Consider the following 57671-nt stretch of genomic DNA (forward strand, 5'->3'; position numbering starts at 1 on the left):
CAGCAGATAGGGCAAACTGTTGATGTCCACCGACGAAGGTTTGTACTGCCCGTCTGGGTCGATCGGTCGGGAGTGATAATAAAGCTGGTGCATCAGCCAGTGATGCAAGCCAGTAACTTAATTGGGTTTGCAGAACTTCACCTTGTAGCCATTGTCGCTGCCAGATAGCAAAGTCTGCGTACTGAATGGGCAGTGGGTCTAATGGTGAGGGCAAACCTTGAGCATAAGCATTGTACAGTGCTGCCAGTTCTGCAAGTAATACACCGATCGACCAACCATCAGAAACTATGTGGTGCATACATATCAACAAGATATGTTCGGTTTCTGACAGTGCGACTAATGTGGCTTGAAGCAAGCAATCATTTGCTAAATCAAACGGTTCAATTGCTTTTTGTTGCAGTAATTCTAATAGTAGGGGCGGGTTTTGTCCAGAGATTGTCTGTGGTTGAGAAAGGTTGTCTGCTAAACCCGCCCCTACAAGTTGATTTGGGGATAAATCTTTGAAGTCAACAACTGATAATCTCCAGTTAGTTTGACCCTGAATAATTTGATGTGGTTGCCCATCAACAGTAATAAAGTTAGTGCGTAATGCTTCGTGGCGCACCACAATTTCTTGAAAACTTTGTTCTAAGGTAGCAATAGAGAGATTTCCTTCTAAACGTATTGCAAAAGGTATGTTGTATAAACCACTATTGCTTTCAAATTGGTCGATAAACCACAACCTTGTCTGGGCAAATGAAAGTGGTAAATCGTTATTGTTGTCTCGTTTAACAATCGGTGGCGCACTAAGTTGTAAGTCTTGTTGCTGTAACTGTTGAATAATTGGGGCTAATTCAGCTATAGTTGGTGCGCCAAATAGACTCCGTAAGGGCAGTTCTACTTGCAAGTGGCTGCGAATGCGGGAAATCAGTTGAGTGGCAAGGAGTGAATGTCCCCCTAGTTCAAAGAAGTTGTCGTGAATCCCAACTTGATTTAGTTTGAGGATTTGTTTCCAAGCTGTGATGAGGATTTCTTCTACTGGGGTGCGGGGGGCTTGATATTTGTCTTGTTGTTGGGTCTGAAAATCTGGTGCGGGTAGGGCGCGACGATCGATTTTGCCATTTGGTGTCAAGGGGAAGGCTTCCAGAATGACGAAAGTGAACGGCACCATGTACTCTGGAAGCTTGGATTTCAGGTATTCCCGTAGTTCGTTGCTTGTGGGTGTTGCTTCTATTTCGGTTGTGATGTAAGCAACTAGGCGTTTATCTCCTGGAATATCCTCACGAGCAATGACTACAGCGGTTTGCACTTGGGGATGCTGATTTAAGATAGCTTCTATTTCGCCTAATTCAATGCGGAAACCACGAATTTTTACTTGATTGTCAATCCGTCCCAGGTATTCAATCTTGCCATCGGGTAAATAGCGGGCTAAATCCCCAGTTTTGTAAAGTTTTGGGGGTTGGGGGGTAGGTGTTAGGGGTTGGGGAAATTCTTCTTCCCTACACCCTAACACCTGACCCCTATCCCCGAATGGATTGTCTATGAATTTTTCATTAGTTAATTCTGGTCGGTTAAGGTAGCCTTTGGCTAATCCAGCACCACCTATATGTAATTCTCCTGGTACTCCGATGGGTACTGGCTGGAGATATCGATCGAGAATGTATATTTGAGTATTAGCGATCGGACGACCAATAGATTCTAAACTATCTTGAGTACCAGCAATGCCAGCATCGGCTTCTACTCTAGAAATCGTTGACCAAATAGTAGTTTCTGTAGGACCATACACATTCCACAAACACTGGCTTCTCGAAAGAAGTGCTACAGCTAATTCATGAGTTAATGCTTCACCACCACAAAGAATTTTTAACTGATGATTGCCTTGCCATCCAGCGCTTAAGAGCAGTCGCCAAGTTGCTGGAGTTGCTTGCATGATTGTGGCACCAAATTGCAGCAACTTCTCGGATAATTTTATGCCATCAGCACTCTGTTCGCGAGGGAGTAAGACAACTTGAGCACCGACAATTAATGGTAAGTAAAATTCTAATCCGGCAATGTCAAAACAAATAGTAGTAACTGCCAGAAGAATGTCTTTGGCAGTGATGTTTACCTCCTGTTTCATTGAGTAGAGAAAGTTGGTCAGACTAGAGTGTGAAATTTGAACGCCTTTAGGTTGTCCTGTTGACCCAGATGTATAGATTACATAAGCTAAGTTTTCTGTAGAAACTTGACTAACTATATTGTTTTGATTTTGCTGGGCAATGATTTCCCAATCTGCATCTAAGCTGATGAGATGAAGGTCAATTTTAGGTAGTTGCCCGAGCAATTTTTCCTGGGTCAAGAGTACTGACACCAGGGAATTAGACAACATAAAAGCTATACGTTCAGTGGGATATTCTGGGTCTAGGGGAACGTAAGCTCCACCTGCTTTGAGAATGCCTAGTAATCCCACAAGCATTTCTAGAGAACGTTCGACACAAATCCCGACTAGCACATCTGCACCTACACCCAAAGAGCGCAAATAATGTGCTAACTGATTTGCCCGATCGTTTAATTCCCGATATGTCAATTGTTGAAAATCAAACACTACTGCTACTGCGTCTGGTGTTTTTTCTACTTGTTCTTCAAACAATTGATGGACACATTTATCGATCGGATAATTAGTTTTTGTATTATTCCATTCTATTAAAAGTTGATTTTGTTCAACTGCGGTTAAAATTGGTAGTTGGGAAATTGGCATTTGAGGATTAGCGACAATAGCCTCCAACAAAGTCACAAAATGACCCAACATTCGGCTGATTGCGCCATCATCAAAACGATTGGCATCGTAACTCAGCCTAACCAATAATTGTTCCCCAGGCTCAACAAAAAGTGTTAAAGGATAATTAGTTTTTTCAATAACCTGAACATTCTTAAGTGAAAAATCACCTTTGTCTTCGAGGACAGTACTATCTACCAAATAGTTCTCGAAGATTACAATGCTGTCGAACAAAGAAGTACCTCTAGGTACATTACTAAATCCCTGAATTTCCACTAAGGAACTATAGGAAAATTGTTCTGAGTCTACAAGTTGTACCTGTACATCTTTCAACAAACTTAAAAGTTCTGTTTGTTCTGAGATTTGAACGCGCAAAGGTAAGGTGTTAATGAACAAGCCTACCATTGACTCGACTCCTGCGATCGCAGGCGGACGACCAGAAACAGTGGCACCAAACACCACATCATTTTCTTGAGAATAGCGAGACAGCAACAAAGCCCAAGTTGCCTGCGCCAAATTAGCAAGTGTTAATTGATGTTCTCGGACAAAAGTATTAGCATTTGCTGTTGCTTCACGACTTAAGCGGATTTCTTTTTCTTTATAACTAGGCGTTCCATTTTCCCGGTTAGATAAAGGTTTATCGACCATCAAAGGAGTCGGGGCACTAAAACTGGCAAATTTTTCTCGCCAATAATCTTCAGCTAACTTTTGATCTTGTTTCTGTAGCCAAGCAATATAATTTCGGTAGTTGAGTGCGGGTTGATAAGTTAAAGTTTTTCCTTGGGAGATTGCTTGGTAAAAGTTCAATAAGTCTTTAAACACCAAAGATAAAGACCAGCCATCAAGTAATAAATGATGATGACTCCAAACAAATTGGTAAGTATTTTCCTCACATTGAATTAGATGTAAACGCATCAATGGCGCTTCGGAAAATGAGAAACCTTGCTGCTGTTGGGCATCAAGAAATACTTGTAATTGCTGTTGCTGCTCTTGTGTAGATAAATTTCGCCAGTCGAATGTTTCGATCGCCACATTCACTTGTCGATACACCACTTGTGTCGGCTGGCTCACACGCTCCCATAAGAAAGCTGTACGGAAAACTGAATGTCTCGCTACTACTTGTTGCCAAGCTTGCTTAAATGCTGATACATCTAAGTTTCCCTCAAAAGTACAAACTACCTGCTGAAAATATACTCCTGAGTCGGGAGCATACAAACTTTCAAACAGCATCCCCTGTTGCATCGGAGATAAGGGATAAATATCCTCAATATTTTGCTTGTTAGGTTTGTTAATTTCAGGTTTCATAGATTTTCTAAAATTTGATCTAGTTCTAGTTGGCTAATTTGTGCTAAGGGGAAATCACTAGGAGTAAAACCAGCATTTTCCGGTGATAAACAATGGGCGATTAACTCTTGCAAAGTGGACACAAATTCTTGGGCAATTTTCTCGATCGTGCTGGAAAAATGCACGTTGCTACTGTATATCCAATCAATTTGCAGCCGTTCGTTGGTAATAATAGCATTGATTTCGAGTAAATTAGAGCGCTTACTTTGTAAACTTTGGCTGTTTCCACTCGATTCCTTTGCCAATTGTAGCAGAGAAGATTGATTGAACAACTGACTAAATTGACCCAAATAATTGAAGCAAATTTCGGCTTCTTTTAGGTTCTTGATTTGGCTTTGGATGTCTCGATCGTCAGTTAAATAACGCAATATTCCATAGCCAATTCCTTTGTTGGGGAGCGATCGTAATTGTTCCTTGACTGATTTTAAAACCTCTCCTAAATTCTGTTTATTGCTGTCTTCGAGTTGTACACAAACCGGGAAAATTGTGGTAAACCAACCAACAGTTCGGGATAAATCTACACCTTCAATAATATCTTCCCGTCCATGACCTTCTAAGTTGAATAACACAGAGTTGGAGTTAGTCCATTTACTCATAACCAAGACTAAAGCTGTCAATAATACATCATTAATCTGGGTAGAGTAAGCTTTCGGAACATCTTGTAAGAGTGCTTGAGTTTCGGCTTCATTTAACGACACGGAGATATTCTTAGCCGAAGCAACGGTGTTTTCTCCTTGAGGATAGTCTACAGGAATACCAGAAACATTGGCGTAAGATTCGGTCAACCAATACGCTATTTCGGATTTTAAAACATCTGATTGAGCATAATTTGTTAACTGTTGCGCCCAATTTTGGAAGGAGGTTGTTTTCGGTGGTAGCCCAATTACTTGACCTGACGAGAGTTGTTGGTAAGCTGTCTGCAAGTCTTCTAATAAAATCCGCCAAGATACACCATCAACTACTAAATGGTGAATTACTATTAGTAATCTTCCTTCTTGGTCTTCTCCTAATTTAAAATAGGCGACTTGGACGAGATTTTCTGCCAGATTTAAACTTGCTTGTAAGGAGTTGGCAGTGCTTTCAATGGTAGCTGTAATCTCGCTTTCTGGAAGATTGGATAAGTCAAAATAGGAGATGGCAATCTTATCACTTGGACTGGCATTAATCTGTTGCCAACCTGATTCTGACTGGGTAAAACGCAAGCGCAACGCATCATGATGTATCAGTAGTTGTTGCCAGATTGGTTCTAAAAGTTCGGGTTGGAAGTTAGATGGTGTTGCGAGTATAACTGCTTGATTAAAATGGTGGGCTTCAACCAAGTTTTGCTCAAAAAACCATTGTTGAATCGGTGTTAATTCTACTTTTCCGGTAACTAATCCTTGTTCGATTTGAGTTACTTTACTAACACCTGCAACTGCGGCTAATTCAGCAATTGTCTGATTGGTAAATAGTTGTTTGACACTCAGTTCTAATCCCGCTTGCCTTGCTTTGCTAATGATCGAAATGCTGAGGATGGAATCGCCACCGAGTTCAAAGAAGTTATCGTAAATGCCGATTTCTTCTACTCCCAGGACTTGTTGCCAAATAATTGCCAGCTTTTCTTCTGTTGAAGTGCGAGGATGCACTATATTCTGATCTATTCCCGATCGCGATTCTGGCATGGGTAGAGATTTGCGATCGATCTTCCCATTATGTGTTAATGGCAGCGATTCTAGGAACACAAAAGCACTTGGCACCATATAATCTGGTAACTTGGCTTTGGCGTGCGATCGCAATTCGTTGGTTGTGAGTGTCCCTTCTGTTTCGGCTACGATGTAAGCCACAATCCGTTTATTCCCAGGAATATCTTCCCGCACGATGACCGCAGCGGCTTGCACTTGGGGATGCTGGCTCAAAATCGCTTCGATTTCGCCTAACTCGATGCGGAAGCCACGAACTTTTACTTGATTGTCAATCCGTCCTAAGTATTCGATGTTGCCATCAGGTAAATAGCGTGCTAAATCCCCAGTTTTGTAAAGTTTTGGGGGTTGGGGAAATTCTTCTTCCCTACACCCTAACACCTGACCCCTATCCCCGAAGGGATTGTCTATGAATTTTTCATTAGTTAACTCAGGTCGATTCAGGTAGCCTCTGCCTAATCCGGCACCACCTAGATGTAATTCTCCTGGTACGCCTACTGGTACTGGTTGACAATATTCATCGAGTATGTATACCTGGGTGTTAGAAATCGGGCGACCGATAACACATTGTTTGTAAATCTGCGGCTGGCAACTCCAGAAAGTTGAATCGATACAAGCTTCTGTTGGGCCATAGAGATTGTACAAATTCACATCTAGCTTACTCAACAAACTCTCTTGCAAAGCCACTGGCAAGACTTCACCCCCACAGAAGACATCTTTGAGGGATTGACAAGTTTCGATTCCTCCCTGCTCTAAAAGCATTTGCAGCAAAGATGGCACAAATTGCACCCTATTTACCTGCTCTTGGGCAATTAATTTTAACAGGTAAGCTGGGTCAGCATGACCTCCAGGTTCAGCTAGGATCAACTGTCCGCCCACGATTAATGGAGCGTAGAATTCCCATACCGAAGCATCAAAGCCAAAAGGCGTTTTTTGCAACACTTTGTCTTTTTCTGTCAAGGGGAATGTGGCTTGCATCCAATTTGTATGGTTGCAAATGTTACTGTGACACAGCATTACCCCCTTCGGTTGACCAGTGGAACCCGATGTATAAATTACGTAAGCCAGGTTCTCTGGTGCAACATTCAGAGTAGGATTATCTCGATCGCACTGACTAATAACTTGCCAGTCAGTATCCAAACAGACAAGCTTGGCTTTAGTTGGGCTGAGGCTCTTCAAGAGTCGTTGTTGGGTCAGAAGTATGGAAACTTGAGAGTCTGACAACATGAAGCGCGATCGCTCAATGGGATAATCTGGGTCTATTGGGACATAAGCACCACCTGCTTTGAGAATACCCAAAAGTCCTACTACCATTTCGATCGATCGTTCTACACAAATACCCACCAGCACATCTGCACCCACACCCAAAGAGCGCAAATAATGAGCTAACTGATTCGCTCTTACATTCAACTGCTGGTAAGTCAATTGTTGAAAATCAAACTTTACTGCTACTGCCTTTGGGGTTTTTTCTACCTGCTCTTCAAACAACTGATGCAGACATTTATCAGTGGGAAAATCAGCTTGAGTGTTGTTCCATTCAATTAATATCTGATGCCGTTGCTCGCTATTAAGTAGAGGTAACTCCCGCAAACGTTGGTTTGGATCGCTCTTCACCGCTTCCAGCAAAGTCTGGAAATGACCCAGCCAACGCTCAACAGTGCCAGGATCGAATAAATCCGTATTGTAATCGCATTCAATCAATAGCTCACCCGCCATCTCCGTCACATTTAAATGTAGATCCCGGTCTTTAAAGTTAATGGCTTGAGGATATAAACTAACCTCCAGACCAAAAACTTCTGGCGGAGTAGTATGTGGCTCTAAATTAAAGCTGACACTAACTAAGGGAAGGCGACTGTTGTCTCTTGGTAGATTGAGTCGATCGATCAATTGGGCAAAGGGGTAATCTTGGTGTTCGTAAGCCTGCAATAAAGTACCCCGCATTTGTTTGATGTATTCTGCGAAAGTAGGATTACCCGACAACTGACTACGAATTGGTAATATATGGGTGCAGTAGCCAACTATCCCGTCACTGCCATTCATCGATCGACCAGAAGTAGGAACCCCCACAATAATGTCATCCTGTCCCGTTAGTCGATGAAATAACGTTGTGTAAACTGATAGCAGCGTCATTAGCAGCGTACAACCCTGCTTGCGACCCAAGAGTTTGAGGCTTTTAGTTGCTTCAGAATCAAGCTTAATGGTTTCTCGATCGCCGTTATAGGTTTTAATCGGTGGACGAATGTGGTCAGTGGGTAATTCTAATACAGGGGCTGCACTTAACTTATTCAACCAGTATGATTCATGAGCCTTCATCTCCTGCGAGGCAAGCTGCTGATTTTGCCAGTTGATAAATTCTCGAAATTGTGTTGGGCGATCGTAATCGCAAACTACCCCTTGACACTCATCTGAATACAGCTGCATTAACTCTCGGAAAATAACTCCTAATGACCAGCCATCAACTACGATGTGATGGGCGCTCAAAACTAATACATGGAGTTCTGGTTCTAACTTAAGGATATACAGACGTACTAGCGGACCCTTTTCGAGGTCAAAAAGTTTTTGGCTTTCCTCGCGAAAGAATGCGGCTACTTGCTCGTCGCGTGCAACATCTCCACCACTAAAGTCTAATACAGGACAATCGATTTCGATTGAAGGTAGAATTTCTTGCACATCACCTTCTGGACTGATTTTTGTCCGTAAAGCCTCGTGACGATCGACTACTTTCTGTATTGCTTTGCTCATTGCCTTTAGGTTCAAAGCACCTCGCAATAGCACCGTTGAATGTTCATTATAGGCAACTGAGCTATCTTCTCCCATCTGGGCTAATGTCCAGAGTTGCTTTTGGGCTTCAGTTAGGGGAATTAACAGGGGGTTGGGGGTTGGGTGTTGGGTGTTGGGGGATTTGTCTTCTTCCCTATCACCTAACCCCTGACCCCTATCCCCTTGTTGACAGATGTCTTTGAGAGTGTTGAGGTGGGGTAAGTTTTCTAGTACTAATTTTTCATCAACACCGAAGTCGATAAAACAGGCGATTTCGTCAACTCCGATCGATCGCAATTTCTCTATTACGCTTGCACAGGAGTCGGGAGTGCCAATCAAAGCACCTGTCTGTATATAACGTTGATAAGCCGAGGATAAGAGATAGTCCCTGTCTTCCTGTGTGAGTTGGTCAAAATCAACTGGCAAACCTTGGCTTTGAAACATATTCTGCCAAAGTGCGATCGAGGATTTCAGGTAATTTAAGAAAGGTTCTTTTGCTTGCTCACGAGTTTGCTCTAAGTCAGCGCCTACGAAGGTATGCAGTAATACGGTGACTTTTCCGGCTTCTGCTTCGTAACCATTCTCCTTCAAGGATTCCCGGTAAAGGGCGATATTCTTGGCTAACTCTTCAACTGTTTGTCCCAAAAAGTTAGTTAAAATGTTTGCACCAATTTCTCCTGCTTTGATGTAGTTATTTGGATTCTTGACAACGGTAATCCACGTCGGTAACTGGGACTGCATTGGTTGTGGGTAAGTCTTGACTCTAATTTCTTTTCCAGTCCCATCGAGTACTTCAACAGATTCACCTTGCCAAAGTTTCTGGACAGTGGCAATTTCTTGGAACATTAGTTCGCGGTGTTTGCCAAAAGATTGCGGAGCAAGGACAAAATCATTGGGATGCCAACCGGAGGCAAAGGAAATACCGACTCTGCCTTGGGAAAGATTATCAACCACTGCCCATTCTTCGGCTACCCGAATTGGGTGATGCAGGGGCAAAACGACACTACCGGAACGTATTTGAATGGTTTGAGTTTCTCTGGCTAGTGCAGCTGCAATTACTGAAGGATTTGGCGAAAATCCGCCAAATTCATGAAAGTGACGTTCAGGAATCCAAATTGCTGTAAATCCGTGTCGATCGCCAAACTTAGCACCCTCAAACAACAGATTATACTTATTTTTCCTAAATTCTGCTTCGTAACTACCGAAATAGTACAAGCTAAATTCTAGGGATTTTTGAGCCTTGGAACTGGCTTTTAATTCCAAATTAGATGGCGTATCTGGATGCTGTTCGCCTTCCTGTAGAGACGTTGCAGGCAACGTCTCTACAGTCGTCTTTTGTGCAGCAAAATCTACTTGGTGTCCTCTGTCATTAATAAGTTCAGAGGACACAGGTTGCTTTTTTGCGGGTATAAAGCCTCCTTGACGCAGTTCTGCAACGCTATCCTTGACTACTTGGATAAATTGAGCAATGTCTGCATCGGTATGGGCTGTGGAAAGAAAATGTTTGCGCCATTCCCAAACATAAATTCCCTTTTCTACCATGTGATAGAAAAGCAGATCTAAATTTCCGGTCAGGGCAAAGCGGAAGAAAGAGCTAAAATGTTCGATTTTGATCGGAACTTCATTTTCTTGAAAATATGTATTCAGGGTAGCAGCTAATTTGGCGGTGCGATCGTTTAATTGTTGTTGAAGACTTGGGCCTTGTTCTTTGAAATGTTGGAGTACTGCTCGTGCTGCTACCATCGCCAGGGGATGCTGACAAAAAGTGCCACCGAAGAAAGTTCTTTCAGTTCCGGGATAGGAATTATCTCCATAATTCCACATACCTCCGTCAATACAATCTAGATACTTGGCTTTACCTGCAACCACACCTATGGGTAAACCACCCGCAACTACTTTGCCATAAGTCGCAATATCAGCTTGAACGCCAAATAAAGCTTGTGCTCCTCCAGGGTGCGATCGGAACCCTGTAATCATTTCATCAAATATTAATGCCGTTTCCGTTTGAGCAGTAATTTGCCGTAAGGAGCGCAAAAACTCCTTGGGTTGCACCATTGGTACGCTGCTTTGCACAACTTCCACAAGCACCGCCGCCAGTTCATGAGCGTGGCTTTGCAGATATTCTAAAGCTTGCTCACTGCCATACTCAAGTACAACGACATCTGTAACCACACCCTCTGGCACGCCAGAAGCCAGAGGGAAAAACTCCCATTGGTTATCAATCAGTTGCCGTCTGACTAAAGTTCCATCACTATGCCCATGATAAGAACCTTCAAACAAAGCAATCTTACTGCGACCAGTAGCAGCCCGTGCGATTCTGATTGCAGCCATTACTGCTTCGGTGCCGGAGTTACAGAAGCAAGCTCGTTCGGTGCCTGTAAGTTCGGTGAACAGTTGAGCGACTTCGCCAACTAGTTCGTAGCGAGGATTTAGATGAATACCTTTTTTCAGCTGTGCTTCTAGGGCATCCATAATGAATGGGGGTTTATGTCCGAATAGAGTTACCCCTTGGCCCATAGTCATGTCAATGTATTCGTTGCCATCTACGTCCCAAATTCTAGAGCCTTGTGAGCGATCGGCAACGATCGGATAAAGCATTTCCTTAATCGACAAGCGAAATCCCACAGAAGCCCTACTATCAGCCAAAACTGGACGAGCACCTTCCACCAGTTTTTTTGAAGTTTTGGTTCTCTGGGTAAAACGTGCAATTAAAGCATTTAAGTGTTGCTGCTGCTGTTGAGTCAGCCCACTAGTCGGAGGTTTTTTCGGCCCCCAAGGTGTAGAAACTGGTGCTGGTGGTATTTGCTTAATCTGGGAAGTTGTCTGACACTTTGGTGCGACTTTCGCAGGCACAGGCTGTGACGGGGTAGATGCGTTAGTAGATTTCGCCGCAGGCACGAGAGAATTTCCATTCCCTACCACAACTCCTGGCGACTGTAGAGACGTTGCAGGCAACGTCTCTACATTGTTTTGCAACAACTCCAACTGTTTAGACATTAATTGGAATTGATACTGGAGTTGTTGCGCCATGATACTTTGCAATCCCGTTGTTGCTACTGGCTGTAGCTGCTGTGGAGAAAATTGGGTTTGGGCAAAAGTAGGGGTTGGGGGTTGGGGGTTAGGGGTTAGGGTTTGAAGAAGGGGTTGAGGGTTGGGGACTGGGGTTGAAGAAGGGGTTGGGGGTTGGGGACTGGGGGTTGGGGTTTCTTCTTCCCTATCCCCTAACACCTGACCCCTAACACCTGAAGCGGGGAGACGTTCGTCTAAATAAATCGCCAAAGCCTCTAGAGTAGCCAACTCTTCAAATAACTGACGAAGAGCAATTTTTAGCCCATAAGTTCTTTCAATCTTTTGTACAGCCTCAACCATCATGATGGAATCAGCACCCATTTCCAGAAAAGGAGCATGAATATTCACATCTGTTGGGGAGACTTGCAACAAACTAGCAACTAAAGTTTGCAAAGTGCCGATAATTTCTTCCCTACGGGTAGGACAGGCATCTTGCCTGTCATCCCCAGTCACAACATCGGTTTCTGTCTTTGCAACATTACCATTTACAACCATATCTTTTCCATTTGTAGTAGTAGTATTTACGAGATCAATCCAGTAGCTTTGGCCCTGGAACGGGTATGTAGGCAGGGACAATAAACTGCGCGAGTAGTCTTGGTCAAATCCGCGCCAGTTAATCTCAACTCCTAAGCAATATAAAGTTGATAGAACATTAACCAAAGAAGACCAATCTTCTTGTTGCCCTGTCAGCGAAGAGAGCCAAATTGCATCCTTTTCAGGCCCGCATTGCCGCCCCAATCTAGATAAAGTTGGTTTAGCACCCATTTCCAAAAAGATATTTAAGCCTTCATCTAAAAGAGTGTTGACCCCCGCCATAAACTTTACAGGTTCTCGAGCATGGTTTCGCCAGTAGCGGGCATTGAGTGTTTCTCCTGGTTGTAACATCTGCCCTGTGAGGTTGGAAATCAAACCAATTTGCAGAGGTTGATAGGAGATTGATGAGGCTGCTTGCTCTAAAGAGTCTAGGATTGGCTCTATGAGGGGAGAATGAAAGGCATGAGAGACCTTGAGGTTACGGACTTCTATGAATTGTGCTTGCAGGTGGGCTGTAACTTTCTGGACTATTTCATGTTTCCCAGAAATTACAGTATTGTTGGGACTGTTAATGCCTGCGATCGCAACCTCTCCAGCATCAAAACCTTGAATTACTTCTCTCACCTGACTTTCTGGCGCAAAAACTGCTGCCATTGCGCCATTTGGCGGTAGAGACTGCATGAGTTGTCCCCTCTGGACAATCAATTTTAGTCCATCTTCCAGACTTAAGGCTCCGGCAACAGTAGCAGCAACATATTCTCCTACACTATGACCAATGACTGCTGCGGGTTCGATTCCCCAGGAACGCCACAATTCATATAGGGCATACTCTATAGCAAATAAAGCGGGTTGGGTATACGCCGTTTCATCTAAAACAGGTGTTAGGGGATAGGGGTTAGGTGTTAGGGAGGAAGTTTCCCCAACCCCCAACCCCCAACCCCCAACCCCTTCTTCAGTTGAAGAGGGATAAAGAATTTCAACGAGAGATTTTTTTAAATAAGGTTGCAGGATTTCGTCACAGCGATCGAATACCTTACGGAAAGTAGGCTGAGTTTCATAAAGTTGGCGACCCATACCAACATACTGCGAACCTTGACCAGTAAATAAAAAGGCGATTTTGAAAAGCTTTTGTTGGGTAGGGAGTTGTCTGGATGTGAGTCCAGATGTTTCTTTACCACTGGCAAAATTGATGAGTTGCTGTTTTAAGTGATCATGGGATGGAGTCACTACAGCGAGACGATGGGAAAAGTGCGATCGACCACAGTTCGCCGTATAGCTAACATCTGCAATACTAACTTCAGGATGCGATTGCAGATAGCTGGCATACTTCTCGGCTAAGTCTCGCAAAGCTCGATCGGTTTTTGCCGATAGAGTAAACAGATGTGTGGAACGTTCAACTGATGAAGTGACTGGCTCAAGTTTTGGAGCTTCCTCCAACACCACATGAGCATTAGTACCGCTAACGCCAAAAGAACTAACACCTGCCAAGCGAGAACCTTCTATTGTTTGCCAATTGGTTTTAGATCTTGGCACCATAATCGGCAAATTTTCCCAGTCAATATGCGGACTGGGTTGTTTATAGTGCAAATGTGGCACAATTTCTTGGTGCTGCATTTGCAGGACCACCTTCATCAACCCAGCCATTCCCGCAGCCGCTTCTGAGTGTCCAATGTTCGTCTTCACCGAAGCAATAATTAGAGGTTGGTCCTTAGAGCGATGATGACCAAACACTGCCGCTATTGCTCCCACCTCTATAGGATCGCCCAAAGCCGTACCCGTACCATGAACCTCAACATAGCTGATTTGACTCGGTTCTACGCCTCCATTTTCCAGAGCTTGGCGAATCACCCTTTGTTGTGCTAAGCCATTAGGAGCAGTCAGACCACTGCTGCGACCATCTTGGTTAACCGCACTACCACGAAGAGTAGCTAAAATCCGGTCTTTGTCTTTAATCGCATCTGATAGTCGCTTGATTACAATCACCCCGCACCCCTCAGCACGGACATAGCCATCAGCCGAAGCATCAAAAGTCTTGCAACGACCATCAGGTGCAAGCATTCGGGCTTTCGATAAAATAACATTAGCCTCTGGCAAAGCCTGCAAATTAACACCGCCAACCAGAGCTAAATTACACTCATGGTTGCGTAGACTGGCTAGAGCTAAATGAATAGCAACCAACGAAGAAGAACAAGCCGTATCCAGTGCCAAACTAGGCCCCGTTAAACCAAGAAAATAAGACAACCTTCCAGCAGCCGCATTACTTGTATTACCCGTACCTTGGTAAGCATCTATCTGGGTTGTTTCTCTCTTCAACAACCGATGTAAATAATCATTACCTGTTACCCCAATAAACACACCCGTTTTACTACCAACCAGGGTATCCGGTTTAATCGCAGCATTTTCCAGAGCTTCCCAACTTACCTCCAACAGCAGACGTTGTTGCGGATCGAGAGTAAGAGCTTCTCTGGGTGAAATGCCAAAAAACTGAGCATCAAACTCCTCTAATCGATCGATAAACCCACCATAGCGAGAGTACATTTTTCCCGGAGCATTGGGATCAGAATCGTAGAAAGCATCAATATCCCAACGATTCGGGGGAACTTCGGAAATCGCATCTACCCCATTACACAAAAGTTCCCACAAAGCCTCTGGAGAGTTAGCACCTCCCGGAAATCGGCAACCCATACCAACGATCGCGATCGGTTCTTTTTTGGTCTTTTCTATCGCCTCAAGCTGAGATTTCATCTCCTTGAGTTCTAGGAGTGCCTTCTTCATTAAAGATTGACGGTCTGTGTTGGTATTCATTACTTCTTACCTTCATCAATAAGGGCTAATTCTTCTGCAAGCAGCTGTTCGATTTCACTTTCCGATAGTTCATCAAGATCGGTTAATAAATCAGAACTTGGTTGGCTAGTATCTTGGTGAGCCGCTACCCTTGCTAGTTCAATAGAAAGGATATCTTTAGCTAAATAATCAGCCAACACCTTGACATTGGGATAATCAAAACTCAAGGTAGCGGGTAAAGAACAAGACATTGACTTTTGCAAACGGTTGCGTAATTCTACAGCCATCAACGAATCCATCCCTAACTCGAAAAATCCTTCTTCGAGTTCTGCTGATGATAGTTTCCGACCCAACACTTGACCTACTTGCTCGGTTACATGATCGATTACTAACTGGTAACGTCGATCGATTTTAGTTGCTTCTAATTGAGCCAGAAACTCGGATTTTTGAATCGGTTTCGCGCTTGTGAAATTAGCAAAGAATGGCGATAAGTTAGTTGACTGCTTAACAAAATCTGACCATTTTATAGGTAAGACTGTCACCTGTCTAGAAGTTTGAGTCAATAATTGCTTCAGGACAGCTATTCCTTGTTGGGGAGCAATCAAACTAATACCCATTGTTTGCAATCGCTCTACTTCCCGACGATCGGCTTTTTCTATCATCCCGACATCTGACCAAGCTCCCCAGTTAATACTTAACCCTGGTAAATTCAACGAAGAGCGATAATGAGCCATTGCATCCAGAAAAGCATTAGCCGCTGCATAATTTGCCGTCCCCGCAGAACCCAAAATACATGATATTGAAGAGAAAAGTACGAAGAAATCCAAAGCTAAGTCTTGGGTAAGGCGATGCAAATTCCACGTTCCGCTGACCTTGGGTGCAAACACTTTAGCAAATAGTTGCCATTGATGCTCCAATATCCGTCGGTTATCTACCACACCAGCCGCATGAATAATACCCTTTAGCGGTGGCATGGTGCTGTTAATTTGATTCAGTAAAGAGGCGACTTCCGCTTCTATTGATATATCTGCTTGGATCGCCATCACCTGTACTCCCAAAGCTTCCAGTCGGTTGAGGGTGGCTTTTGCTGTTTCCTTGGGTAAGCTACGTCCTACTAATACCAAGTGTTTTGCTCCCTGCTCTACTAGCCATTGTGCAACTAATAAACCTATTCCTCCCATTCCTCCTGTAATCAGGTATGTGCCTCTTGCTTTCACAGACAACGATTGTTTGACTATTTTCTGTTGTTTTATGATTCGGTGCACGTACCGTTTGCCATTGCGAAAAGCTATCTCATTTTCACTATTCTTTGCTCGATCTGAACTAATTTCTGCCCCTAGACTTTGTGCATTATTGCGATCGTATAAAGGGTCTAAATCTACTAGTCTACAGTTAAGTTCTGGATGCTCGTTGTTAATTACTCTTCCTAATCCCCACAGGGTTGCTTGGGCTACTCCAGTTATCTTAGATGTTTCACCTATTGCTTGTACTCCTTTGGTTACTGACCATAAAGAAGGCGACTGGGAATATCCTTGTTTAGCTATTGATTGAATCAAGGATAAGACTCCACCACATCCAATTTGTGAGGCTATTTCTAATTCTGCTCCTGTTAGGTCTTTAGCTTCAACTGCATTTAAACTCCATAAATAAACTATTCCTTTGAGGGGGATTTGGTTTTCCTGTAGTAGCCGATCGAAGTCTAGGGAATTACTTGGGTTGATGGTGAATTCTTGTGCTGATATCTGTTGATATTCTTTCCCTGGGAAAACTAGGATGCAAGTTTTGAAAAGTGAACTCCATAACTTACTTAATTCCTGAGCCATGCCTTGCTTATCTGCAAATATTAGCCAGTTTAGGAGTGAAGTTTGGCTTTCTGGCGGCGCGGCACACTCGATTATTTCTTGCTCTTGCCATTCTAATTCGTAACACCATTCTTGATTTTCTTGTGGTACTAGATGTTGCTGGTGTTCTTTGACTAAAGCTGCCAATATCTCCGGTAATAATTTCTTTTGTTCCTCTGAGAAGTTCCCGGTTTTTTGCAATAGATCGATTAGTTCTTCTGTATTTCCTCGATCTAAAAAGTTGGTAATGGGAGTTTGGCTATTTTCTGGTGAGCCAAATTCAGCTGGTTGCTCGATTTCCGTACTTTCAACCCAATAACGTTCTCTTTGAAAGGGATAGTTAGGTAAGATAACTTTCTTTCCGGGGTTGTCTCGGTGAAATCCTGACCAATCTATTGTGACTCCTGCTTCATATAATGAGGCTAAACTGGTGAATAGCTGTTGCCATTCTGGTGTTTGCGATCGCACTGAAGCCAACCACAAACCCGTATTTTCTGCTAAACACTCTCGCCCCATTCCTAATAAAATTGGTTTAGGTCCGATCTCTAAAAATATTTCATATTCCAACTCATGCAATGTTTCCATACTCTTGGCAAACTGCACTGGTTGAATAATATGATTTACCCAATATTGTGCTGTGGCAATGTTTTCATCAGCTAGTTTTCCTGTGACGTTGGAAATTATCGGAATCTGGGGTTGATTGTAAGTGATACTGTTAGCTAAAAGCTCAAATTCTTTGAGCATTGGTGCCATTAATGGGGAGTGGAAGGCGTGAGAAACTTGTAATTGTTTGGTTTTGATTCCTGCTTTTGTAAATTGCTCAACTATGGCTTCGATCGCTTGGCTGGCTCCTGATATGACTGTGCTTTGAGGACTGTTGATGGCGGCGATCGCTACTTTATCACCATAATCTGCAATTATTGATTTGACTTTTTCAACTGATGCCATCACTGAAACCATTTCGCCACCAGAGGGCAATTGTTGCATTAATTTTCCGCGATGGGCAATCAGTTTTAACCCTTCTTCTAAACTAAATACTCCGGCGACACAAGCTGCTACATATTCACCAACGCTATGTCCCATGACTATGTTTGGTGTGATTCCCCAAGATTTCCAGAGTTGATATAGGGCGTATTCGATCGCAAATAAAGCAGGTTGAGTATAGCAGGTTTGATTTAAAACAGGGGTTAGGGGATAGGGGTTAGGTGTTAGGGAGGAAGTTTCCCCAACCCCTTCTTCGGTTTCCGGCGAATAAATGATGTCTAATAATGATTGTTTTAGTAAGGGAAGCAGAATTTCATTGCACTGTTCTAATGTTTGGCGGAACAGGGGTTGGGTGTCGTAGAGTTGACGACCCATGTTGATGTATTGTGAGCCTTGTCCGGTGAATAAAAATGCTATTTTCGATGGTTTTTTCGGCAGTTTATCTCCAGGTTTTAAATCTCTTAATTGCTCGATTAACTGTTCTTTGGATTGAAGCACTAAAGCTAGACGATATGGAAAATGTTCCCTACCTGTGTTGGCAGTGTAGCAAATATCTGCTAGTAGCAAATCTGAGTTAGTTTGAATGTAATTTTGATAGCGAGAAACTAACTCCTCTAAAGCTGATGCTGTCTTTGCCGATAGGGTAAACAGATGTAAAGGAGGTTCAACTGATGGGGTGAGAGGTTCAAGTTTTGGGGCTGACTCCAACACTATATGAGCATTAGTACCGCTAATACCAAAAGAACTAACTCCTGCTAATCGGGAATTTTCTGTAGTAGCCCAAGACATTTTATTTTGAGGCACCATCACGGGCAAATTTTCCCAGTCAATATGCGGATTGGGTTTTTGAAAGTGCAAATGTGGCGCGATTTCTTCATGCTGCAACTGCAACACCACCTTCATCAACCCAGCTATTCCCGCAGCCGATTCTAAGTGTCCAATATTAGTCTTCACCGAAGCAATAGTTAAGGGTTGGTCTTTAGAACGATAATTACCAAATACCTGAGCCAACGATCCCACTTCTATAGGATCTCCCAAAGAAGTACCCGTACCATGAGCCTCAATATAGCTGATTTGATGCGGTTCTACGCCGCTATTTTCCAAAGCTTGACGAATTACCTTTTGTTGTGATGGCCCATTAGGAACAGTCAGACCACTGCTGCGACCATCTTGGTTAACCGCACTACCTCGAATGGTAGCCAAAATCCGGTCTTTGTCTTTAATCGCATCTGATAGTCGCTTGATTACAATCATCCCACACCCCTCAGCACGGACATAGCCATCAGCGGAGGCATCAAAAGCTTTGCAATGACCATCAGGTGCAAGCATTCGGGCTTTTGATAAGTTAATGCTAAATTCTGGTGCAAGTAGCAGGTTAACTCCGCCAACTAGAGCTAGATTACATTCATGGTTGCGTAGACTGGCGATCGCTAAATGAACTGTAACCAACGAAGAAGAACAAGCTGTGTCCACTGCCATGCTAGGCCCGGTTAAACCGAGAATATAAGACAACCGCCCAGCGGCGACACAATGAATATTACCTGTACCTTCGTAAGCATCTATCTGGGTTATTCTTCTGTTAAACAACCGTTGTAAATAATCATTAGTAGTCATACCAACGAACACACCAGTTTGACTACCAACTAGGGTCTTGGGTTCGATCGCAGCATTTTCCAGAGCCTCCCAACTTACTTCTAATAGTAGACGTTGTTGCGGATCGAGCGAGAGAGCTTCTCTGGGTGAAATGCCAAAAAACTGAGCGTCAAATTCTTCTATTTGATTGACAAACCCGCCATAGCGAGCGTACATTTTTCCCGGAGCATCTGGATCTGGGTCATAGAAAGCGTTGATATCCCAGCGATTTGGAGGAACTTCGCTAATAGCATCTACGCCATTGCATAATAGTTCCCAGAAAGCTTCTGGAGAGTTAGCACCTCCCGGAAATCGGCAAGCCATACCGACAATAGCCAGCGGTTCTTTTTGGCTCTTTTCTATCACATTAAACCCTGAAGAAGGGGTTAGGGTGTGGGGTGTTGGGTGTTGGGTAGAAGACTCTTCCCTATACCCTACACCCAACCCCCTACACCCTTCATCAAGGGCGGTTTCAATGGAAAGGACATCTTTGGCGATATAATCAGCCAACACTTTGACATTGGGATAATCAAAGCTCAAGGTAGCGGGTAAAGAGCAAGCAAAGGACTTTTGCAGACGGTTGCGTAATTCTACAGCCGTCAATGAATCCATCCCTAAGTCAAAAAATCCTTGTTCGAGTTCTGGTGTTGATAGTTTTCGACCCAATACTTGACTTACTTGCTCGGTTACGCGATCGATTACTAATTGGTAGCGCTGACCAACATTAGTTGCTTCTAATTGAGCAATAAACTCAGATTGTGGCACATTTTTCGCATAATTATCTATAAAATTAGCGAAAAATGGCGATACATTAGTTGAGCGGCTAATATATTTTGACCAATCCATAGCTAAGACTGTCACTTGAGCAGAAGATTGGTTTAATAATTGTTGGAGTGTTGTTAATGCTTGTTTGGGAGCGATCGCATTAATACCCATTGTTTGCATTCGCTCTACTTCTCGACTATTCAATTGTGCTACCATCCCTACTTGTGACCAAGGGCCCCAGTTAATGCTTAATCCTGGTAAATTTAATGACCTGCGATAATGAGCCAGAGTATCGAGAAAGGCATTAGCCGCTGCATAATTTGCTGTACCCGCATAACCAAGTATGGTTGCAACCGAAGAAAACAATACAAAGAAGTCCAAATCTAAGTCTTGGGTGAAGCGATGCAAATTCCAAGCGCCGCTGACCTTGGGTGCAAATACTTTAGCAAATAGTTCCCATTGGTGTTCTAATAGCAGTCGATCGTCTACCACACCAGCCGCATGAATAATACCTTTGAGCGGTGGCATGGTAGTGTTAATTTGATTCACTAAAGAGGCAACATCCGCTTCTACTGATATATCAGCTGCGATCGTTACCACCTGAGTTCCCATCTCTTCGAGTCGGTTGATGGTTGAAGAAGTTGTTTCGTTAGGACGGCTACGACCTACTAAGACTAAGTGTTTTGCTCCCTGCTCTACCAGCCATTGTGCGACTAATAACCCAATTCCTCCCATTCCTCCTGCGATCAGGTATGTGCCATCGGCTTTGAGACTTAGAGATTGTTTGCCAATTTTCTGCTGTTTTATGATTCGGTTTACATACCGTTTTCCATTGCGAAAAGCTATCTGATTTTCACTACTTGTTGGCTCAAAGAAACCAATTTCTCTGGAGATGTTTTCTACATTATGATGTTCTTCTGGGTCTAAATCTACTAGTCTACAATTAAGTTCTGGATGCTCATTGTTAATTACTCTTCCTAATCCCCATAAGGTTGATTGGGCGACTCCAGTTAGTTGAGTTTCTACATTTACTGGTTGCGCTCCTTTGGTTACTAGCCATAAAGAAGGCGGTTGCGAATAACCTTGTTTAGCTATTGATTGAATTAGGGATAAGACTCCTTGGCATCCAATTTGTGAAGCTATTTCTAACTCTCCTTCAGTTAGGTCTTTGGCTTCAACTGCATTTAAACTCCATAAATAAACTATTCCTTTGATGGGTATTTGGTTTTCCTGTAGTAGTCGATCGAAGTCTTGGGAATTACTTGGGTTGATGGTGAATTCTTGTGCTGATATTTGTTGATATTCTGTTCCCGGAAAAACTAAAATACAAGTTTTTCTTGGGGAATTCCATAAGTTACTTAATTCCTGACTAATCCCTTGTTTATCGGCAAATATTAGCCATGTTTCCGGGGAAGTTTGGCTTTCTTTGGGTGCGAGTTCTTCTCTTCTTTCTTGCTGTTGCCATTCTAATTCGTAGCACCATTCTTGATTTTCTGACGATACAAATTCAGATGCTTCATAGGGAATTACTGTACTTTCAATCCAATAACGTTCTCTTTGGAAGGGATAGTTGGGTAAAGTAACTTTCTTTCCAGGGTAGTCTCGGTGAAATCCTGCCCAATCTATTGTGATTCCTGCTTCATATAATGAGGCTAAACTGGTGAGTAGCTGTTGCCATTCGGGAGTTTGCGATCGCACTGAAGCCAACCATAAACCTGTGTTTTCTGGCAAACATTCCCGCCCCATTCCTAATAATATTGGTTTGGGTCCGATTTCGACAAATATTTCATATTCCAATTCCTGTAATGTGGCGATACTCTTGGCAAACTGCACTGGTTGAATAATATGATTTACCCAATATTGTGCTGTGGCGATGTTTTCTTCTGCTAGGTTTCCGGTGACATTGGAAATTATCGGAATCAGGGGTTGATTGTAGGTGATGCTGTTGGCAAGAAGCTCAAATTCTGCCAACATTGGTTTCATTAATGGGGAGTGAAAGGCGTGAGATACTTGTAGTTGTTTGGTTTTAATTCCTTCTTTTGTCAGTGCTTCGACAATAGCTTTGATGTCTTTGCTGTTTCCTGAAATGACGATGCTTTGTGGGCTGTTGATGGCAGCAATGGCTACTGTATTACTATAATCTGCGATGATTGATTTAACTTTTTCGACCGTTGCCATTACGGAAACCATCTCACCACCAGAGGGCAATTGTTGCATTAATTTTCCGCGATGGGCAATCAGTTTTAATGCTTCTTCTAAGCTAAATACTCCGGCTACACAAGCTGCTACATATTCACCTACGCTGTGTCCCATGACTATATTTGGTACGATACCCCATGATTTCCATAGTTGATATAGGGCGTATTCGATCGCAAATAATGCAGGTTGAGTATAGCAGGTTTGATTTAACGTTTCTGCCTCATTTTCCGGCGCATAAATTATGTCTAACAATGACTTTTCTAGATAGGTCAGCAGAATTTCATTGCATTGTTCTAAGGTTTGGCGGAATAGTGGTTGGGTGTCGTAAAGTTGACGACCCATGTTGATGTATTGTGAGCCTTGTCCGGTGAATAAAAATGCTATTTTCGATGGTTTTTTCTGGGACTCATTTAAACTTTTTACATCAGTTAGTTGTTCAATTAATTGTTCTTTAGTTTCAGCTACCAACGCTAGACGACGACTAAAATGTTCCCTGCCTGTATTCGCTGTGTAGCAAATATTGGCTAAAGATACTTCAGGATTTGATATTAGATATTCTCGATAACGCTGTTGTAATTCGGTTAATGCTTGTTCATTCTTTGCTGAGAGGCTAAGTAAGTGATAAGGATGCTCCCCTGCTCCCCTGCTCCCCTGCTCCTCTACGGGTGCTTCTTCTAAAATTACGTGAGCATTTGTTCCCCCGATTCCTAAAGAGTTTACCCCTGCACGTCGCGGATGATCTGAAGTTTGCCAATCTTTTAAAGTAGTGTTGACGTAAAAAGGTGTGTTGGGTAAATCTAATTGCGGATTTGGTTGTTCAAAGTTGAGGCTAGGAGGAATTTGTTTATAGTAGAGTGAGAGAACGGTTTTGATAAATCCGGCGATGCCAGCGGCGTTTTTCAAATGACCGATGTTGGTTTTAACTGAACCTATACCACAAAAGTTTTTTGCTTGGGTGCTGGCGCGAAATGCTTGAGTTAATCCTGTAATTTCAATGGGATCTCCCAGTGGGGTTCCGGTTCCGTGTGCTTCAATATATCCTATAGTTTCGGGGTCAATTTGGGCCAGTGAAATTGCTTGTGTCACCACAGATGTTTGCCCATCGCTATTGGGAACCATGTAGCCAACTTTTGATGCCCCATCGTTATTAATAGCGGAACCTTTGATAACTGCATAGATGCGATCGCCATCCAAAAGAGCATCATCCAAACGTTTCAAGAGCACCATTCCCGCACCACTACCAAAGATAGTCCCCTGAGCACGGGCATCAAACGCCCGACAATGCCCGTCTGGTGTAACTATCATTCCCTCTTGATACAAATGACCAACTTTTTGTGGTACATCAACTGACACTCCACCTGCTAAAGCCATGTCACTTTCGCCACTCAGCAAGCTGGCGCAAGCCAGATGTACCGTTACTAAAGATGTTGAGCAGGCGGTTTGCACATTGACACTGGGGCCTGTGAGGTTGAGTTTGTAAGAAATTCTGGTGGTGAGATAATCTTTATCATTGCCAACCATCATTTGCAAACCGCCCATTGAGTCTACTGTGGTGACTTGCAAGTTATCATTAATATCGAGATTGTGGCGGTTGGGATAAATATTATTTAGTAAGTAGGTGTTCATGAGGGCACCTGCATAAATGCCGATCGCGCCATCATATTTAAAAGGATTATACCCCGCATCTTCTAAACTTTCCCAGGCACATTCTAATAACAGACGTTGTTGCGGGTCCATCAATTCGGCTTCTCTGCTACTATAGCCAAAGAAGTCAGCATCAAAGGTTTCTATGTCTGATAATATTGGTTTGGCTTTGACGTAGTTGGGGTTTTTCACTACTTTTGGATCTATCCCAGCAGCAATCACTTCTTCATCGCTGAAAAAGGAAATCGATTCTACGCCATTGACTAAATTTTGCCAAAATTCATCAATATTGTTAGCACCGGGAAAACGACAGGACATTCCAATTACGGCAATATCTGAATTACCAACACTGTGGCGAGAATTGCGAAATTGAGCACGTTTTTGACCTTGTTTTACCGACGGTGATTCGGTTTGTTGATTTGATGTAGAGACGTTATATATAACGTCTCTACAGTATTTGGCTAAAGTGCTGATAGTGGGGTAGTTAAACAGATCCACTATCGACAGTGGAATCGGGAATAATTCCTGTAACTTACTTTGAATTTGCACCAAAAGTATTGAGTATCCGCCTAGCTCAAAGAAGTTGTCATGAATGCTGATTTCTGGTAAGTTTAAGACTTCTTGCCAAATTTTGGCGATTTGAGTTTCAATTTCGGTTACGGGTAGTGCAGCTTGGTTTGTCTGTTGATTTAAATCGCCTTTGCTCAGTCTTTCTCGGTCAATTATGCCAGTTTTAGTTAACGGCATTTGCGGTAATTGTACCAAGCTACAAGTTGTAGGTGTACCCAAGCGATCGTTGATTACCCAATCAGAGGTAATCTCTAGGGAAATGTTGCTTTTTGCCGTAAAATAGCCTGTTAGTTTCTCTAATGAATAAGTGGATTCTACATATTTACGAATATGTCGGTTACTCCCATCTAATCCGATTAACATAAGGGCCTGATTATGGCGTAAACCAATAAGCAAGGAGTACCATGCTTGTTGTACACTTATGGCGCAGTAGCCTTTAGTTTGCGCTAACTTTCCTCGTTGATAGTCTTGGCTAATCCCAATGCCGTCCCAAAGACTCCAACTAAAACAATAGCTTTTTACTCCTAATTTAGTTCGCTGATAATGTGTAAAACTCTCACTAAATTGATTAGCTGCCACATACGCGCCTACCGTTGCACCGCCTAAGAAGCTAATTACAGAAGCGAAGTTGATGAATATTGCTTCCGGGTTGTCTTTAATTAGTTGTGAAAGTACCCAAGTTCCGCTAACTTTGGCTTTTAAGGCTGTTGACCAAGTTTGGGGGCTTTCTTCGAGCAGCGATCGCTCTTGGTAACTCCCGGCTAAATGCAATATACCATCTAGTTGACAATTCCAGCGACTTTTGGCTTCTTGAATTATTTGTTGCAACCGAGGTAAGTCACAGACATCAACTGCTTCATAACTGATTTCTCCTCCCAGTTGCGTTAGTTCTTGATAGGCGGCAATTTTTGGTGATGTTGCCTCTGTAATAGGGGTTCTACCAATTAATAAAAGCTTGGCTTTATAAGTTTTGAGTAAATTAGACGCAATTTCTCCTCCCACGCCACCTAAACCGCCGCTAATTAAATACATTCCTCCTGGTTTAAAGGTAATTTCTTGGTGATTTTCTTTCGAGAATTCCACTGTTTCTAAGCGGGGAACCCATCTTTTTCCTTGGCGATATGCTACCTCCGTTTCTTTGGATAATACCTGGATTTCTTGGAGCAGGCGATCGGCGTTAACAATCGGTTCATCTATTGTTAAATCAATCTGGCGAGTCCTTAAATTGGGAATTTCTGGTTCAATTGCTTTGATTAAGCCAATTACAGGCGTTTTTTGATAGGCAATTTGGTCATCCGGTGAGATGAATTGACTATGACTCGAAGCTACTAATAACTGAATATTTTGGTGATTTTTTTGGGTTTTAGCTAAGGCTTTTATCAAGTGAAGTAGACTGTAAACCCCGGAAGTTTGAGCTTGTTCTAATGATTCTAAGCTGGTAATTTCTTCTGGACAATTGTCATAAGTCCAGAGATGGAAAATCTGATTGATTTCCCTGTTTTGGGCAGTTAATTCAGATAGTAATTTCTGATAGTGTTCGGGATTGTTTGGGTCGATTCTATATTGGTTAGAATCGATTTTTTTCCAGTCTATTCCGGCTTCTATTCCTACAATTGCATGACCTAGTTTTTCTAATTTTCTAGCCAAACATTCTCCTAATCCCAAGTCATCTAAAAAGATGAGAATGTTGCCTGGTTTGATTGCGGGTATGAGGTTTGTTGGTTGTTTCGGTCGCCAAGTCCGGCGATAAAACCAATTTGGTAGTAGGTTAGGATTTTCTAAGTTAATTCCTAGTTGTTGAATTATACTATCAAATTCACCTGCGGCAAAGCGTTTGGCTAATTGCGATCGCTGAATCTTGCCTATATCTGTTTTGGGAATTGCTTCTTTGCTAACCGGAATAATATAATTTGGATTTACTCCCACCTTTTTGACTACTGCACCCCGAATCTTCTTTATTCTGTCTTTTAGTTTGGTTTGGTCAGAGACTTGAGAATTAAAAAAGATGGCTAATTGATCGGCATTATTCCCAGAAATTCGCACGGCACAAGCGGCTGTATAGGAAACTTCTACACCTTTGACTTCTTCAACCACCGATTCAATTTCATGGCTATAATAGTTAATCCCATTAATAATAATGTCGTCTTTATCTCTGCCTGTTAAAATAATTCTTCCTGATTTTATATAGCCGAGATCTCCAGTATTAAACCATCCGTCTGAGGTAAATGCTTCTTGATTTCGTTGCGGATTTTGATAGTACCCTGAAGTTACTGAAGGTCCTTTGACTTGAAATTTCCCAATTACTCCTTCGCCAACTATTTGATTATTCTCATCAACAATCCTGATTGAGGCTCCCGGAATTGGTTGCCCTAGTTCTACAAATGACATTTCATCTGATGAATTTTCTAAGGAAAAACTATCAGACCATGTGATTACTGAGCTAGTTTCTGACATCCCAAAAGCTGGACGAATAACATTAGCTGGCAGACCATGAGGCTGGAGCAGTTTGAGAAAGTTGCGTGCTGCTTTGGGGACTATTTGCTCACCACCATTTACTAAAAATCTCAAAGAAGATAAATCATAAGACCGTTGGTTAATCTCACTTGCTCGCTCATTAATCAGGGAAAAAGCAAAGTTTGGAGACCAGGAAATCGAGGCTTTATGGCGTTGAATCAACTCCAACCATCGCAGGGGATTTTGCAGAATATATTGTGTGGATACATGGATTTGCTGACAACCAATATCAACTGCCATCAGTCCCAGAAGCACTATTGCACCCACGTGCTCTAGTGGCATCCAGTTAAAGAAGATATCTTGACTCACAAGGTTGTTTTGGGCTGTGCCACCAGTCATGCTTAACAGATTGCGATGATTTAGCATGACTGCTTTTGGAGTGCCTGTGCTACCTGATGTTAGTAATAGCAGTGCTAAGTCTTCTGGCTGACTTTGATGAATTTGATTATCTGGTTCGTTCTGGCGTAAATTATCTATGGTCTCAATGGAAAAGTTGAAATCATTTAATAATTTTGGCAATCCTTGAATACTGGGAGCTAATTTGGTACTGGTCAGAATTAGGGGGTGCTGTAACATTTGCCACCCATTGTGTAATTTACTGACGGCGTTGTTCACTTGTTCGTAGGTGGGGGCTATAGAAATCGGTACCGGAATAAATCCCCCTAATATACAGCCCCAAAAGGCGGGAATAAAGTCTTGACTTCCATCTATTTGAAATATTATTTTATCTTGTGGTTTAACTCCTAATTTTCTTAATCCTGCTAAGATTTTTTTAGCATCTAATAATAATTCTTTATATGTTTGAATTGTCTCTGAACCATCGACATTAATATAAATTAGTTGTTTTTCGGGCCATTGAGCGGCGGTTTTTTCTAGAGCTTGTGATAGTATTGTGGGGGCGTTTTTTTCTCGCTTGAGTTCTCCTCCATGACTGATTGATGGTTGGCTGCTGCTAGATTTAGTTGTCTGGTCAATTCGGGTTGGGGTTTCTTGAGTTGTAACACTTTTCCAGGTAGGAAGTATGTCTGATAGTTGCAGTGTTTCTTGGGGTTTGATTTGGGCTTGTCTTACTACTGCTACTTGCTCAACTTCTGGTATGGTCTGGATTTTTTCTCTCCATCTTTCTTCTAATTCATTGTCTGTTATTTCTAGCTGATTCAGTATGTTTCGATCTATCTGTCCTGATGGGGTTAATGGTATGGATGAGATGGGGACGATCGCTTTTGGTATCTCTTCCTTTGGTAGGATTGTTTTTAGGTGAGTTAATAGTAATTCAGATGTAAATAAACCTGTTGGAACTACGTAAGCGACTAACTCTTGTGGGCTTTTTTCTGTCTGCCACTCTAGTACTATACAATCCTCTACCATCTCACTTGCTTGAATAGCTAAGGCTATTTCCTGATGATTCATTTTTCTTTGATTTGTACTAGCCGAATACTTATTATTATCTAACTGCATGAGCTTCTCTCTTTTCCTTAGTTTTCCCAGAAGTTTAAGAAGTAAGCGAAAAATGCACTAATTTCTGTCCCCTATCTTAACTATAATTTGGGCCAATTGATATTCTTTCGTGCAAAATGCTTGTCTAAATTAAATTGTCGATCTCTTTAGTGGATTAGTCAATACACTTTAGAAAAATTCCGTTGATTTTAATTTATCATAACTTTTGATAAAAAATATTAAATATTCTCTAACTTGTAGACAATATTTAATATTATAGTTTCTGAAGTTGCATTTCTGTCGCTAGGTAGAAGAATTAAATTCTATGTTGTATAAAGGGATTATTTGATTAAAAAAATCTTAAATTTTGCCGACAAATTAGACAAAATTTAATTGTATGTTTTTTTAAGCTGCATTTTGATCGCGCAGCCTATTCCTAGTACATATTTTTTTTGACTAGATGCTTTGAAGACAGGTGATTTGTATCATATTTAAGAATAAAGATTTGTGCTGAGTTCTAGATTCTCACCCATTTCAACACTTTGGGATCTTTGTTGTAGTAGTAGACCACGCCTTCTTTAGTTGTCACAGTTTTACCTTGACTTGCCATACTTCTGATGCTAGTGATTTGATAATCTGTTAACTGCTGCATTTCCTTATGAGACAACCCGACGGTTGCTCCGGTTTCTGCGGAAATTTCTATATCTTGAGGAGGAGTCTCAGAAGGATTTTCTGGGCTAAGATCTGCGGAGATTTCTACATCTTGAGAAGGAGTCTCAGGAGGATTTTCTGGGCTAATGACTGAGATTTCTATGATGTTTTGGTCAGGAATTGCTGGAGGATTATCGATTGTGTTTGGAGGGGTTTCTTCTGGAAGAATGTCGATCGCTTTTTGCCGCTGATAATCGGACACGGAGACGAGTCGCCATTTAGAATTGTCTGTTAACTCCAATACCCATTGATGATAACTAAACAGGCTTTCTCGATGTCCTACACTAATAAAAGTTGTCTTAGTTTCTTGTAATTGTTGATATAAATGTCCTTCATTTTTCAAATCTAAAGCACTAGTGGCTTCATCTAATATGGTGAAACGGGGACGACTCACTACCAATCGTGCAAAAGCAAGGCGTTGTTGTTCGCCCAAAGATAAGATATTTTCCCAAGGAACTTCTTTATCAAAACCTTCGATTCGTGGCAGTAAATTTTGCAAATTAACTTCTTGTAAAACTGCTTCGAGTTCTCGATCGCTCATTTCACGAGTAGTGTGAGGATAAAGTAACTGTTCGCGCAAAGTGCCCAAAATAATATAAGGACGTTGCGGTAAAAATAACATATCTTCTAGAGGAGGTCGGACTAAACGACCGCTTCCAGCATTCCACAGACCTGCGATCGCACGCAACAGAGAACTTTTCCCTCGTCCACTAGGCCCAACAATTAATAAACCTTCTCCTGGTTGCACCGAGAGGGATAGCTTTTCCACGATCACCTCTTCGTAGTCAGGTGTTTCTAAGGTGACATTTTCAAAAACCAAACGGTTATCTTCGATAGTTTTAATAGTACTGACATTCTCAGGCTGTTTAATCACAGATTCCAACGCACCCGAAAACTCAGATAAACGATCGATATAACTGGTAAGTCTTCCTGAAGTACCAAATTCGGCAATTAATTCTGCCATAGCACTTGAAAAAGAACCGCAAGCTATACTAGCCTGACTAATTTCGCCAAAATCAATGTCACCTTTTAGGTATAATGACCCGAATATGATCAGGGGAAAGATTTGGAGAACTGCTTGATATCCTCTGTTGAACAAATCCTGATTTCTCTCCCAATCAATTTTGCGTTGAGTAGTTTGAAGAATATTCTTAAATCTTCGCATTACTATATTTAATTCTTTGTCTTCTCCCTGAAAAAAAGCTATTGACTCTGCATGATTACGAATATGAGTTAGGCTGTAAGTATAGTCTGCTTCAAATCCAATTTGGTCTTTATTAATCTTATTCAATTCTTGAGTCAAGTAAAGAGCAATTAAATTGCCTATTACAGTATAAATAACCACTATAACTGCCACCCATCGGGAAAGCGACCAAAGAATTACTAAAAAAACGGACATTTCCAGCACTTTTTCTAGGAAAACAGCCGAAAAGCTGAGAGCATTCTTTGTCAGAGGTGAGAGTTCTTGAGATATCCTTTGATCTGGGTTATCAATATCGGATTTAAAGTTGATTTTATAATAAGCACGGTTGCTCAAATATTTTTCTAAAATATGATTATTTAACCATTGATACCAATCAAGAGCGATTTGTTTTCTAACAAACTTAGAAAATCCTACTAATAAAGTTGTACCGACTAGAACAGCAACGTAAAGCCATAAAGAATCAACAAATTTGTTAACATCTTTATCTTTAATAATGACATCTACTAAATAGCGATAAACGAAGGAATTTAAAGCATTTGTACCCACGAGCATGGCGATTAATAATATTAGGAGAATCAGCATTGCCCAGGAACGCATTACGTCGGAAAATGCTCTTCCTCCTGGCTGTGTTGGATACCAGTAAGGTGCTGCGATCGCTCTGATATTCTCCCAAAATTGTTTAGAACTGGGAGCAGAATTATTCGTTGAGTTTTTATCAATAGAGATTGTAGATTGCATATCTTATCGAATGCTGAAATAGGAGTTGGGAATGCTGAAATAGGAGTTGGGAATGCGGAAGTTTGAATTAAAAATTCTCCCTTCCTCTTCCTGAGAATAGATTACTCAAAAATACCATTTTTCCATAGCTCTAGCACTTCACAGGCTGTAAAATAGCGTTCTTGTTCAATAGCAAGAGATTTGATCGTTGAGCGCATTTTTTCGTATTTCTCTCTGGGTTGGGGATTTTGTAGTTGCTTTTCAAATAGATATTGGAAATTACTAACTCCACTCCATTTGCCAAAGACAACTTCGATCGTATTATACGGGAATACCGCATAACTCTTAGGATCGGAAAATAAAGAATTAACATGAATACCTGATTCATGGCGTTGAGTACTCTGAGAATAAGGAGGAGCAGGACGAACCCCCAATTTTTCAATATAATCAGTCACAGCGACAATAGCATCATAGTTAATCCCCTCAACTTCCATACCGAAGCGGATTCGCAATCCATTTAACACCTGCTCCAAGGCAACATTTCCCGCTCGCTCTCCTAAGCCGCAAAATGTCCCTGACACTAAAGTTGCGCCAGCCATGAGAGATTGGAGAGTATTTTCCAAAGCCATACCCATATCATTGTGATAATGTACCCCCAATGCAACGCCGGGAGCAGATTGGAGGAGGTCGTTAATCCAGATATAGCTTTTTTCTGGGTTCAGAATACCAACTGTATCACAAAGCAACCAGTTTTCAATATAAGGACTAAAAGAGCGAATACATTGCACTAAATAGTCAAAATCGGCTCTAGAAGCATCCTCAACAGCAAAGTCTACTCTGAGTCCAGCAATTCTGGAAGCATAGTGCAAATTTTCCACAACTAAATCAATTGCATTTTGGCGAATTTTATTGATTATTTTTGCTGGGATATTATCATCAATGGTTTTGCCTTTAAATTCGCTCATGAGGCGAACTTCGGGGTCTCGCAAAAACAACAGTCGGTCAGACAGACCAAGAAACAAAATAATCCGTTTAACACCGTAGTTTTTGGCTTTATCAATATACTCCTTTCCCATCATTGTAGAAGCAGTTATCAGATCGGACCATCCATCTATGACTAATGATTTAACTAACTCTTCTTCTTGTTGACAAACAGCAGGCATAATGGCTAGTCCATGAACTCCTGTTTGACGAATCAGATGGGCAAGTTTATGTTTGGTTGGGTAAGGTAAGAAAATTCCAGCTTGTTGTTCTCCATCTCGCAGGGTTTCATCATAAATTTTGAGCGAAACAGTTTCCATGATACCTCTGAGTTAACTAATTAATGGGGTTCGTAATTTGAAATTCAGAAAGCCTTTTTTCAGAACTAAAGTCCTCCCGACTAACCTTTTTGGAGGTTAAGACATTAGCATCTGTAATTGAGTGGCTAAGATTTTTACATTTGGTTCATAAAGCATTCGACCATGATTTCCTGGTACAGATTTAACCTTGACAGGGTTTTGAGTGTATGATTGCCATCCCCACTCCGGTAGATTGTAATGGGAAATAGCTTGCAACTCTTGTAAAACAATTTCATGAACTTCTTGAGCCCGAAATAAAACAATGGGGGCAGAAATTGAATGATTAGGACGATAATTTGCGTAATTGAGTGTTAGCTGTTTCATCACTTTAATATTGGTTTTGAGTAAATCAAGGCTGGAATGTTCCGGCAGAATATTATGCCGATATAAATACTCTGCTGCCAGATTCCAACGGGCTTGGTCGTCGGTTTGAGCAAGTAAATCGGCGTATTTCAGTCCTAAATCAACTTGCTTTAAGGCTTCAATTCTTTGAATTACTTGCCAAATCCAATCAATTTCTTTTCTATCAATGAAATACTCTGGGTAGGCAACCAATCCAGCGTCAAAGATAGCTAGTAAATCTAGCTTTTCGCCTTGTTTTTCTAGTTGGGAAGCCATTTCAAAAGCCACAGCACAACCTGAAGAATATCCGGCAAGGATATATGGGCTTTTGGGTTGCTGTTGACGTAATAAATCAATTAGTTGAGTTGCATGATCTTCTACTGATTTCGGAAGTGGGCTTAGTCCATCTCTTCCTGGTGTTTCGAGTCCGTAAACGGGGCGTTCAGTTCCTAATTTGATTGCTAAATCTCGGAAATAGAAACTATGTCCGTTAGCACCGGGAAGACAAAATAGAGGGGTGGCTGTTCCTAAAGGTTGAAGTAATAGTAAATCGGGGTGTGCTTGCTGCACTTGGGTATGACAAAGTTCTGGTGCTAGTTGAGCAATTGTAGGATTTTGAAATAAAGTGTTCAAAGAAACTTGTTGCTCAAAAACTTGTTGAATATTGTTGAGCAATTTCATGGCTAATAAAGAATGACCGCCTAAGTCGAAAAAGTTGTCATGAATGCCAATTTTTTGGCGATCGAGTACAGTAGACCAAATCTGTGCTAATTGTTGTTCAATATCATTGCGTGGGGCTATATATCCGCCTGCAACAGAAATATTGGGAATAGGTAAGGCTTGGCGATCGACTTTGCCATTAGGAGTTAAAGGCAATTCATCAAGCACAATGATTTGAGCAGGTATCATGTAATCGGGTAGACGGGATTTGAGGTAATTTTTTAATCCAGTTGTTGAATCATTGTTAATTCCGGTTATATATGCAATTAAATTCTGGTTATTTTCAGTTTTATAGACAGTTACAACTGCTTCTTTAACTGAGTGATGTTGTAACAAAGTTGCTTCTATTTCCCCGATTTCAATCCGAAAACCTCTAAGTTTAATTTGGTCGTCAATGCGTCCTAAATATTCCAGATTTCCCTGATAATTCCACTTTGCTAAGTCGCCAGTTTTGTAAATTCGCTCAGTTTTACCAAACAAATCAACTTCAATAAATTTTTCTTTGGTTAAGTCGGGACGATGCAAATAACCTCTGGCTAAACCTACTCCTGCAATACACAATTCCCCCGGTATTCCTGGAGGTAATGGTTGATTTTGGGCATCTAAAATATAAATGCGGGCATTGGGAAAAGGTTTACCAATAGGCGGTTTTTTGCCATTAGGTTGACAAGAAGCAGCTACCAAACAAATCGTAGTCTCCGTTGACCCATACCCATTCCATAACTGTCGCCCAGGTGCCCATTTTGTGACTAATTCGGCTGAGCAAGCTTCTCCGCCGACTACGATAGTTTGCAAATTGGGTAAAGCATCTGGGGGTAATACAGATAACATTGAAGGGGGGATAACTATATGAGAAATTTTGGCTGTTGCTAATAAGTTTACTAAGCTTTGAGTGTTTAATAAAGTTTCTTTTTTGGCAAGATACAAACAAGCTCCCACTACCAGAGTAGGGGCAATTTCAGCCATAGCCATGTCAAAACTAAAAGAAGCTAGTTGCAGGTAACGGTTGTGGGGTTGAACTTGAAAAGTTTGTAGCCATGCTAAAACAAAATTAGTCAATCCCCGATGCTCAATCATTACTCCTTTGGGTTTTCCGGTGGAACCAGAAGTATAAATTAGACATACTAAGTTCTGTGGTTTAGTTTGAAGTGGAAGATTTTCTGTTGATTCGCAATCAAATTTTTCTGAGTCTAAGCAAATAAGTTTACAGGAGCTTTTTAAGGGTAATTTATCTTCGATAAAGCTTTGAGTTAGTAATATTGTTGCACCCGAATCTTCGAGCATAAATTGAATGCGTTCTGGTGGGTAATAGGGATCGATCGGCAAATAAGCACCACCTGCTTTTAGAATAGCCAATATACCAATAATCATCTCGAAAGAACGTTCAATGCAGATACCAATAAAAGTGTCTGGCTGAATTTGGTGATTTTGAATTAGGTAATGAGCTACTTGGTTGGCTTTTTGATTGAGTTGTTGATAGGTTAACTTTTGGGATTCAAATACTAAAGCGATTTGATGAGGGTTTTTAATAACTTGTTGTTCAAATAGGTCTACAAATGTTTGATTGAGGGGATAGTCGGTTTGAGTTTGATTCCAGTGTTGTAGTTGGAGAAGTTCGGATGGTGTGATTAAAGGTAGTGTTTTTATTGGTTGGTTGGGGCGATCGACAATTCCTTGAAGTAAAATCACAAAATGTTGGGACATTCTTTGGATGGTGCTACTCTCAAAAAGGTCGGTAGCATATTCCCAAACACAATTTAATTGCCGATCGGATTCGATCGCCATCAATGCTAAATCAAACTTAGCAAATGGACAGGTTAAATCGAACCATTCAATTTCTAACTCTGGCAAATTTAGGTCGGGATTCTCATTATTTTCTAGGACAAACATCACCTGAAATAATGGATTATGACTCATACTCCGTTCTGGTTGTAACTTTTCTACCAGAAACTCAAAGGGAATGTCTTGATGAGCATAAGCATCTAAACAATTTTGGCGAGTTTGTTGGAGGAATTCGATAAAAGTTTGCTCAGGGTTTATTTGATTTCGCAACACTAATGTATTGACAAAAAAGCCGATTAATGATTCGGTTTGGCTATGGGTGCGGTTAGCAATAGGAGAACCAATACAAAGATCGTTTTGGCGACTATAACGAGAAAGTAAAATACTAAAAGCCGCCAATAAAATCATAAACAAGCTAACTCCTTGTTGTTGACTCAAGGTTTTAATGGCAGCGGTTAATTCAGGAGTTAGAGAGTATGAATAGCGTTTTCCTTGGTAATTTTGTAATGCTGGACGGGGATAATCAGTAGGTAATTCCAGTAAAGGTGGAGCATGATTAAGTTGCTGTTTCCAGTAGTTAATTTGGGTTTCTAATACTTCTCCTTGTAACCAGTTTCTTTGCCAGGTTGCGTAGTCGCTATATTGAATCGGTAGGGGGGGAAGATTTGGGGTTTGATTTTGGGCAAAGGCGGTATAAACTTGGCGTAATTCTTTAATAAATACCCCCATTGACCAACCATCACTGATAATATGGTGCATATTAATTAGCAACACATATTTCTGCTCTTTTAGTTGTAACAATATGGCTTTAAATAAAGGGTCTGTATTTAAGCTAAATGGTTCTTGAACATAGTTATTAATTAACTGCTGGACGTTTGGGGACTGGGGATGTTCATCCAGGTTTTGCCAGTCTATTATTTTTAGAATTTCGATTTCGTCTAAATTTTTGATTACAATTTGAGGTTGTCCCGCTATTGTGGGAAAGTACATCCTTAGACTGGTATGACGGTTAAGGAGATAAGCGAAACTAGAACGTAGGGCATTAATATTGAGGTTGCCTTTTAATTGTAGAGCGATCGGCATATTGTAACTAGCTGATGCCCCTTGAAGTTGTGCTAACAGCCAGAGGCGTTGTTGAGCAAAAGACAGAAGTTTTGGCGCGTCATCTGGTAATTTAGGAATTTTTTCTGCCATACTAATTCTAGCTTTGGCAGTATTTAAGAATGCTAATATATCTGCTTTGTTGTTTTGAATTTCCTGCTTAAGCTCAGCGGTGAGGGCGTTTTTATTAGTCCGAATTCGTAGCTTATCATCTTCAGCCCAAATTTTGCAGCCAATGTTCTGCAAACGAAGCATTAAAGAAACTACTGGCTCTTTTTGTGTCATAGTTCAATTTCCTCTTCATCTGAGTTTAAAGGTTCCATATCTGCGGCGGAGGAATTAATCCATAAGCAGGTATCGATATAATTTGCTAATTCATTTAGTGTCGGCAATTCAAACAGTTTCCGCAAGGGTATTTCTACTTTGAATTGGTCACGGATGCGGGAACATAATTGAGTGCCTAATAAAGAATGTCCTCCTAGTTTGAAGAAGTTATCTTGACGGGCAATTATTTCATATTTTAGTAGCTTTGCCCAAATTTGGGCTAGCAATTTTTCGGTTGATGTAACTGGCAGTTCAATGTTTGTTGCTGTAACTGTTGTGCCTGGTTTTGGTAAGGCTTTGCGATCGACTTTTCCATTGGGGGTGAGTGGCAGTTTTTCTAAGGCTATGAAATGACTAGGTACCATATATTCTGGAAGGGTTTTGCCTAGAAAATCTCGCCATTCATCTAATAATGCTGGCTCAATTTCAGTAGTGCGATATTGTAAAGGTTGATTGGCGTAATGTTGCCAAGGTTTCAACCGGAAATTAGGCTTTTGAGTGAATCTTTGTATTGTAGTTTTTTCCGGTTTGTTCCTTTGAAAAACTACATCGTAGCTAGCAAAATCTGTGGAGTTGTATTGGATAAAAGCTGTATAAGATAAATCTCTTATTATAGTTCGGAATGCTTCAGGTTCTATGCCTAATTTGGCTTGGGAAACTGCGGTTTTTAAGTCGGAAACATTGCGATCTAATTGGGCAATTTGTTCTAAGAGTAACATTTCTTTGGTTAAACGAGCATTGGGAATATTTTTAATCCCTAGCAAATCTGGTTGTTGTGTTGTGAGGATTTGCTCGATTTTTTCCGGGTTCAATTCTTCAGTTTCCCAATCTAACCATTCTGGTGTGGCAATGGAATTATTTATCCGATCCAAGTGTAAAACTACATCATAGCGGAAACGGCTCATTTCTGTGTGAGCATAACCACGTTTTAATTGAATTTGGATTTGACTAATGCGAGGAAATTTTTGTTTGAGGGCGATAAAGAAATCAGGATCGATTAGTAATTCGCCTTCGTTGTTTAGGCTTTTCTGAATCCGTTGGCGCAATTCTTTAATTGGTAAGTCATCTTCGGCGCGATAAAACTCAACTGCTGTGTGGAAAGCTGATAATAAATGAAGGTTTCGCACATCTCCAATAAAGATTGAGCCTTGATTGTTTACAGCTTTTATTGCCCCTTCCAACACAGATAAAAAGTAATCCAATGAGGGGAAATATTGGATAACGGAATTCATAATTACCAAGTCATAAGCATTACTTTGAATGCCGTCAAACTGGTTGGCGGCGCTGGTTTTTAAGGTAACTTTTTCCTGAAGAGATTGCTGTTTGAGATGTTGTTCAATATACTGCAATGCTTCCGGCGAAAAATCTGTACCTAAATAATGTTGACAATGGGGCGCAATTTTAAATAATAACATTCCCGTTCCACAACCTATTTCCCAAACTCGATTGGGTTTAAGTTCTTGAATTTGCTCAACTATTGTATCTCGCCATTCTTGCATTGCTGCTTTGGGGTAAGGTTGTCCTGTGTATCGATCGTTCCAACCAGCTAAATTAAGAGTGGGATCTTCTGGGGAATTGGAGTTGAGATAAGCATCGGTAAATACTTGTTGCCAAAGTTCTACTTGTTTATTTTGGAGGTCGTCATTTTCTGTTGATTTGGGAACAATATATGCTACTAAACGTCGATCGCACTCGCTGTCTTCTCTGACAATAACGACTGCTTCTTTAATTGTGGGATGTTTGATTAATGATGTTTCAATTTCCCCTAATTCAATGCGAACACCACGCAGTTTGATTTGACGATCGATGCGACCTAAATATTGTAAATTGCCATCAGGTAACCAACGGGCTAAATCTCCTGTTTTATAGATTCGTTCAGTTTGGTTAAATAAGTTGAGGTTAATGAATTTTTCGGCAGTTAATTCGGGGCGATTTAAATAACCTTGGGCTAATCCTGCACCTGCGATCGCTAATTCTCCAGGTATACCAGGGGGAAGGGGTTGATTGTGTTTATCGAGAATGTAAATGCGGGTGTTGGCGATCGCTTTTCCGATCGTTGGTTCATGTTGGGCATTTTTAACAACTTTCGTAAAAGTCGAGTAAGTTGTGTCTTCAGAAGGGCCATAAAGGTTATAAATTTCTGTTACTGATGTAGCTTGATATAAAGCTTGTACCAAACTATTTTTTAATGGTTCTCCTGCTAAATTGATCGCTTTTACACTGGCGGGAATTGCGTTCATATTCAACAATTCCGCTGCTGCACTGGGAACTGTATTAATCAAGGTAATTGGCACAATACTTTTTTGCGCTTGCTCAATGTAAAGTGCATTTTCTACTACTATTACGCTACCGCCTTGAGTCAGGGGAACGAAAATTTCAAAGATTGAAAGGTCGAAACAAATTGAGGTTGATGCTAAAACACCTGTAAGTTGTTCGGCGCTAAAAATTGTGTGTGCCCATTTGAGCAAAACTACTGGACTATAATGAGCAATGGCAACACCTTTAGGTCGTCCTGTGGAACCAGAAGTATAAATTATATAAGCTAAATCATTAGCTTTACTTTGGGGAATTGGGTTTTTTGTTGGTTGATTTGTCCAGGTTTCTTGTTCCAAAAAGACTACTTGACATTTATTTTCCAGTTTTTCTAAGGGCAGTTGTTTTTTAATATTGCTGGTTGTTAGTAATAGAAAAGCATTACTATCTTCGAGCATTAATTGAATGCGTTCTTGGGGATAATTGGGATCGATCGCTACATAAGCCCCACCAGCTTTGAGAATTGCAAATATGCCGATGAGCATGGAGAGCGATCGTTCAACACAAATCGCTATCAATGGATTATCAGGCAATTTTTGCTCTTTTTTTAGCTCCAACAAATGATAGGCTAATTGATTGGCTTTTTGGTTTAATTCTTGATAGCTTAAACTCTGGTTTTCAAACACTACGGCTATTTTATCAGGGGTTTTCGCTACCTGTTGTTCAAACAAAGTTACTAATGTTTGGTCTTGAGGATAATTAATGTTGGTTTGATTCCATAGTTGCAGTTGTTGGATTTCTGCGGTTGTAATTAAAGGTAGCGTGCTGATTGGTTTTTGGGGATTTTGGGTAATTGCTTCTAGCAAGATTTCAAAGTGTCCTGCCATGCGTTGAATTGTTTCTGGCGCAAATAAGTCTGTAGCATATTCCCACATACAATGTAGTCGCTCATCTATTTCGCACAGATCCAAGGTTAAATCAAATTTAGCAAATGGATAAATTTGATCTAAGTATTTAACATCAAGTTCCGGTAAATCCACATTTGTCCCTGCACTTTCAGTATTTTGCAATACAATCATCACCTGGAACAAAGGGTTATAGCTGAGACTGCGTTCTGGGTGCAATTGTTCTACCAGGTATTCAAAGGGAATATCTTGATGGGAGTATGCTTCTAAACAAGTTTGGCGGGTTTGTTGCAGTAATTCAATAAAGTTTTGCTCTGGTTTGATTTGGTCTCGCAGGACTAATGTATTAACAAAAAAGCCGATTAACCCTTCGGTGTAGCTATGGGTGCGGTTGGCGATCGCAGAACCAACACATAAATCTTCTTGACGGCTATAACGAGATAGTAAAATATTAAAAACCGCCAACAAAGTCATAAACAAACTAACTCCCTGTTTTTGACTCAAAACTTTGAGTTTTTCAGTCAACTCGCTACTCAAACTATATTCCTCGCGTCCACCTTGGTAACTTTGTTGTGCTGGACGTGGATAATCTGTAGGTAAATCGAGTAATTGAGGCGCATCTTTTAGCTGTTGTTTCCAATAGTTTTCTTGAGTTTCTAAAATTTCTCCCTGTAGCCAACTGCGCTGCCAAGCTGCATAATCAGTATATTGAATTGGCAATGGTAAAAAATTCGGAATATTCCCCGCTGCAAAAGCAGAATAAGCTTGTTCCCATTCCCGTTTAAATACTCCCATTGACCAACCATCACTAATAATATGGTGCATATTGATCAGGAGTACATTTTTCTGTTGGCTTAGTTGCAGTAATTTGGCTTTAAATAATGGGCCTTTGTTTAAATCAAAGGGTTCTGCTGCATGAGTATTTGCTAAGTTTTGGACGGTTTCTGCTTGAATTTGGGGAGGGAGTTGTTGTAGATTGGCGATCGCTAAAACTTCTACATCTTCTGGATTTTTAATAACTACTCGCGCCTCTCCTGCGACTGCTGGAAAACAAGTGCGGAGAATTTCATGGCGTTTAATCAAATAAGCAAAACTGGCACGCAAAGCTTCTATATTTAACTTGCCATTTAGTTGCCAAGCTGATGACATATTATAGTTAGCCCAAGTTCCTGCACCTTCCAATTGTGCTAAAAACCAAAGTCTTGATTGAGCAAAAGAAAGGGTTTTGGGGGCGTTTTCTGGTTGGGGTGTAATACTTGGTAAAGCTACACTGGAAGTCGCTCGATCAATCTCTCTTGCTAACTCAAATAAAATGCTATGTTCAAATACCTTGCGGACTGATATTTCTACTCCATAGCTATCACGAATTCGGGTAATTAATTGGGTGGCTAATAAAGAATGTCCCCCAAGTTCAAAGAAGTTGTCTCGCCGACTAACATACTTAACTTTTAAAAGATATTGCCATAAAGTAGCCAGCAGTTCTTCTGTGGGAGTTACTGGCATTTCTAAATTAGTTGTGGTGTATGTATTTGGTGTTGGTAGGGATTTGCGATCGATCTTACCATTAGGAGTTACTGGCAATTTCTCCAATACCATAATCTGCGCTGGAATCATATAATTTGGCAGCAGCTTTTTCAAGTATTCCTTAAGTTGATTACCTAAATTGCTGGATTTCTCCGCTGCTGTAATATATGCCACTAACCGAGGATTAGTATCAGTTTCATAGAGGATAACAACAGCTTCTTTAACCGATTGGTGTTGCAATAATAGCGATTCAATTTCGCCAAGTTCAACTCTAAAACCTCTGAGTTTAATTTGCTCGTCAATGCGTCCTAAATATTCGATATTTCCCTCGGAATTCCATCTAGCTAAGTCGCCAGTTTTGTAAATTCGCTCACTTTTACCGAACAAATCAACTTCAATAAATTTTTGCGCGGTTAAGTCAGGACGATGCAAATAACCCCTGGCTAAACCTACTCCGGCAATGCACAATTCCCCTGGAATTCCCGGAGGTAAAGGTTGATTTTGGGCATCTAAAATGTAGATTCGGTTATTAGCTATTGGTTGACCAATGTCGGGTTTTTTCCCATTCGGTTCACATTCGGCTATACTCACTGTAACCGTTGATTCTGTGGGTCCATAGCAATTTAAAAAATGTCGTTCTTTTGCCCATCTTGTTACTATTTCTGCTGGACAAACTTCGCCACCAACAATTATATATTGCAAGTCTGGTAATGGAGTTTGAGGTAATAGAGATAAGGCGGAAGGAGGTAGGGCTAAATGAGAAATTTTGCTGTCGCGCAACAAATCAACCAAACTTTGACTAGGTAACAAAGTCTCTTGTTTAGCTAAGTACAAACTTGCGCCTGCGGACAAAGCTGTAGCAATTTCACCAATAGATAAATCGAAACTAAAAGAACCAAATTGCGACCAACGAGTTTCTGGTTTAATTTTAAAAGTTTCTGCCCAAGCTAAGATTAAATTCACTAAGGCGCGATGTTCAATCATCACTCCTTTGGGTTGTCCTGTGGAACCAGAGGTATATATTAGATATGCTAAATTTTCCGGTTTTGTTTGAGGTGGAAGATTTTCTGTAGATTCACAATTAAAGGTTTCTGACTCTAAACAAATAGCTTGGCAAGGGGTTTTTAATGGTAATTTATCTTGAATAAAACTTTGGGTTAGCAATACTGATGTTCCCGAATCTTCGAGCATGAATTGAATCCGCTCTTGGGGATAATTAGGGTCAATTGGTACATAAGCACAACCTGCTTTTAAGATAGCCAATATACCAATTACCATCTCGAAAGAACGTTCTACACAAATGCTAATTAGACTGTCTGCTTTCAGGTGAAAATTGTGAATTAAGAAATTAGCAATTTGGTTAGCTTTTTGATTGAGTTGTTGATAAGTTAAACTTTGGGATTCAAATACTAAAGCGATGCGATCGGGGTTTTTAGCAACTTGTTGTTCAAATAGGTTAACGAAAGTTTGATTCAAGCAATAATTATTATCTGTTTGATTCCAGTCTTGTAATTGTTGAATTTCATTTTTTGTGAGTAATGGTAAGCTATTAATTGGTTGTTGAGGGCGATCGATAATTGCTTCCAGCAACACAGCAAAATGTTGGGTCATTCGGTGAATGGTACTCCGATCGAACAAATCGGTAGCATATTCCCATTCCCCGATTAATTCTTGGGAAGTTTCCCGAAAAATTAGCGATAAATCAAACAGAGTAGTTGTATTTTCCCAATTAAAAGGAGTAACGGTTAATCCATTGGTTTCTAGATTTTCGTTAGTTTCATTTTGCCAGCCAAATGCTACTTGAAATAAGGGATGATGAGAAAGCGATCGCTCTAATCCCAGTTCATCAACTAATTTTTCAAAGGGCAAATCTTGATGATCGTAAGCATCCAAAGTTACTCGTTTTACTCTAGCAAGTAATTCTAAGAAAGAGGGATTTCCTTGTAAGTTAATTCGCAAGGCTAAAGTATTGACAAAAAAGCCAATTAACCATTCAATTTCTTTACGGTTGCGATTAGCGATCGCAGATCCCAAAACAATATCTTCTTGTCTGCTATAACGCGAAAGTAAAATTGTAAATGCCGCCAACAAAGTCATAAACAGTGTTGTTCCTGACTCTTGACTCAAACGCTTTAACTTTTGGGTTAAATGGCGATCGATCCGCAAAAATTCGCTACTTCCCCGATAAGATTGGATTGAGGGGCGCGATCGATCTGTGGGCAATTCTAACAAAGGCGGAACATCAGCTAATTGTTGTTGCCAATAATTAAGTTGAGTTTGCAGTATTTCTCCCTGTAACCATTCTCTTTGCCAATGAGCAAAATCTGCATATTGCAGCGATAATGGGGGTAATGGAGAGGGTTTTCCAGCGCTAAAAGCAGCATAAAGACTAAACAATTCTCGGCGGAATATTTCCACTGACCAGCCATCACAAATGATATGATGGATGACAATTAATAACAAATGAGAATTCTCTGTCAGTTGCAACAATTTTACCCGCAACAAAGGTGGATTTGTTAAATCAAAAGGTTGTCGGAATTCTTCTATTGCTAAATGTTGTGCTTTCTTTAATTGCTCTGTTGCTGTTAATTCTCGCCAGTCTATCACCTGCATTGACAGTTTTAAACTAGGATGAATTACCTGGATTGGCGCTCCCTCAACAACTGAAAATGTAGTGCGTAAAACTTCATGCCTTTGGACAATTTCTCTAATAGCTTTTTCTAAAACAGCTATCTTAAGATCGCCCGTAAGTTGCCAGAAAAGAGGAACATTATAAGGACAATTTTCTGCTTCTAATTTATCAATAAACCATAATCTTTGTTGAGCGAAAGAAAGGGGAGGCGGTTGTTTTCGGGAAATCTGTCTTAGGTATGAATTTTGTTGATGATTATTTTTTCGGGATAATTCTTGTTGCTCTCTGAGCTTTTGCAGAACTAATTCGCGCTTTTCAGGAGAAAGATTTTCCAGACGTTTTAATCGATCGCTCATAATATCATTCAGAGAAATGCCAATTTTAATGATTTCATCATCATTCGGATTATTGTGAATATCAACCTTTACAAATATCTTTAATTAGCTCAAAAAAGATATTTGTAAAGGTTGGCTTACTAATCACTCTGAAGCAAGTAAAACTGGAATAAGAGATTTCAGATTTTCCGGGCGATAATCTGGGCAAGCTTTCAGTCGTTTTACAACACTACTATGAACTGAAATCCGCGATGAATGTATCGATCGCCATCCCTCTCCTCTTAACAGATAAACTCCCTCAACCGTATTATCAAAATACGTTGTTGGATCTGGTTTAATCTGAAAATCTTCGCTGTCATTTGCAGTTGAATAAAATTCCAAACCTAAATTTTCTGCCTTCTGGAGCATCCATTGCAGTGCATAATCTGATAATCCTCGATAATCTTTATTCCCTCCACCAACACAACTATGTTCGCCAGCAAACCACACTTCCTCTACTACTTGATTAGGATTTTTTTCATTTTTCTTTAGAGGAGTGGAAGGAAAAACTTGGCGTTTTTCATCAAGAGCTACGGCATGAAAACCATTTTCCACAATTGGGCTTAGGGTAGCATCATAAAATTGATAATTGATATTCCAGATTTTCTCAATGGCTGGCAAAGGTAGTACATCAGGAATGCCTAATGTTCCCACTGTTTCCCAGCAGCCTAACATTTTGATGGGGATGTTATTCTCTAAATCAGTTGCTCCCTGAGAAACTTTTTTAGAGTTTTCTTTACGGAATTCTTGAACTTCTGGAGAATCATGAGCGATTTCACTATGGCGATAAAGCTCATAAGCTTTTCTAATTTCTTGAATCTTGGAACGTCTTAATAAACCACATTTGTAAATCATCCCCGCTAAACAACGAACAATATAGGCACCGCGACTAAAACCAAATAGGTAAATTTCATCCTGAGAGTCTGGATCGTAGTTCATACATAGAAATCGGTAGGCATCTTGAATAAGCCGATCGATTCCCCATCTAAAAGCGCTATCACCAAGGCGATCGATCAACTCAGGTATATTAACATCCTCTCTACTAGATCCCGATGAATAGAATACTAATTGTGGCGTTTGATCGTCAGCTGTATATTTAACCAACCGAGCTAATTTTAGTACATTTGTAGGATCGGTACTCGTTAGTTCATGCCAAGTTCCATCACAACAAACTACTAAGCGTTTTTTCTTACCCACAACAACTGGCGACTGGGGAGTTTCTTCATTTTCATTAACTGCAATAGTTGGTTGTTCAGTTTCTCCTGTAGCGGGTGATTCTGTAGCAATAACTATTGGTTCAGTTTCTCCAGTAGCAATAATTATTTGTTCAGTTTCTCCTGTAGCGGATGATTCGATCGCTGTAATTATTTGTTCCACTTCTCCTGTAGGAGAAGATGATTCGATCGCTGTAATTATTTGCTCAATTCCTTCTGGAGAAGATGATTCGATCGCTGTAATTATTTGTTCCACTTCTCCTGTAGCGGATGTTTCAATTGTCGTTGTCATTTGTTCAATTCCTCCAATAGTAGAGGATGAAGCTATTGCAGAAATTATTTGTTCAATTCCTTCAGTAGTAGAGGATGAAGCTATTGCAGCAACTATTTGTTCAATTCCTCCCGCCATATCAATTCCTTCAGCAAGAGAAGATGAAGTTATCGCCGTAATTATTTGTTCAATTCCTTCTGGAGAAGATGAAGTTATCGCCGTAATTATTTGTTCAATTCCTTCTGGAGAAGATGTTTCTATTGTCGTAATTTGTTGTTCAATTCCTTCCGTTGTAGAAGATGTTTCTATTGTCGTAATTTGTTGTTCAATTCCTTCATCTGTAGAAGATGTTTCGATGGTAATTGTTTGTTCATCGCCAGTAGATGATGTTTCTATTGCCGTCATTGCTTGTTCAGTTTCTTCGATAAATGATGATTCGGTTGCATCTTCTTCAGTAACTTCAGTCAAATTTTCATCTTCGGTTACTGGTTGATTTTCTTGTTGGTTTTGGTTTTTTTTCTTTTTGATAGGCATTGCTTCTTCACTCCTTGTTGCTTGGTAAATTATGGCGTTATCATTGTAACTACTTTTAGCATTAACATCGCCATTTAATGGCAAGTAAGTAGACTATCCCGGCTCATTCATGATTGCGGTTTGAATTAAGGGGAAATCTTGAGAAAATTCCAGGTAATCATCTATATCATCCAACGTCAGCACTAATTGTTCGTTATCCATTTGATTTTTCCTTGTTGTTGTACTTTTGCTAGTTGTACTCCTGGATTTTTTGGTCTATCCAGAACTTAATTGTTGTTTTACTTCCCGATCTGATAACTCATTAACCTCCTCTAAAATACGATTTAGTTCATCATCTCCTACCTGTTCAACTTGTCGATCGATTACTTTTTGTGATAATTCTGCAATCGTGGGATTTTCAAACAAATAACGCAAAGTCAAATCTATAGAAAATGCTTCTCTTAATCGAGAAATCACTTGCGTAGCTAGTAAAGAATGTCCTCCTAACTCGAAAAAGTTATCGTAAATTCCCACCTTTTCTAATCGCAAAACTTCACTCCAAATTTGGGCTAATTCTTGTTCGTTAGAATTCCGAGGCTCAACAAAATTAACCTCTAAATTTATTTGGGAAATATCGGGAGCAGGTAAAGCACGACGATTAATTTTATTATTAGAACTTAGAGGCAATGCTGACAAAAATACGAAAGTTGCAGGAATCATGTAATTAGGCAACTTTGTCTTGAGGAAGTTTCGCAGGCTGCTAACAGTTGGCTCTTTATCTTTGGCAACGAGATAGGCTGCCAAATACTTGTTTCCCGGTTCATCTTCTCGCGCCATAACGACAACTTGTTTGATGTTATTGTGCTGATTTAAAACCGCCTCAATTTCTGCTAATTCTATGCGGCAACCCCGAATTTTTACCTGAGTATCAATTCGCCCTAAAAATTCTAAATTCCCATCAGGAAGACGGCGAACTAAATCTCCTGTTTTATAAAGTTTATCACCCTCAACAAAAGGATTAGCAATAAATTTTTCCCGGGTTAATTCTGGTTGATTCAAGTAACCTCTAGCCACACTCGCGCCACCTACATAAAGTTCTCCCGGAACACCAATGGGAACTCGGTGTAGATATTCATCTAGTAAATAAACTTTCCGATCGCCAATAGGTTTGCCAATGGGAATTGTATGGAGATTTTCAGAAAGTTGTTTAGGAACTGGATAACAACAGGTAAAAACTGTACATTCTGAAGGGCCGTAAGCATGAATAAGTTGGGTTTCCGGCAATAATTCTAAAGCACGACGAACATGAGATACACAAACAAATTCTCCTCCAAATAAGAGTTGTTTAATTCCTAACAATGCTTCTGGTATTGTATCAATAATGTAATTGAAAAGGACTGTAGTTAGAAACAGGGTATTAACATTTTGCTCTTGAATAATTTTACTTAAATCTTCGGGTGTGGGAATTTTTCCTGGGTAAAGTACACAACGCCCACCGTAAAGTAAGGGAGTCCAAAGTTCTAAGGTAAGTGCATCCCAAGAAATTGATGAGTGTTGCAGCCAAATTTGTTCTGCATTAAGTTGAATGTAATCCACCCCAAACATAAAACCCATGAAGCTACGATGGGGAACTTCCGCTCCTTTTGGGTTTCCCGTTGTGCCAGAGGTGTAAATAATATAAGCTAAGTTTTCTGGGTTAACTTCTGTGAGTAAATTAGCTTGTGTTTGTTGGGCAATTATTTCCCAATCGGAGTCAAGTTTAACTACAGTTTGATCGTTGATTGGTAGTTGCTCTTGTAAGTGGTTTTGAGTTAACAGGATGGTGATTTGGGCATCTTCCATCATGAATTGAAGTCTTTCTGAAGGAAAAGCTGGATCTAGGGGAATATAGGCTCCTCCTGCTTTGAGAATACCTAATATTCCTATTACCATTAAGAGCGATCGCTCTACACAAATCCCAACTTTTACTTCTGGTTTAACTCCTAATTTTTGTAAATAATGGGCTAATTGATTGGCGCGGTTGTTTAATTCTCTATAGGTTAACTGTTGTTCTTCATAAACTAAAGCTATAGCATCTGGACTTTTTTCTACTTGTTCTGCAAATAATTGATGAACACATTTATACTCATATTTAGTCGTCGCATAATTTTCTAACTTAATTAATTCTTCTTGTTCAGCTTTGGTTAACAAAGAGAATTGAGAAAGCTTTTGTTGAGGATTGGTGGCAATTTCTGTGAGTAATGTTTGGAAATGTCCAATCATGCGTGCGATCGCATCTGCGGCAAAACGGCTAGTATCGTAGATAATCCTGCCAGCTAATTCTGTTTCTGGATTAATGAAGATAGTTAGCGGATAATTTGCCCGTTCAAAACAACGAAGATTGCTAATTTCTAAAGCTTTTTTACTTTCTGATTTAGAAGTATCGATCGGATAATTTGCAAACACCAAAATACTCTCAAATAATGGCATTTTGCTTTGGATATTACTCAGGCTTTGAATGTCTGCTAAAGAGTAATAAGCATACTGTTGTTGTTCAATTTTTTTGGTTTGTAAATCCTCAAGCCAGGGTAATAGTTCGTCATTTCCAGAAAGTTTAACTCTCATGGGAAGAGTGTTAATAAATAGTCCCACCATTGATTCTACTCTATCAAGAGTAGTTGGGCGACCAGATACAGTTGCACCAAAAACTATATCATTTTCTCCACTGTAGCGACTCAGTAGTAAGGAATAAGCTCCTTGCACCAAAGTATTCAAAGTCAAATGATGCTGTCTGGCTAAAGATTGCAGTTTTTCGGTGATTTTTGGGGAGAATTTAAAATGCTGTTCTTCATAGTTTTGTTGTTCGGCTGCTTTGTTTGCGATCGATTTTCTATCTACTCCCAAAGGTGTAGGAAATTCAAACCCCTGTAAAGTTTTTTGCCAGAAATTTTTGGCTTGTGCAATATCTTGTTCTTGTAACCAAATAATATAATCTCGATAGGGGCGAGAAGGTGCCAGTTCTAAAGATTCGCCGCGATAATTAGCTTCATATAAGCCAAAAACTTCTTTAAGAATAATCTGCATTGACCAGCCATCAAATAGAATATGATGATGACTCCAAATAAATTGGTAAGTTTGTTCCTCTAACTGGATTAGAGTGAAGCGCATTAGGGGAACTTCACTTAAATCAAAGGTTTTTTGGCGATCGCTTTTGGGCAAACTCTCTAACCTTTCTTGTTGTTCAGCTTTGGTTAAATCACGCCAATCGTGACAAAAAAGATGGCAATCAACCCATTTATTTACCATTTGTAATGGTTTTTCGATTTCTTCCCAATGAAAGGAAGTTCTTAAAACTGGATGACGAGAGACAACTTGTTGCCAAGCTTGCTGAAAAATCGCTAAATCTAAGTCTCCTTTGAGAACACATAATAGCTGCCCAAAATAGATCTCTGATTCAGGAGAATAGAGACTATGAAACAGCATTCCCTGCTGCATTGGTGACAGTTCATATAAATCTTCAATATTATTCATGCTTTCACCTCTTATTATTTTATTACTGAGGTTATCTATATATTTAATACTTGGGCTAAATCAACTATCAGGAAATTTTCGATTTCCTGTTTAATTGCAGATATTTTTTATTTCCCACCTCTTTTTTTGTTGATTTTGCTCATAAATTTGTCTAGCTGTTGTTGATTGAGTTTGGCGGCAGTAAAGTCTGAAGCTGTATAGGTTGGAGACTGTTTTGACTGACAGTGAACAATCAAAGCTCTTAAGGTTTCCATGAATCCCAATGCCAAGGTTTCAATGGTGTCTCGTTTGTGAATTTTATTACTAAAAGCGAAATCCATTTCTAACTTTCCTGAGTGAATTAATCCACTGATGGCGATTAGATGAGTGCGATTTCCTTGCTTGCTCTGTTCTGATTTCCACTCTTTAGCGGTTCCCAAAATTTCAGATGCAGACAAGAGGCGATCGAATTGACCTAAATAATTGAAACTTACCTCGGCTTTAGGTAAACTCTGCAATTTATCTTGGACTATTGGATCGGAGTGTAAATATCGCAAGATACCATAACCAATACCATGTTTAGGAAGACAACGCAGCTGCTCTTTAACTAACTTTAAATTTTCTCCTAAATTATTTACATAATTCATTTTCAATTGCAGGGGAAATATGGTATTAAACCAGACCTACAACACGGGACAAATCTACATCTTCAAATAAATCTTCCCGTCCATGTCCCTCTAGATCGACTATTAAAGATTTTGCCCCTGTCCATTGGTGAAAACTACTTACTAATGCAGTTGACAAAATATCATTAATTTGTGTGTTGTAAGCAGCAGGTACATCTTGGATCAGGGCGCGGGTTTCATCTTCATTTAAAAATATAGTAATGGAATCAGTTGATGCTAAAGTATTACTGTCTTTTTCCAGGGGAAAGTCTACTGGTAAAGGAGTAATATTTCCGGTAAACTGAGATAACCAGTAATCAAGTTCTTGGGTTAATTTCTCTGATTGACTGTAGGTAATTAATTTATTAGCCCATTCTAGAAATGATGTGGTTTTTGGAGGTAATTGAATTGCTTCGCCACTCATTAGTTGTTGATAAGCTGTTGCTAAATCTTCGAGTAAAATTCGCCAAGAAATGCCATCTACTACTAAATGATGGATAACAATTAATAGTTGATTTGGTTGATTGCTTCCCAGTTTAAAAAAGGCTACTCGCACCAGAGTTCCTGATGAGATATTGAGGCTAGATTGAAGTTCTGACTCTTTGAATTGAATAGCTTTTTGTTGTTCGTCTAAGGGAATTTCTGATAAATCGATAATGGTGAACGGGACTGTTTCTTGGGGGAGGTTAATAATTTGTTGTGGGGGATTGGTTTCTCGGACAAAGTGCGATCGCAAAATATCATGATGCACCAATAATTGCTGCACCGCTTGCTTTAATAATTCCGGTTCTACTGCTGATGGAATCTCTAACAAAGCTGACTGATTAAAATAGTGAGCATCGGGTAAGTTTTGCTGGAAAAACCTATGTTGAATCGGTGTTAAGGGTACTAAACCTGTAACTAAATCTTGGTTAGCTTTTCTCTGCGAAATTGTGCTGACAACGGTGGCTAATTCAGCAATAGTTTGATGCTGAAACAGTTGTTTTGGAGTTAGCTTTAACCCCGCTTGATTCGCTCTAGATATCATCTGGATACTGATAATTGAATCGCCACCCAATTCAAAGAAGTTGTCATGAATGCTAACTTTTTCCACTCGCAAAACTTCAGCCCAAATTGCTGCTAATTTCTCTTCTGTGGAAGTTCGGGCAACGACAAATCCCGCCTCTATTCTGTCTGAAATATCTGGAGAAGGTAAAGCCCGATAATCTACTTTTCCATTAGGAGTTATCGGTAATTTATCTAATTGAATAAAGGCAGAAGGAACCATGTAAAGGGGTAACTTCTGTTTGAGAAAATGGCGAATTTCCTCAATTTTAACTGGTTTTTGCTTGCCAATAATGTAGGCGACAAGACGCTTATTACCTGGGAAGTCTTCCCGTGCAATAACGACAGCTTGATCTACCTGAGAATGTTGATTTAAAACTGTTTCAATTTCGCTAAGTTCAATCCGAAAACCGCGAATCTTTACCTGATTATCAATCCTACCTAAAAACTCAATGTTGCCATCTGGTAAGTAACGAACTAAGTCACCAGTTTTGTATAGTTTTGAATTAATAAATGTCCCCTTGTCTCCTTGTCCCCTTGTCTCCTTGTCTCCTTGTCCCCTTGTCCCCTTGTCCCCTTGTCCCCTTGTCCTCTTGTCCCCTTGTCCCCCCTTTTCCCTGTTGTTGAATGGGTGAGGAATAAATTTTTCTTCGGTTAATTCTCTTGCGTTTAAGTAACCTCTGGCTACACCTGCACCGCCAATAAAAAGTTCTCCTGGTACTCCAATGGGAACAGGTTGTAAGTAGCGATCGAACACATATACTTGAACATTACTAATGGGTTTTCCGATCGGGATTTCCTGACGATTAAGAGAGTTGTCTGATAATTTAAATAAAGTAGCAACTACAGTTGTTTCAGTTGGGCCATAACTATTAACTAACTGCGGATAGTTACCGATTAATTGATCCCAAGTTGCGACTTTTTCGGGTAATACTCTTTCTCCCCCAAGAATTACTAATCGCAATGATTCAGGTAATATAAAATTGCTGTTGGCTAATTCACTGACTAACAAATGCCAATAAGCTGTCGGTAAATCCCATACAGTGATTTGCCACTGTTTTGAAAGTTCGATAAATGCTGATACAGATTTCCACATTTCTTCGGTACGCAAAACCAATGTGCTACCAGCACTTAAGCAGGGATAAATTTCTTCAGCAGCAGCATCAAAACTAAGAGATGCAAATTGGAGAATGCGATCGCTGGCAGTAATCTGGTATTGTGCGATCGCAGCTTGGGTAAAATTAACCAAAGAATAATGTTCAATCAACACTCCTTTTGGCTTTCCTGTGGAACCAGATGTATAAATTACATAAGCCAAATTATTAGCTGATAAATTATTGATGGGATTTTCCCGACTCTGGCGCGAAATTATCTCTTTGTGGCTATCTAAACAAATTATTTGTAACTCTTCATTCCCAACATTTGCCCATTGCTGCATTGTCACTAAAATTGACACTTGAGCATCATTAATTATGTCTTGCAAGCGTTCTGTGGGATAGGCAGGATCTAAGGGAAGATATGCTCCTCCTGCTTTGAGAATTCCTAGCAAACCTACTATCATTTCTAACGAGCGATCGATACAAATTCCCACTAATTTATCAGGCTTTATTCCTAATGTTTTCAAATAGTGAGCGAGTTGGTTAGCTTGTTCGTTTAATTCTCGATAACTAAGCTTTTGCTCCCCAAATATTACAGCGATCGCTTCTGGGTTTTTCTCAACTTGTTCCTCAATTAATTGATGAATATTTTTAACTTTTGGAAAAGCTACTTCTGTATCGTTCCAGTTAACTAAAATTTGCTCTTGTTGTTCTTTCGTTAGTAAAGGTAATTGAGCAATTCTTTGATTGGGGTTAGCTACAATTTCTTCTACCAATGTTTGATACTGTTCCATCATTCTTTTGATGGTAGCTGCATCAAATAGGTCGCTGTTATACTCCCAAACTAGGGTGATTCCGTCTGTTTCTATTCCCTTGGTTTCTGCTTCAGAATTACGCCCGATTCGTTGTTCAGAACGGGGAATAACAACAATATCAAGATCGAATTTAGCCGATTTGTTAGTTACAGCTTCATGCTGTTTAATAGTCAACCCAGGTAAGTTTAAATTAGGTAACTGAGCATCATGAAAACTGAACATTACCTGAAATAAAGGGTTATAACTGAGATTTCTTTCGGGTTTAAGCGCCTCTACAACTTTATCAAAGGGTAAATCTTCATTAGCATAGCCTTCTAAAGTTACTTGACGCACTTGAGTCAAAAGTTCTCTAAAAGTGGGATTTCCCGAAACATTTGTGCGGAGAACAATGTTATTAACAATCATGCCAATCAAGTTTTCTGTTTCTCGCCAACGTCGATTAGCAACTCCCGATCCCACACATAAGTCTTCTTGTCCGCTGTAGCGATAGAGCATGATTACAAAAACCGTAAACATACTCATAAATAATGTTACGCTTTCTTGCCGATTTAAGTTTCTCAAGGCTTGGCAAAGATCCAGGGGAAGTTCCATTCTCAACATTCCGCCTTTGTATGTTTGCTCCGCTGGGCGTGGGCGATCTAATGGTAATTCTAGTAAAGGAGGAATGCCAGCTAATTTCTGTTTCCAATAGTTAAGTTGAGCTTGCGCTTGTTCTGTTAATACCCACTGTCTTTGCCAATAAGCAAAATCTGCAAACTGAAGTGAAGGCTCAGCTAATGGGGAGGGTTTACCTTCAGAAAACGCTTGATATAATGTTAATAATTCCCGCAAAAATAGGTTGAATGACCAACCATCATGAACTGTGTGATGTTCAATATGAATTAATACATATTCTTGGTTACTTAATTTTAACAAACTCCAACGAACTAAAGGTAATTTAGTAATATCAAAGGGTTGTTGAACTGCTGCATCTGTTAATCTTTCAACTTCTGCTTCCTGCTGGGATTTAGGAAGATTTTCTAGGTTGATTATGGTTAATTTTACAGGTTGTGGGGGGTGAATTACTTGGACTAACTTTCCTGCTACTGTGGGAAATGTGGTGCGGAAGATTTGATGACGGCGCAATATTTCACTAAGGCTTTGTTCAAGTATGGGGATGTTCAATTCTCCGCGAAATCGCAAACTTTCTTGGAATTGATAAGCACGGCTTGAGGGTGCTAATTGTTCAATGAAATACACCCGTTCTTGGGCAAAGGAAACAGGTAAGTAACCTTGTTTAGAAATGGGCTGAATTTTGGCTATCGGGGATGATTGTTTTAATTGTTCTTGGCTAATGACTTTACTTAAGTCGTTGATTGTGGGATTTTCAAATAGTTGTTGAAAGGATATTTCAACTTGAAAAATGTCTCGAATTCGTGATAAAATTTGTGTAGCGATTAACGAATGTCCACCAAGTTGGAAAAAGTTGTCATTGATGCCGATCGCTGACCATCCAAAAACTTTACTCCAAATTTGGGCGATCGCTTTTTCTTGCTCATTCCTGGGGGCAACAAATGTTTCTTGAATATGTGGAATAGGTAGTGCTTGGCGATCGACTTTGCCATTAGGATTAATAGGTAAAGCATCTAAAATTACATAGATGCTGGGCACCATATAACTAGGCAATTTGTTCTTTAGGAAACTTTCCAAACTTGCCGTACTAATTTCTGTGTTTCGATCGGGAACGATATAAGCTACTAACCTTTTGTTTCCAGGGCTATCTTCCCTAACAATAACTACACTTTGAGATACTTGGGAATGTTGATTAATGACAGATTCAATTTCGCCTAATTCAATCCGAAAACCATTAAATTTTACTTGCTCGTCGATTCTTCCAGCAAATTCTAAATTGCCATCTGGTAGATATCTTCCTAAATCACCTGTTTTATATAGTAGGGGCGGGTTTTGTCCAGAGATTGTCTGTGGGTGACAAAGGTTGTCTACTAAACCCGCCCTTACAAAAGGATTTTTAATAAATTTTTCAGCTGTTAATTCTCTTGCGTTCAAATAACCCCTTGCTAATCCAGCACCGCCAATGTATATTTCTCCTGTTGTTTCAGCAGGGACTATTTGAAGATTTTGATCTAAAATATAAACTTCTATATTGTCACTTATAGGTTTGCCGATCGGTATTTCTTTCCGCTCTAATTGAGTTGTTGTTAAACTGGATAAAGAGCAAATTGTAGCTTCAACAGTGGCTTCTGTTGGCCCATAAGTATTGATTAATTCCGGGAAATTTCCTATATACTTCAGCCAATTTTTTACTTGTTTTGGCAGTACTCTTTCTCCACCAATAATCACCAAACGTAATGATTCGGGTAATTTTATTTTGCTATCAACTAATTCATTAGCTAATAAATGCCAGAAAGCTGTGGGTAAATCCCATAAAGTTATTTGCCAATCTTGAGATTGCTGCACAAATAAAGCTACGGAATTGAGCATTTCTTCCGTTCGGAGCACTAAAGTTGCGCCGCAACTTAGACAGGGATATATTTCTTCGGCGGCAGTATCAAAATTGATTGAGGAGAACTGAAGAATGCGATCGCTAGCTGCGATTTTATATTGTGCGATCGCATTCTGAGTAAAGTTGACTAATGATTGATGTTCAATCATCACCCCTTTGGGCTTTCCGGTTGAACCCGATGTGTAGATCAAATATGCTAAATTATGAGGCTCTACCTGATTAACCAGATTAGCTTCATTTTGTTGGTTAATTTCTGCCCACTGACTATCTAGAAAAATCACCTTTCCTGAGTAATCAGACAACAAATGAGCCTGCTTTTTTTGGGTTACTAATACAGAGATTTGTGCATCTTGGATCGTGCAACTCAATCGTTCAATGGGATATGTGGGATCTAGAGGAACGTAGCAACCTCCAGCTTTAAGAATCCCCAGTAACCCTACAATCATTTCTCTTGAGCGATCGACACAAATCCCCACCAGTGTTTCCGCACCTACTCCCAATGCTTGCAAATAGTGAGCCAATTTATTAGCTTTTATATTTAATTCTTCATAAGTCAATCGCTCGTTTGTGGAGCTAACAGCTACTGATTGGGGTGTTTTCTTTGCTTGGGCTTCAAATAGCTGATGAATACATTGCTTCAACATACATTAAACCCGATGAATGTTGTAGATGCGATCGCCTAATTTCATTTGATATAGGATGGGGATGCAATATTCACTTTACTTATTTCGTCAAATTATCTGTTAATTTGAGATTTTTCCAAATCTAAAGTAACTAATATTATATAGATTGCTAATTTGACTAATTTAAGTAGAAACAGGCTACCAACCATTCGCCGGGACAGCGCCAAAGAAATATCTATTTCTTGTTCAGGAGTTTCCTTCCCTCATTTAAATGTCCCTTATTAGACTGGTAGCCTAGAAACAATTATGACTTCAACCGACACCAACAAAAAGTCATATATTCCCTTGATTGTTTGCCCATCCTTTCTTGAGTAAACCTACCAATGCTAGTAAATTACTCAACAATATCCACTATTCTTGGTTCTGTAGGATCTCTGAAAATTTCTGGGCTGATATGATTTATCAGTGTGGTTTTTAGCTCATCTTTAATTGGTAGATTGTTAATCTCTTGCACCAGAGAGTTTACAGTTTCATTTTTGCTACGTTCCTTGTAAACTAATTTGAGAACGGCTTCAATTCCATATCCTCCTAAAACGTCTCCTAAAACGCCTAATAGACCAAGTATTCCAATTCCGCCCAGGATACCAAATGGCCCTCCTAATGCTGACAGGGTGGCTGTAACAGCGGCATTACTACCTGCTGCTGATGCTGCCATAAGTATCAGAATTACGCCAGGAAGACCTAATCCTGCAAGTTTTTTCCCTATTTCGTCCAGTTCGATTTCCATTGTAATTACCTGCAATTTTTTCAATGTGAATTAAAGCCTGACTCATGTTGAAAATATGAGATTAATAGTATTTTATAACCTCTTAATCTTCAAATTAAAAAAAAATTTACATTTTTTTTAATTTAAGCAAGATCGTGGCTAATTTTTCCTTGTATGGCTGAAATAGCAACTGTTCTTGGAGAAGCCAAATAATTTTTGCCTGATGGATCGCCGCTACGTCCTTTAAAATTC

Annotated in this window: 13 protein-coding genes (2 of these 13 only partly in view); all 13 read right to left on the minus strand. The window is 40.3% G+C overall.

The window, feature by feature from the left end; all coding sequences use genetic code 11:
* Nucleotides 1-4039 carry the beginning of a non-ribosomal peptide synthase/polyketide synthase gene (locus ACE1CI_RS31610; protein WP_413262071.1) on the minus strand. The gene continues 20015 nt to the left of window position 1, outside the view, so only the first 4039 of its 24054 coding nucleotides appear in the window; it begins with the start codon at nucleotides 4037-4039; its stop codon lies beyond the left edge, outside the window.
* A complete protein-coding gene (locus ACE1CI_RS31615) occupies nucleotides 4036-14925 on the minus strand; it encodes a non-ribosomal peptide synthetase (RefSeq protein WP_413262070.1) in 10890 nt (3629 codons plus the stop codon). Before ACE1CI_RS31615 ends, ACE1CI_RS31610 begins: the two co-directional genes overlap by 4 nt.
* Nucleotides 14925-28511, minus strand: coding sequence for an SDR family NAD(P)-dependent oxidoreductase (locus ACE1CI_RS31620; RefSeq protein WP_496615963.1), 13587 nt, complete (start codon nucleotides 28509-28511; stop codon nucleotides 14925-14927). The genes ACE1CI_RS31615 and ACE1CI_RS31620 overlap by 1 nt, the downstream gene beginning before the upstream one ends.
* A gap of 496 nt (nucleotides 28512-29007) precedes the next feature.
* Complete coding sequence (locus ACE1CI_RS31625; protein ID WP_496615964.1) at nucleotides 29008-31143, minus strand: ATP-binding cassette domain-containing protein; 2136 nt, start codon at nucleotides 31141-31143, stop codon at nucleotides 29008-29010.
* A gap of 101 nt (nucleotides 31144-31244) precedes the next feature.
* A complete protein-coding gene (locus ACE1CI_RS31630) occupies nucleotides 31245-32423 on the minus strand; it encodes a hydroxymethylglutaryl-CoA lyase-like TIM-barrel protein (RefSeq protein ID WP_413262067.1) in 1179 nt (392 codons plus the stop codon).
* Nucleotides 32424-32519: 96 nt separating this feature from the next.
* Nucleotides 32520-36692, minus strand: a complete 4173-nt coding sequence (locus ACE1CI_RS31635; RefSeq protein ID WP_413262066.1) for a non-ribosomal peptide synthetase — start codon at nucleotides 36690-36692, stop codon at nucleotides 32520-32522.
* Nucleotides 36689-44401: an amino acid adenylation domain-containing protein gene (locus ACE1CI_RS31640; protein ID WP_496615965.1), complete on the minus strand. Its 7713-nt coding sequence runs from the start codon at nucleotides 44399-44401 to the stop codon at nucleotides 36689-36691. The genes ACE1CI_RS31635 and ACE1CI_RS31640 overlap by 4 nt, the downstream gene beginning before the upstream one ends.
* A 123-nt stretch (nucleotides 44402-44524) precedes the next feature.
* On the minus strand, nucleotides 44525-46438 hold the full coding sequence (locus ACE1CI_RS31645) for a phospholipase effector Tle1 domain-containing protein (RefSeq protein WP_496615966.1): 1914 nt from the start codon (nucleotides 46436-46438) through the stop codon (nucleotides 44525-44527).
* A gap of 255 nt (nucleotides 46439-46693) precedes the next feature.
* Nucleotides 46694-49927, minus strand: coding sequence for a non-ribosomal peptide synthetase (locus ACE1CI_RS31650; RefSeq protein WP_413262063.1), 3234 nt, complete (start codon nucleotides 49925-49927; stop codon nucleotides 46694-46696).
* 107 nt (nucleotides 49928-50034) lie between these two features.
* Entirely contained in the window at nucleotides 50035-50553 is a 519-nt protein-coding gene (locus ACE1CI_RS31655) for a condensation domain-containing protein (protein ID WP_496615967.1), read from the minus strand.
* 25 nt (nucleotides 50554-50578) lie between these two features.
* Nucleotides 50579-56674, minus strand: a complete 6096-nt coding sequence (locus ACE1CI_RS31660) for an amino acid adenylation domain-containing protein (RefSeq protein ID WP_496615968.1) — start codon at nucleotides 56672-56674, stop codon at nucleotides 50579-50581.
* 373 nt (nucleotides 56675-57047) lie between these two features.
* A complete protein-coding gene (locus ACE1CI_RS31665; protein ID WP_413262061.1) occupies nucleotides 57048-57440 on the minus strand; it encodes a hypothetical protein in 393 nt (130 codons plus the stop codon).
* Nucleotides 57441-57562: 122 nt separating this feature from the next.
* Nucleotides 57563-57671, minus strand: partial view of an aconitase/3-isopropylmalate dehydratase large subunit family protein gene (locus tag ACE1CI_RS31670; RefSeq protein ID WP_459563994.1) — the 3' portion only. 1604 nt of this gene lie beyond the right edge of the window; 109 of the gene's 1713 nt are visible here — the last part of the coding sequence; its start codon lies off the right edge, out of view — the gene reads right to left on this strand; its stop codon occupies nucleotides 57563-57565.

It is taken from the genome of Floridaenema flaviceps BLCC-F50, from assembly GCF_041929275.2.
Taxonomy (GTDB): Bacteria; Cyanobacteriota; Cyanobacteriia; order Cyanobacteriales; family Aerosakkonemataceae; genus Floridanema; species Floridanema flaviceps.

Excerpts from the sequence above, each read along its gene's own strand:
- ACE1CI_RS31615 (WP_413262070.1), bottom strand. The coding sequence starts at position 14,925 with ATGAATACCAACACAGACCGTCAATCTTTAATGAAGAAGGCACTCCTA.
- ACE1CI_RS31620 (WP_496615963.1), bottom strand. The coding sequence starts at position 28,511 with ATGCAGTTAGATAATAATAAGTATTCGGCTAGTACAAATCAAAGAAAA.
- ACE1CI_RS31625 (WP_496615964.1), bottom strand. The coding sequence starts at position 31,143 with ATGCAATCTACAATCTCTATTGATAAAAACTCAACGAATAATTCTGCT.
- ACE1CI_RS31630 (WP_413262067.1), bottom strand. The coding sequence starts at position 32,423 with ATGGAAACTGTTTCGCTCAAAATTTATGATGAAACCCTGCGAGATGGA.
- ACE1CI_RS31635 (WP_413262066.1), bottom strand. The coding sequence starts at position 36,692 with ATGACACAAAAAGAGCCAGTAGTTTCTTTAATGCTTCGTTTGCAGAAC.
- ACE1CI_RS31640 (WP_496615965.1), bottom strand. The coding sequence starts at position 44,401 with ATGAGCGATCGATTAAAACGTCTGGAAAATCTTTCTCCTGAAAAGCGC.
- ACE1CI_RS31645 (WP_496615966.1), bottom strand. The coding sequence starts at position 46,438 with ATGCCTATCAAAAAGAAAAAAAACCAAAACCAACAAGAAAATCAACCA.
- ACE1CI_RS31650 (WP_413262063.1), bottom strand. The coding sequence starts at position 49,927 with ATGAATAATATTGAAGATTTATATGAACTGTCACCAATGCAGCAGGGA.
- ACE1CI_RS31655 (WP_496615967.1), bottom strand. The coding sequence starts at position 50,553 with ATGAATTATGTAAATAATTTAGGAGAAAATTTAAAGTTAGTTAAAGAG.
- ACE1CI_RS31660 (WP_496615968.1), bottom strand. The coding sequence starts at position 56,674 with ATGTTGAAGCAATGTATTCATCAGCTATTTGAAGCCCAAGCAAAGAAA.
- ACE1CI_RS31665 (WP_413262061.1), bottom strand. The coding sequence starts at position 57,440 with ATGGAAATCGAACTGGACGAAATAGGGAAAAAACTTGCAGGATTAGGT.